At 63.3% G+C, this 57,103-nt stretch carries 52 protein-coding genes (2 of these 52 only partly in view); 18 read left to right on the forward strand and 34 right to left on the reverse strand.

All coding sequences use genetic code 11. The features are described 5' to 3' along the window. On the reverse strand, nt 1-454 hold the 5' portion of the coding sequence (locus GT748_RS08235) for a carbohydrate kinase family protein (RefSeq protein ID WP_044992919.1). 467 nt of this gene lie to the left of the window's left edge; 454 of the gene's 921 nt are visible here — the first part of the coding sequence; it begins with the start codon at nt 452-454; the stop codon falls past the left edge of the window. A 492-nt stretch (nt 455-946) separates the two neighbouring features. On the opposite strand from GT748_RS08235, the gene GT748_RS08240 reads away from it, so the two are divergent. From GT748_RS08240 to GT748_RS08250, 3 genes are all read left to right on the forward strand, one after another. Then, complete coding sequence (locus GT748_RS08240; RefSeq protein ID WP_021660094.1) at nt 947-1,876, forward strand: DUF1848 domain-containing protein; 930 nt, start codon at nt 947-949, stop codon at nt 1,874-1,876. A 264-nt stretch (nt 1,877-2,140) separates the two neighbouring features. Next, nucleotides 2,141-3,091 (forward strand): nucleoside hydrolase, encoded by a 951-nt coding sequence (locus GT748_RS08245; RefSeq protein WP_052537671.1) that lies wholly within the window; start codon nt 2,141-2,143, stop codon nt 3,089-3,091. A gap of 18 nt (nt 3,092-3,109) precedes the next feature. Beyond that, a complete protein-coding gene (locus tag GT748_RS08250; RefSeq protein WP_021660097.1) occupies nt 3,110-4,054 on the forward strand; it encodes a nucleoside hydrolase in 945 nt (314 codons plus the stop codon). Nucleotides 4,055-4,134: 80 nt separating this feature from the next. On the opposite strand, the gene GT748_RS08255 is transcribed toward GT748_RS08250, so the two are convergent. The 12 genes from GT748_RS08255 to nifJ (GT748_RS08310) all read right to left on the reverse strand — a co-directional run bounded on the left by GT748_RS08255 (nt 4,135) and on the right by nifJ (GT748_RS08310) (nt 19,995). Continuing rightward, nucleotides 4,135-4,485 carry a DsrE family protein gene (locus GT748_RS08255; protein WP_021660098.1) on the reverse strand — a complete coding sequence of 117 codons (351 nt, stop codon included), beginning with the start codon at nt 4,483-4,485 and terminating at the stop codon, nt 4,135-4,137. A 658-nt stretch (nt 4,486-5,143) separates the two neighbouring features. Then, on the reverse strand, nt 5,144-5,581 hold the full coding sequence (locus tag GT748_RS08260; RefSeq protein ID WP_021660101.1) for a MarR family winged helix-turn-helix transcriptional regulator: 438 nt from the start codon (nt 5,579-5,581) through the stop codon (nt 5,144-5,146). Continuing rightward, nucleotides 5,571-6,974 carry an MATE family efflux transporter gene (locus GT748_RS08265; RefSeq protein ID WP_021660102.1) on the reverse strand — a complete coding sequence of 468 codons (1,404 nt, stop codon included), beginning with the start codon at nt 6,972-6,974 and terminating at the stop codon, nt 5,571-5,573. The genes GT748_RS08260 and GT748_RS08265 overlap by 11 nt, the downstream gene beginning before the upstream one ends. Beyond that, nucleotides 6,967-7,599, reverse strand: coding sequence for a TetR/AcrR family transcriptional regulator (locus GT748_RS08270; RefSeq protein ID WP_021660103.1), 633 nt, complete (start codon nt 7,597-7,599; stop codon nt 6,967-6,969). The genes GT748_RS08265 and GT748_RS08270 overlap by 8 nt, the downstream gene beginning before the upstream one ends. 148 nt (nt 7,600-7,747) lie before the next feature. Further along, nucleotides 7,748-10,051, reverse strand: coding sequence for a vitamin B12-dependent ribonucleotide reductase (locus GT748_RS08275; RefSeq protein WP_044992920.1), 2,304 nt, complete (start codon nt 10,049-10,051; stop codon nt 7,748-7,750). 582 nt (nt 10,052-10,633) lie between these two features. Beyond that, complete coding sequence (gene gltA, locus GT748_RS08280; protein ID WP_044992921.1) at nt 10,634-12,028, reverse strand: NADPH-dependent glutamate synthase; 1,395 nt, start codon at nt 12,026-12,028, stop codon at nt 10,634-10,636. A 2-nt stretch (nt 12,029-12,030) separates the two neighbouring features. Further along, complete coding sequence (locus GT748_RS08285; RefSeq protein ID WP_021660107.1) at nt 12,031-12,873, reverse strand: sulfide/dihydroorotate dehydrogenase-like FAD/NAD-binding protein; 843 nt, start codon at nt 12,871-12,873, stop codon at nt 12,031-12,033. Nucleotides 12,874-13,085: 212 nt separating this feature from the next. Next, nucleotides 13,086-14,276 carry an iron-containing alcohol dehydrogenase gene (locus GT748_RS08290; RefSeq protein WP_021660109.1) on the reverse strand — a complete coding sequence of 397 codons (1,191 nt, stop codon included), beginning with the start codon at nt 14,274-14,276 and terminating at the stop codon, nt 13,086-13,088. Between the two features lie 232 nt (nt 14,277-14,508). After that, the gene (locus GT748_RS08295) at nt 14,509-15,441 is read right to left on the reverse strand and encodes a LysR family transcriptional regulator (protein WP_044992922.1); all 933 of its coding nucleotides are present in this window, start codon (nt 15,439-15,441) and stop codon (nt 14,509-14,511) included. Nucleotides 15,442-15,602: 161 nt separating this feature from the next. Further along, nucleotides 15,603-15,833: a DUF6514 family protein gene (locus tag GT748_RS08300; RefSeq protein WP_044992923.1), complete on the reverse strand. Its 231-nt coding sequence runs from the start codon at nt 15,831-15,833 to the stop codon at nt 15,603-15,605. After that, entirely contained in the window at nt 15,790-16,047 is a 258-nt protein-coding gene (locus GT748_RS16000) for a helix-turn-helix domain-containing protein (protein ID WP_021660113.1), read from the reverse strand. The genes GT748_RS08300 and GT748_RS16000 overlap by 44 nt, the downstream gene beginning before the upstream one ends. Before the next feature lie 402 nt (nt 16,048-16,449). Then, on the reverse strand, nt 16,450-19,995 hold the full coding sequence (nifJ, locus tag GT748_RS08310) for a pyruvate:ferredoxin (flavodoxin) oxidoreductase (protein ID WP_161222332.1): 3,546 nt from the start codon (nt 19,993-19,995) through the stop codon (nt 16,450-16,452). 839 nt (nt 19,996-20,834) lie between these two features. Here nifJ (GT748_RS08310) and GT748_RS08315 point away from each other — a divergent pair. Next, complete coding sequence (locus tag GT748_RS08315; protein WP_021658416.1) at nt 20,835-21,356, forward strand: YcxB family protein; 522 nt, start codon at nt 20,835-20,837, stop codon at nt 21,354-21,356. An 88-nt stretch (nt 21,357-21,444) separates the two neighbouring features. Here the strand turns inward: GT748_RS08315 and nifJ (GT748_RS08320) are convergent, their stop codons facing one another. Beyond that, nucleotides 21,445-24,990, reverse strand: coding sequence for a pyruvate:ferredoxin (flavodoxin) oxidoreductase (nifJ, locus tag GT748_RS08320; protein WP_044991972.1), 3,546 nt, complete (start codon nt 24,988-24,990; stop codon nt 21,445-21,447). 649 nt (nt 24,991-25,639) lie between these two features. On the opposite strand from nifJ (GT748_RS08320), the gene GT748_RS08325 reads away from it, so the two are divergent. Together GT748_RS08325 and GT748_RS08330 are read left to right on the forward strand one after the other, a co-directional pair. Continuing rightward, nucleotides 25,640-26,995 (forward strand): hemolysin family protein, encoded by a 1,356-nt coding sequence (locus GT748_RS08325; RefSeq protein WP_161222333.1) that lies wholly within the window; start codon nt 25,640-25,642, stop codon nt 26,993-26,995. A gap of 14 nt (nt 26,996-27,009) precedes the next feature. Continuing rightward, on the forward strand, nt 27,010-27,435 hold the full coding sequence (locus GT748_RS08330) for an acyl-CoA thioesterase (RefSeq protein ID WP_021659053.1): 426 nt from the start codon (nt 27,010-27,012) through the stop codon (nt 27,433-27,435). 88 nt (nt 27,436-27,523) lie between these two features. On the opposite strand, the gene GT748_RS08335 is transcribed toward GT748_RS08330, so the two are convergent. Continuing rightward, nucleotides 27,524-28,057, reverse strand: a complete 534-nt coding sequence (locus GT748_RS08335; protein WP_161213495.1) for a methylated-DNA--[protein]-cysteine S-methyltransferase — start codon at nt 28,055-28,057, stop codon at nt 27,524-27,526. A gap of 350 nt (nt 28,058-28,407) precedes the next feature. Between GT748_RS08335 and GT748_RS08340 the strand changes: the two genes are divergently transcribed. The 3 genes from GT748_RS08340 (at nt 28,408) to GT748_RS08350 (ending at nt 31,383) form a co-directional block, all read left to right on the forward strand. Next, a complete protein-coding gene (locus tag GT748_RS08340; protein ID WP_021659050.1) occupies nt 28,408-29,931 on the forward strand; it encodes a hypothetical protein in 1,524 nt (507 codons plus the stop codon). Nucleotides 29,932-30,068: 137 nt separating this feature from the next. After that, entirely contained in the window at nt 30,069-30,596 is a 528-nt protein-coding gene (locus tag GT748_RS08345; protein WP_021659049.1) for a GNAT family N-acetyltransferase, read from the forward strand. A 13-nt stretch (nt 30,597-30,609) separates the two neighbouring features. Continuing rightward, entirely contained in the window at nt 30,610-31,383 is a 774-nt protein-coding gene (locus tag GT748_RS08350) for a GNAT family N-acetyltransferase (RefSeq protein WP_161222334.1), read from the forward strand. A gap of 50 nt (nt 31,384-31,433) precedes the next feature. On the opposite strand, the gene GT748_RS08355 is transcribed toward GT748_RS08350, so the two are convergent. Further along, the gene (locus GT748_RS08355; RefSeq protein ID WP_021659047.1) at nt 31,434-32,960 is read right to left on the reverse strand and encodes an FGGY-family carbohydrate kinase; all 1,527 of its coding nucleotides are present in this window, start codon (nt 32,958-32,960) and stop codon (nt 31,434-31,436) included. A gap of 106 nt (nt 32,961-33,066) precedes the next feature. Next, nucleotides 33,067-33,927, reverse strand: coding sequence for a BtpA/SgcQ family protein (locus GT748_RS08360; RefSeq protein ID WP_353590291.1), 861 nt, complete (start codon nt 33,925-33,927; stop codon nt 33,067-33,069). Nucleotides 33,928-34,172: 245 nt separating this feature from the next. On the opposite strand from GT748_RS08360, the gene GT748_RS08365 reads away from it, so the two are divergent. Beyond that, nucleotides 34,173-35,282: a M42 family metallopeptidase gene (locus tag GT748_RS08365; RefSeq protein ID WP_021659044.1), complete on the forward strand. Its 1,110-nt coding sequence runs from the start codon at nt 34,173-34,175 to the stop codon at nt 35,280-35,282. 84 nt (nt 35,283-35,366) lie between these two features. On the opposite strand, the gene GT748_RS08370 is transcribed toward GT748_RS08365, so the two are convergent. From GT748_RS08370 to GT748_RS08425, 12 genes are all read right to left on the reverse strand, one after another. Next, nucleotides 35,367-36,272 carry a hypothetical protein gene (locus tag GT748_RS08370; RefSeq protein WP_143161580.1) on the reverse strand — a complete coding sequence of 302 codons (906 nt, stop codon included), beginning with the start codon at nt 36,270-36,272 and terminating at the stop codon, nt 35,367-35,369. Between the two features lie 5 nt (nt 36,273-36,277). Continuing rightward, on the reverse strand, nt 36,278-36,985 hold the full coding sequence (locus GT748_RS08375) for a hypothetical protein (protein ID WP_154668915.1): 708 nt from the start codon (nt 36,983-36,985) through the stop codon (nt 36,278-36,280). Nucleotides 36,986-37,009: 24 nt separating this feature from the next. Next, a complete protein-coding gene (locus tag GT748_RS08380) occupies nt 37,010-37,687 on the reverse strand; it encodes a hypothetical protein (RefSeq protein ID WP_021659041.1) in 678 nt (225 codons plus the stop codon). After that, nucleotides 37,684-38,181, reverse strand: coding sequence for a signal peptidase I (locus GT748_RS08385; protein WP_052537622.1), 498 nt, complete (start codon nt 38,179-38,181; stop codon nt 37,684-37,686). The genes GT748_RS08380 and GT748_RS08385 overlap by 4 nt, the downstream gene beginning before the upstream one ends. Nucleotides 38,182-38,237: 56 nt before the next feature. Then, complete coding sequence (locus GT748_RS08390) at nt 38,238-38,939, reverse strand: SipW-dependent-type signal peptide-containing protein (protein ID WP_044992284.1); 702 nt, start codon at nt 38,937-38,939, stop codon at nt 38,238-38,240. A gap of 41 nt (nt 38,940-38,980) precedes the next feature. After that, entirely contained in the window at nt 38,981-39,592 is a 612-nt protein-coding gene (locus GT748_RS08395) for a hypothetical protein (protein WP_021659038.1), read from the reverse strand. A 76-nt stretch (nt 39,593-39,668) separates the two neighbouring features. After that, on the reverse strand, nt 39,669-40,187 hold the full coding sequence (locus tag GT748_RS08400) for a signal peptidase I (protein WP_161213494.1): 519 nt from the start codon (nt 40,185-40,187) through the stop codon (nt 39,669-39,671). A gap of 19 nt (nt 40,188-40,206) precedes the next feature. Then, a complete protein-coding gene (locus tag GT748_RS08405) occupies nt 40,207-40,794 on the reverse strand; it encodes a hypothetical protein (RefSeq protein WP_021659036.1) in 588 nt (195 codons plus the stop codon). A gap of 18 nt (nt 40,795-40,812) precedes the next feature. After that, complete coding sequence (locus GT748_RS08410) at nt 40,813-41,739, reverse strand: DUF5979 domain-containing protein (RefSeq protein ID WP_161213493.1); 927 nt, start codon at nt 41,737-41,739, stop codon at nt 40,813-40,815. After that, nucleotides 41,740-43,494: a DUF7601 domain-containing protein gene (locus GT748_RS08415; protein ID WP_161213492.1), complete on the reverse strand. Its 1,755-nt coding sequence runs from the start codon at nt 43,492-43,494 to the stop codon at nt 41,740-41,742. A gap of 52 nt (nt 43,495-43,546) precedes the next feature. Beyond that, nucleotides 43,547-44,014: a hypothetical protein gene (locus GT748_RS15530; protein WP_243148095.1), complete on the reverse strand. Its 468-nt coding sequence runs from the start codon at nt 44,012-44,014 to the stop codon at nt 43,547-43,549. Nucleotides 44,015-44,193: 179 nt separating this feature from the next. Then, a complete protein-coding gene (locus GT748_RS08425; protein WP_243148098.1) occupies nt 44,194-45,444 on the reverse strand; it encodes an AfsR/SARP family transcriptional regulator in 1,251 nt (416 codons plus the stop codon). Between GT748_RS08425 and GT748_RS08430 the strand changes: the two genes are divergently transcribed. Beyond that, the gene (locus GT748_RS08430; RefSeq protein ID WP_161213491.1) at nt 45,395-45,796 is read left to right on the forward strand and encodes a hypothetical protein; all 402 of its coding nucleotides are present in this window, start codon (nt 45,395-45,397) and stop codon (nt 45,794-45,796) included. The genes GT748_RS08425 and GT748_RS08430 overlap by 50 nt on opposite strands. Before the next feature lie 166 nt (nt 45,797-45,962). On the opposite strand, the gene GT748_RS08435 is transcribed toward GT748_RS08430, so the two are convergent. The 5 genes from GT748_RS08435 to GT748_RS08455 all read right to left on the reverse strand — a co-directional run bounded on the left by GT748_RS08435 (nt 45,963) and on the right by GT748_RS08455 (nt 49,987). Then, on the reverse strand, nt 45,963-46,688 hold the full coding sequence (locus tag GT748_RS08435) for a PHP domain-containing protein (RefSeq protein WP_021659030.1): 726 nt from the start codon (nt 46,686-46,688) through the stop codon (nt 45,963-45,965). Then, entirely contained in the window at nt 46,688-47,026 is a 339-nt protein-coding gene (locus GT748_RS08440; protein WP_021659029.1) for a DRTGG domain-containing protein, read from the reverse strand. Before GT748_RS08440 ends, GT748_RS08435 begins: the two co-directional genes overlap by 1 nt. Further along, complete coding sequence (locus GT748_RS08445; RefSeq protein ID WP_021659028.1) at nt 47,023-48,333, reverse strand: [Fe-Fe] hydrogenase large subunit C-terminal domain-containing protein; 1,311 nt, start codon at nt 48,331-48,333, stop codon at nt 47,023-47,025. Before GT748_RS08445 ends, GT748_RS08440 begins: the two co-directional genes overlap by 4 nt. A gap of 55 nt (nt 48,334-48,388) precedes the next feature. Beyond that, nucleotides 48,389-48,811 carry an ATP-binding protein gene (locus GT748_RS08450; RefSeq protein WP_021659027.1) on the reverse strand — a complete coding sequence of 141 codons (423 nt, stop codon included), beginning with the start codon at nt 48,809-48,811 and terminating at the stop codon, nt 48,389-48,391. 825 nt (nt 48,812-49,636) lie between these two features. Beyond that, complete coding sequence (locus GT748_RS08455; protein WP_044992276.1) at nt 49,637-49,987, reverse strand: DRTGG domain-containing protein; 351 nt, start codon at nt 49,985-49,987, stop codon at nt 49,637-49,639. 308 nt (nt 49,988-50,295) lie between these two features. On the opposite strand from GT748_RS08455, the gene GT748_RS08460 reads away from it, so the two are divergent. The 7 genes from GT748_RS08460 to GT748_RS08490 all read left to right on the forward strand — a co-directional run. Beyond that, nucleotides 50,296-50,796, forward strand: coding sequence for an NADH-quinone oxidoreductase subunit NuoE family protein (locus GT748_RS08460; RefSeq protein WP_021659024.1), 501 nt, complete (start codon nt 50,296-50,298; stop codon nt 50,794-50,796). 1 nt (nt 50,797) lies between these two features. After that, nucleotides 50,798-51,352: an ATP-binding protein gene (locus GT748_RS08465; RefSeq protein ID WP_021659023.1), complete on the forward strand. Its 555-nt coding sequence runs from the start codon at nt 50,798-50,800 to the stop codon at nt 51,350-51,352. Continuing rightward, entirely contained in the window at nt 51,349-51,723 is a 375-nt protein-coding gene (locus tag GT748_RS08470) for a (2Fe-2S) ferredoxin domain-containing protein (RefSeq protein WP_021659022.1), read from the forward strand. The genes GT748_RS08465 and GT748_RS08470 overlap by 4 nt, the downstream gene beginning before the upstream one ends. A gap of 17 nt (nt 51,724-51,740) precedes the next feature. Continuing rightward, on the forward strand, nt 51,741-53,528 hold the full coding sequence (gene nuoF / locus GT748_RS08475; protein WP_021659021.1) for an NADH-quinone oxidoreductase subunit NuoF: 1,788 nt from the start codon (nt 51,741-51,743) through the stop codon (nt 53,526-53,528). A gap of 18 nt (nt 53,529-53,546) precedes the next feature. Then, a complete protein-coding gene (locus tag GT748_RS08480) occupies nt 53,547-55,283 on the forward strand; it encodes an NADH-dependent [FeFe] hydrogenase, group A6 (RefSeq protein ID WP_021659020.1) in 1,737 nt (578 codons plus the stop codon). Between the two features lie 196 nt (nt 55,284-55,479). Next, the gene (locus tag GT748_RS08485) at nt 55,480-55,821 is read left to right on the forward strand and encodes a hypothetical protein (RefSeq protein ID WP_021659018.1); all 342 of its coding nucleotides are present in this window, start codon (nt 55,480-55,482) and stop codon (nt 55,819-55,821) included. 210 nt (nt 55,822-56,031) lie between these two features. Next, nucleotides 56,032-57,103, forward strand: partial view of an MDR family MFS transporter gene (locus GT748_RS08490; RefSeq protein ID WP_021659017.1) — the 5' portion only. It continues 188 nt past the right edge of the window; only the first 1,072 of its 1,260 coding nucleotides appear in the window; it begins with the start codon at nt 56,032-56,034; the stop codon falls past the right edge of the window.

The raw sequence follows: 57,103 nt of genomic DNA on the forward strand, positions 1-57,103 counted from the left end.
ACAGGATCTGGCAGCCGGTTGCCCGCACCTCGTCCACCCGCTGCCAGAAGGGCTCCTTCTCGTGGCTGTCGATGTACATGGCCTTGGCCCCTTGGCAGACGGCCAGCACCTGGTCGGCATTGATCCAGGTGGCCTCGCGGTTGCGGGCCTCAAACTCCGGCCCGTAGATGGAGTACTCGTAATAGGTGCCGTCCGGGTGGTACTTGACGATGTTGTAGTGGGTGTGTTCGAGCACCTTGCTCATCCCGTCCAGCTTCATGTTGTTGCGGGCCATCCACTCGCCGTAGTACTCCTCAAAATCGTCCCCCACGTTGGAGACGTAGAGCACGTCGTCGGTGTAGGTGCGCACCCCCTCCAGCGAGAAGATGGCGCCCCCCAGGTGGCAATCGCTCTTGGTGCCGTCGGCAAAGACCACGTCGTTGGTGATGGTCATTCCCGCCACAATGTATTTCACAGCCGCTCCTCCTTTGCAACAGGTTTTCGTACACCCCCACTATACCAGCAGGGGCGCGGCCTTTTCAAGAGCCGCGGCCCACATTGTAGGGTTGCCGGAAATGAACCCCTATCTCTGGGTGTTTTGCACAAAGAGGGGGGAATTTCAAAGGGGAAGGAGATAAAAAAAGGAGGTTCATGCCCGAAGATAGCGGGTGCACAGATCGCAGTTTGTGCGGTTGGCCCTGAAGATAAGTCGCTGGGTGAGGGGGCCAGTCTTCCTTTTGACAAAGGCCGCCGCTTTTTGGCGGCATACGGATCGATCCGTTATCTGTCTAAAAAAGGTACCCCTCTCTTTTTCTAAAAAATCTCTCTATTCCCCCTCTTTTCTGGCAAAATCGCTGGCGCAAGCCCCCACTTTTGCGGTACAATAAAAGCAAGAGAAAAACAGAAATTTTGCCGCCGCTGAGGGGGAGTTGCTCCCTTTCGGACGGTTGTCAGGAGGTGCAGAGCCGTGATCGTCAGCGCCAGCCGCCGCACCGATATCCCCTGCTATTACAGCCGCTGGTTCATCAACCGCATCAAGGCCGGTTCGGTCTGGGTGAGAAACCCCTTCCACCCCCGCCAGATCAGCGAGATCTCCCTCTCCCCCCAGGTGGTGGACGGGGTAGTGTTTTGGAGCAAAAACCCTGCCCCCCTCCTCCCCCTGCTGGGGCAGGTCCCCTACCCCTTCTACTTTCAGTTCACCCTCACCCCCTACGGCAGGGATCTGGAACCCGGCCTCCCCGAAAAGCGGCAGCTCATCGACCTGTTTTGGCAGCTCTCCCGGGCCACCTCCCCCAAACAGGTGGTCTGGCGCTACGACCCCATCCTCATCAGCCCCACCTACACGGTGGAGTACCACCTGCGCTCCTTTGACGCCATGGCCCACCGGCTGGCCGGGGCTGCCGACAGCTGCGTCATCAGCTTTCTCGATTCCTATCAAAAGACCGGCCGCACCGGCCGCGACCTGGGACTGCGGGCCCCCAACCGGGCCGAGATCGAGCGGCTGGCCCCCGCCTTTTCGGAGACGGCCGCGGCCTGCGGCTTTGGCCTCGCCACCTGCTGCGAGAGTGTCGACCTCTCTTCCTGGGGCATCTCCCACGGCCGCTGTGTGGACGCGGGACGGCTGGCCGCCATCTCCGGCATCCCCCTGCGCCACCTGCCCGACCGGGGGCAGCGCCCCGGCTGCGGCTGCTGTGAGAGCGTGGATGTGGGTGTCTATGACAGCTGCCTGAACGGCTGCCGCTACTGTTACGCCGGCGGGGGCGGGCAGTCGGCCCTGCGCCGGTATGAGCGCTACGACGAGTACAGCCCCCTGCTCTGCTCCTCCCTCTCCCCGGGAGACCAGGTCGCCAAGCGGGAGTCGGTCTCGCTGGTGGACGACCAGCTGCGGTTTTTCTGATACCTGTGCCCGGGCATTTGGCGCGCCCTTTTCCTTTCTTCAAACAAACCAGGCCGGCCCATCGGGCCGGCCTTCTCTGTATTTCGTTTGCTTTTTCACAGTAATAGGGCAAAATTTCGCCCCTGGAAATTGTTCACATCTCACAGAAAAAGGGGGAAAACTTCTATTTGCCAACCCCTCTGGGGTAGGGTACAATGATTTTGTAATATGCGGATTTATGTGCAAAACGCCGTATCAAAATAGAAGATGGAGGTATCCGAAGTCATGGAAAACACCAAGAAAATCCCCATTATCATCGACTGTGACCCCGGCATTGACGACGCCATTGCCATCATGCTGGCCCACTCCACCCAGAAATTCGACATCCTGGGCATCACCCCGGTGGCCGGCAACGTCGAGGCCAAACACACCCGGCGCAACGCCCGCGATCTGTCCGAATACCTGGGCATCAACTGCCCGGTGGCCTACGGGGCCGAGAAGCCCCTCCTCTCCTACGACATCTACCGCCCCGCCTCCGGCACCCACGGCGTCAACGGCCTGGGCCCGGTCACCCTGCCCCCGGCCAAAAACCCCGTCTACCCCAAGCCCGCCTGGGACTTTATCTATGAAAAGGCAGTCGAGTGCGGGGGCGAACTGGTCATCGTCGCCACCGGCCCCCTGACCAACATCGCCATCGCCCTTCTCAAATACCCCGAGCTGCCCAAGATGATCAAAGGCTTTTACATCATGGGTGGGTCCACCACCACCGGCAACGCCAACCCCACCGCCGAGTTCAACATCCTGGTGGACGTGCACGCCGCCGACATCGTCTTTAAATCCGGCCTGCTGGTGAACATGGCCGGCCTCAACGTCACTCTCAAAACCGGCCTGCCCCTGGACTTTCTGGCCGAGCTCTCCCAGATGGAGAGCCGGGTCAGCGACGTGCTCGCCGGGCTGGTGGAGGGCTATAAGGACGTCAAGCCCGACCGCAACGGCAAACTCTCCAGCATCATCCACGACGCCATCCCCTTCCTGATGCTCATCGACCCCGACATGGTCACCTACAAGCCCTGCCACATCGACATGGAGTGCCAGAGCAAGATGGGCGGCTATGGCGCCACCCTGCCCAACTACGTCATCAGCGAAGAGGCCCCCCACAACTGCAACGACATCCAGGACGTGGATATGGAGAAGTACATGCAGCTGTGTGTGGACATGGTCAAATTCTACAAATAAACGGGAGGGAAAACGAACATGAGCAAGATTCCTGTCATCATTGATTGCGATCCGGGCCACGACGACTTTATCGCCCTGGCCCTGGCCCTGGCCAGCGACAAGCTGGACGTCAAGGGCATTGTCACCGTCGCCGGCAACCAGACGCTGGAGAAGGTCACCGTCAACGCCCTCAAGGCCGTTGAGCTGATGGGCCGCACCGACGTGCCGGTGGTCGCCGGCAGCGCCAAGCCCATGCGCAAGGCCCATGTGCCGGTGCCCCAGGTGCACGGCGAGTCGGGGCTCGACGGCCCCTCTCTCCCCGCCCCCACCACCCAGGTGCTGGACAAAAACTTCGTCGATTTTTACGCCGACATCCTGCGCGAGAGCAGCGAGAAGGTCACCATCCTCGCCGTCGGCCCCCTGACCAACATCGCCACCCTCTTCTACTGCCACCCCGAACTGGTGGAAAAGGTGGCCGCCATCAACGTCATGGGCGGGGCCAACCGCGCCGTCGACTTTAAGGACTACCCCTGCAAGGGGGCCGAGTTCAACATCTGGCAGGACGCCGAGAGCGCCCACTACGTCTTTGATTTGGACGTGCCGGTGACCATGTTCGGCCTGGACATGACCTACCAGACCTGCGTCACCCCGGCCGAGTTTGAGCGCTTTGCCGCCGAGGGCGGCAAGGTGGGGAAGGTAGTCTCTGAGCTGTTGACCTTCTTCTACCGCTGCCAGGAGAAAAACGGCATGAAGGCCTGCCCCATCCACGACGCCTGCCCGGTGGCCTACACCATCGCCCCCGAGATGTTCCAGGTGGAGCACCGGGACATCACCGTCGAGTACGAGGGCGAACACACCTACGGCTTTACCTATGTGGACATGCGGATCTACAAGGAGCCCAGCAAGAAAAACTACTGGTGTGTCTCTACCGACCGCGACGCCTTTGTCGAGATGCTCATCAAGGCCTGCAAGTCCTACGACTAGGCGGGGCGATTGCTGCCTTTAAAAAGAAAAAAGAGAGCCGCCGGACGGAAGCCCGGCGGCTCTCTGCTGCTTTTTATACACTAGGGGCGAATGTAGGCGTACCCCTCGCCCTGTCTGCGGGTCAGCTCCAGAGCGGTCGCCAGCACCACCACCGCATAGGAGGGGATGTCCTTGACCCCCAGCCCCAGGTGATTGAGGGTGTTTTGGCTGACCGCCACATTGACTCCTCGCTTCACCAGGTCCTGCAGGGCGGCCCGCACCGGTTCCCCTGTCTCGTCGTGCAGGTTCAGCGGGTTGACCGCCGGCCCGTTGACCATGAATTCAATGACGATGTCGGTCTTGGTGTCCCTCCCGTAGTTGAGCATGTGAATGGCGTTTTTGATCGCCAGTTCCCACTTGGACGAGTCGCTCACATGAAAAATCGTGCGCATACTTTCCTCCTGACCCAATCGGTGGATGGCTTCTATCTTTAAGATATATGAACAATATGTCTATATTTGAGCTTAATGGTGAACAATATACAAACACTATTTTTGCTGTCTTGCTTTTCAACAGGGTTTTCCACAGATGTTGAAAACTGCCCTGTTGGGTGTTTGGGGAAAGAGAGAAAAAGGCGAAAAAGCCCATAAAAAAGCGTTTTGACAGCGCAGTGAGTCGAAAAAAGAGAGGCCGAGATGGGGGAGATAAAAAAGAAATCCACAGCAGCTATGTGGAAAAGGTTGAAAACCTGGCATTCTTTGTCCAATTATCTGAAAAAATCGCCCGGCCTTCGCCAAAAAAGCCGCCTTCCAACCGGAAGACGGCTTTTTTTGATAGATTTGATATCCAAAATCCTCCGTTTTGTCAGAAGGGGACAAATCGCCTTGGCATGGTCCCCTAAAAGAGATGGCTTGAGGGCGCAAAAGAAAGGCGGTTTTTGGGTATAGGGGATGCGAAATGGCCTCCCAAATCGTCGGTTCACCGGTGGCAGTGTGTGTGGTGCGGCCGCAAACCGTCGATGCCCTTTGAGGGGGAAGTCTGTATGACACCCTTTTCAGGCCGGTGGATACGGCCCGTTTTCTGGTGGCTTGATGTTGCGGGGCGGGTCCCTCATTGCGGCGGCAAAGGATCCCTCTCCGCATTTTTCTGAATTTTTTGCAGGATGGCGTACAGTTCCCGCCGCTCTTCTGCAGAGATGCCCGTCAGCGCAGAGCGCCAGAAGGCGGTCTTACAGTCGCCCAGGGGGGAGGCCAGCGCCCTGCCCTGCGGGGTGAGGCAGAGGTGGACGAGGCGGCGGTTCTGCGGGTCCCGCACCCGCTGCAGGTAGCCGCGCCCCTCCAGAGAGTCCACCACGGCGGAGACGCGGGACTTTGCCATCTGCCGGGCGCCGGAAAAGGCCGACGCGGTGTCCGCCACCGGCTCCGCGGCGAGGAAGAGGAGCAGTTCGATTTCCGACTGCGAGAGCCCTGTCTCTTCCCGCAGGGCGGCAAAGTGCTGCCGGTAGTGGCGGCAGAGGGTCTGCCGAAAGGAGAGGTAGTCAAACGCCACGGCGCTCCCCCTCCCCCTGCACGGCGGTCTGGGCGGCGGCCATCCGGCGGCTGGCGGTTTTTCGCAGGGGGCGGATGGAAAACAGGCAGACGGCGATGGTCAGCAGGTCGGCCGCGGGCTGGGACAGGTAGATGCCCACCACCCCTAGGACTTGGGGCAACAGCAGGATAAAGGGCAGGTAGAACAGCCCCTGGCGGATGAGGGAGAGAAAGAGGCCGTACCGGGCGGCGCCGATGGTCTGGTAGGTGATCGTCATCATGTAGCACAGGCCGAAGGCAGGGTAGAGCGCCACCTGTGAAATCAGCAGGTTGGCCCCGTAGTGGATGACGGCGGCGTTGCCGTTGAAGAGGGAAATCAGCGGCCGCGCCAGAAGGATGAAGACCACTTCGACGAGCAGGGTCAGCAGGAGCGAGGAGCGCAGGGCAAAGCGCACCGAGGTGTGAAACCGGTCCTCGTCCCTGGCGCCAAAGGCGTAGGAGGCCACCGGTTGATACCCCTGCATAAAGCCCATGATCACATAGCAGCCGATCAGCACCAGCCGCTGCACCACCCCGTAGGCAGCGATGATCAGGTCTGCGTCGGGCAGCGACTTGGCGGCGATGTTGGTGAGGGAGGTGGCCAGGGCCAGACAGAGTTGAATGACCGCCGAGGGCACCCCGATGAGGGTCACCGTCTTGAGGAGGTTCCAAGAGGGGTGGAAAAACGCGGGCTTGATTTTGACGGCAGAGCGACCGCTGGCAAAGAACCAGCCCAGAATGGCAAAGGTGACGAACTGCGAGACGGTGGTGGCCAGGGAGGCCCCACCGACCCCCAGCCCCAGCCCCCAATCAAACATAAAGATGGGGTCGAGAACGACGTTGAGGGCCGCACCGACGATGACGGCGATGGAGGAGATCTTGACCGATGACTCCGCCCGCGCCACACAGTTCATGCTCTGGGCGGGAAGGTTGAAGAGGGCGGCGATAAACATCCAAAAGGCGTACTCCTTGGCCTGCGGCATCACCGCGGCAGAGGCGCCGAAGGAGCGCAGCAGCGGCTCCATAAAGAGGAGGCCGCCGAGACAGAGAAGGGCGCCGATCCCCAGGGACAGCCCCACCACCGTGGTCGCGGTGACGTTGGCCCCCCGGCTGTCTTTGGCCCCCAGTTGCCGGCCGACCAAGACCGCGGCGCCGGCGGCAAAAATGTTTTCCACCGACACCATGATCAGCAGCAGGGGCAGGGTGACCCCCACCGCCGCCAGGGCGAGGTCGGAGTGGAGCATGCCGATGTAGGCGGTGTCCACAATGTTGTAGACGGCCTTGGCCAACAGGGCCAGGGTGGCGGGGACGGCCAATTTGACAATGGCCTTTGAGGGGGCCATCTCCCCCAGAACGGATGGATTTGTCTCACGCATGGGTGTTTTCCTCCTCACCTGGCTCGATTACGCCGTACAAAAGGGTCAAGACGGCCCTCTGACAGAACTGCTCCCTGGCCTGCAGGTCAAAGTCCGGTCCCCCAGACATCTGAAAGCGGGCGTTGATGAAGTCCTGGTAGAGGCGGAACGTCTCGATCACCTCGGACCGGCTCACCTCTCCCCGCAGGGTGACCTGGGAGAGGAGGGCGTCCAAAATCTCGATGTTGAAGCGGTCAAAATCCGACCGGGCCTCCTCGATGGCTGGGCGCAGGTGCTCCGGCGGGGCGATCACCGCCTCGCAAAAGATCCTTTGCTGTTCTGGATGTTCTTCAAAATAGGTCAGCCGGGCGGAGAAATACCGGTTGAGCTGCTGGGGGATGTCCCCCGTCGAGGGCTGGTAGCGGCCTTGCAAAAAGGCGGTCAGCCCGTCGAAACACGCCTGTACGCAGGCCAGGTAAAGGGCGTCTTTGTCCTGAAAATAGTGGTATAAAATGCCCTTGGAAATCTCCCCCGCCGCACAGATGGCGTTGGTGGAACTGAGCCCGTACCCCTTCTCCGCGAACTCCCGCCGGGCGCTGTCCATGATTTTTTGCCGGCTGATGAGGTTCTTCTCTTCCCGTTTCATAGGCACCTCCAAAAAAATAGACCAGTTGGTTTGTTTTTATCTTAGCACAAACAGACCAACTGGTCAATATTTTGTTTTACAAAAAAAGGACGGCGGCTGGAGAAGTTGCAGCCGCCGTCCCTTGGGGACAAATCCTATTTTTTTCCGATCAACCGCACTTGGAGAAACCGCAGTTGCGGCAGGTCACGCAGCCGCCCTCGTGCTCCAGGGCACTGCCGCACTCGGGGCAGGTGCGCAGGGCGTGGGTGGGCAGGTGGTAGCCGATCCAGGCCTTTTCGGCGTGGGGGGTCTCGGTGCGCTTGGCGGGGGCTTCCGGGTGCCGGGTGGAGCTGGGGATGGTGGCCCCCTGCTCCGCGCCGCCGCCCTTCAAGAAGTCGTCCACCTTCTTGACGATCTTGGCGATGGCGTCCGGGCAGGAGGTGCAGCTCATCCCCTGCTGGCGGATGGTGGAGGGGCAGCGGATCCCCTTGAGCTGGTCGATGATCTCGTCCGCCGAGATGCCGGAGCGCAGGGCGATGGAAGTGAGGCGTGCGGTGGCCTCCGACTGGCTGGGGCAACCCCCCGCCTTGCCGGTGTTGGTAAAGACCTCCACGATCCCCTCTTTGTCGTAGTTGACGGTGATATAGAGGTTGCCGCAGCCGATCTTCATCCGCTCGGTGAAGCCGTTGACCACCTCCGGCCGGGGCCGGGGCCCGATTTGGCGGGTGGGCAGGGCGGGGACCTCCTCCTCTTTGGAGCCGTCGTTGACCTTGCCGATGTTGAGCACCTGGCTGTCCCGGCTGCCGTCGCGGTAGATGGTCACGCCCTTGCAGCCCAGGCGGTAGGCCAGCATGTACACCTGGGAGACGTCCTCCAAAGTGGCGGTGTGGCCGAAGTTGACCGTCTTGGAGACGGCGTTGTCGGTGTACTCCTGGAAGGCGGCCTGCATCTTTACGTGGTACTCAGGGGTCACGTCGTGGGCGCAGACAAACACCCGGCGGATGTCCTCGGGGATCTCCTCGATGTGGGCGATGGTCCCCTCTTTGGAGATGCGCCGCATCAGCTCGTCGGAGTAGAGGCCCCGCTCCTCCAGCAGCTGCTTGAGCACCGGGTTGACCTCGATGAGCTCGGTCCCGTCCATCACGTTGCGGATAAAGACGTAGGCGAAGACCGGCTCCACCCCCGAAGAGCACCCGGCGATGATGGAGAGGGTGCCGGTGGGGGCGATGGTGGTGACGGTGCTGTTGCGGCGGGCCGCCCCGTCTTTGAGGATGCTCTCTTCAAACAGGGGGAAAGCGCCCCGCTGCTGGGCCAGCTCCTCGCTGGCCTCGTGTCCCACCCGGTTGATGAAGGACATGATCTCCCGGGCGGCCGCCACCCCTTCGTCCGAGTTGTAGGAGATGCCCCGCAGCAGCAGCATGTCGGCAAATCCCATCACCCCCAGGCCGATCTTGCGGGTGGCCTTGGTGGTCTCGTCGATTTTGTCCAGGGGGTACTTGTTCACATCGATGACGTTGTCCAAAAAGTGGACGGCGGTGCGCACCGTTTTTTCCAGCTTCTCCCAGTCCACCTCGCAGCCGTTTTTGCTCTGTTTGAGCATCTTCACCAGGTTGATGGACCCCAGGTTGCAGCTCTCGTAGGGCAGCAGGGGCTGTTCGCCGCAGGGGTTGGTGCTCTCGATCGGCCCCTGGCCGGGGACCACGTTGTCCCGGTTGAGCCGGTCCAGGAAGATGATGCCGGGCTCGCCGTTTCTCCAGGCGCCCTCCACGATCTTGTCGTAGACCATCTTCGCCCCCAGGGAACCCACCACCTTTTTGGTGGAGGGATCGACCAGGTCGTACTCGCCGTCGGCGATCACCGCGGCCATGAACTCCTCGGTGATGCCCACGCTGATGTTGAAGTTGGTGATGTCGGCGTTGTTTTTCTTGCAGTCGATAAACTCCAGGATGTCCGGGTGATCCACCCGCAAGATCCCCATGTTGGCCCCCCGCCGGGTGCCGCCCTGCTTCACCGCCTCGGTGGCCATGTTGAACACCCGCATAAAGCTGATGGGGCCGCTGGCCACCCCGCCGGTGGACTTGACGGCGCTGCCGCAGGGGCGCAGCCGGGAGAAGGAGAAGCCGGTGCCGCCGCCCGATTTGTGGATCAGGGCCGCCTGTTTCACCGCCTCAAAGATGTCCTCCATCGAGTCGGCCACCGGCAGCACAAAGCAGGCCGACAACTGGCCCAGGGGGCGCCCGGCATTCATCAGGGTGGGGGAGTTGGGGAGGAACTCCAGGTTGGTCATCGCCTCGTAGAATTCCTTTTCCAGCGCCTCGGTGGAGGCGCCGCCGGTATAGGGCTTGTCCGCCCCGGCGATGGAACCGGCCACCCGGTGGAACAATCCCTCCACCGTCTCGGTCACCTTCCCGCTCTCGTCGCGTATCAAATACCGCCGCTCCAGGACGGTCTCTGCATTCTTTGAAACTGGCATTTCGCTTCTCTCCTCTTTCTTCGATCCGGGGCTTTGCCGCCCCGCAGAAAACCGCTGGTCGGCCATAACACCATATATTGTATCACTGCTAGGGTATAGGGGCAATATCTGTTATCGATCCAGCGGCCCGAAAAATAGAGAAGATTCTTCCCCCCTTTTGTGCAGAAGGGAAAATATCGAGTTTCCAATATTTTCTTGGCCGGTTTTGCGGGCGGACGAGAAAGGGAAAGAGAGACAGGGCCGCGCCGGTTTGGGCGGGGCCGACGGCGGCGAAGGGGGCGTAGGAGGGGCAGAAGGGGTGGAGAGAAGCGATGGAAGGGGGTGACGAGGAGACGTTCCGGCAAACCCGTCCCCGCGTGGCGTGGGGCCCCCCCTGAACCGCCTGCCCAACTTTGCCTGTAAATGGCTCGGGGGAGGAGAGGCCGCTGGGGGAAAAGGGGCGCTCCTCCGGCAGCTTCCCCCCAGCCTCTTTCCGCAAAAGCGCCCTTCCCTTCCTCTCTGTCTCCCCCTTTGCGGCAAAAGGAGAGGGCGCGCCCCCCTCTCCCGGGAAGGCGCGCCCTCTTCTATTTCTCGCGGGAAAACTCAGCTGTTTTTCCCCTGTATGTACTCGTCAATGGCGGTAGCGGCCTTTTTGCCCGCCCCCATGGCCAGGATGACGGTGGCTGCGCCGGTCACGGCGTCGCCCCCGGCGTAGACCCCCTCGCGGGAGGTGAGGCCGGTCTCCTCGTCGGCGATGATGCCGCCCCACCTCTGGGTCTCCAGCCCCGCGGTAGTGGACTTGATCAGCGGGTTGGGGGAGGTGCCGATGGCCATGATCACGCAGTCCACGTCCAGCACGAACTCCGAGCCCTCTTTTACCACCGGGCGGCGGCGGCCCGACTCGTCGGGCTCGCCCAGCTCCATCTCCACGCACTCGATGCCGCCCACCATCTTGTTCTCGTCGGGCAGGATCTGTACCGGGTTGCACAGCAGCTTGAAGATGATGCCCTCTTCCTTGGCGTGCTCCACCTCTTCGCGGCGGGCGGGCAGCTCCACCTCCGAGCGGCGGTAGACGATGTAGACCTCTTCGGCGCCCAGCCGCTTGGCGCAGCGGGCCGCGTCCATGGCCACGTTGCCGCCGCCCACCACGGCCACCTTTTTGGCGTGCTCGATGGGGGTGTCGGCCCCCTCTTTGTAGGCCTTCATCAGGTTGACCCGGGTCAAGAACTCGTTGGCCGAGTAGACCCCCTTCAGGTTTTCCCCGGGGATGCGCATGAACCGGGGCAGCCCCGCGCCCGAGCCGATAAAGACCGACTCGAAGCCCTGCTCGAACAGCTCGTCGATGGAGAGCACCTTGCCGATGACCATGTTGGTCTCCACCTTGCAGCCAAGGGCCTTTAGGCCGTCGATCTCCTTTTGCACGATGGCCTTGGGCAGCCGGAACTCGGGGATGCCGTAGACCAGCACCCCGCCGGCCAGGTGAAGGGCCTCAAACACGGTCACGTCATAGCCCTTTTTCACCAGGTCGCCGGCGCAGGTCAGGCCCGAGGGGCCCGAGCCGATGACGGCCACCTTGTGCCCGTTGGGGGCGGGGCGCTGGGGCGCCTCGGTGCTGTGGCTGTTGTGCCAGTCGGCCACAAACCGCTCCAACCGGCCGATGGCCACCGGCTCCCCCTTGATGCCCCGCACGCATTTCCCCTCGCACTGGGTCTCCTGGGGGCAGACCCGGCCGCAGACGGCGGGGAGGGAGCTCTGCCGGGCAATCACCTGATAGGCCCCCTCAAAATCCCGCTCCTTCACCTTGTCGATGAAGGCGGGGATGTCGATGGCCACCGGGCAGCCGCCCACGCAGGGGGCGTTTTTGCAGTGCAGGCAGCGGTTTGCCTCGTCCACGGCCTGCTCCTCGGTGTAGCCCAGGGCCACCTCTAAAAAGTTTTTGTTGCGCACATCGGGCGCCTGAGAGGGCATTTCATTTTTCTTTAAAGACATGTTGGGCACGGTTACTGCACCTCCTTGGCAAACAGGTTGCAGGTCTCTTCCCGGGCCTGCTTCTCAAAATCCCGGTACATGCTCGAGCGCTCGATGGCCTCGTCAAAGTCCACCAGGTGGCCGTCAAAGTCGGGGCCGTCCACGCAGGCGAACTTGGTCTCGCCGCCCACCGTCAGCCGGCAGCCGCCGCACATCCCGGTGCCGTCGATCATGATGGGATTCATGCTCACCACCGTCTTGATGCCGTAGCCCTTGGTGAGGGCGGCGACGAACTTCATCATCACCAGGGGGCCGATGGCGATGACCTCGTCATACTGCTCCCCGCTCTCGATGAGCTCTTTCAGGGCATCGGTCACCAGCCCCTTGCGGCCGCTAGAGCCGTCGTCGGTCATGATGACCAGCTTGTCGCTGACCGCCTCGAACTCCTCCTGCAAAATCACCAGGTCGGTGTTGCGAAAGCCCACCACCGAGTGGACTTCTGCCCCCTGCTGGTGCAGTTTCTTGGCGATTGGGTAGGCGATGGCGCAGCCCACCCCGCCGCCGATGACGGCGACCTTGTGCAGCCCGTCGGTGTGGGAGGGGGTGCCCAGGGGGCCCACAAAGTCCTGCAGGCACTCGCCCTCTTCCAGGTGGTTCAGCTTTTCGGTGGTGGCCCCCACGATCTGAAAGATGATGGTGACCGTCCCCTTTTCGCGGTCGTAGTCGGCGACCGTCAGGGGGATGCGCTCCCCTTCGGCGTCCACCCGCAGGATGATGAACTGGCCCGGCTGGGCCTTTTTCGCCACCAGCGGCGCGTCGATCTCCATCCGGGTGACGGTGGGGTTGAGCACCTCTTTTTTGACAATTTTGTACATAGGTGTGTCGCTGCTCCTTTCGCAGGCCCCGGCAGTTGTCCGGGCGCGGCAGATTCGTTGGCTCTTCTCACTTCTAATACTATACACGATATCGGCGAAAAAACAAGGTGCGGCCCTCTGGGGCAGCAGCAGGCGAGGGGGACTTTTGCCAAGTCCCCCTCGCGCCAGCGCGCGCCCCGCCGGGGGGCCGCCCTTCTTCTGTGTGCAGTTTGTTAGAAGTCGATCTCCAGGTCGTAGTAGCAGGCCTTCAGCAGCTTCTCCATCTCCTCCTGGGTGGGGATGCGGGGGTTGGACCCGGTGCAGGCGTCGCTGATGGCCAGGGCCGCCACGTCGGCCAGCTTGTCGCCAAACTCCTTCTCGTCGATGATGCCGCCCTCGTAGTCCTTGATGCAGGTGGGGATGTTCAGAGAGGCGTTCATGGCCTTCAGCTCGGCGATCAGGGCGTCGGTTAGGGCGCAGTCGCTCTCCCCCTGCAGGCCGATGAAGCGGGCGATCTCGGCGTAGCGGGCGCAGGCCTCGGGGTTTTTGGCGTTGTACTTGATGACCTTGGGCAGGTACATGGCGTTGGCGCAGCCGTGGACGATGTGGCCGCCGCTGTACGCCGCGCCGGTCTTGTGGGCCATGGAGTGGACGATCCCCAGCAGGGCGTTGGAGAAGGCCATCCCGGCCAGACACTGGGCGTCGTGCATCCGGTCGCGGGCTTCCATGTCGCCGTCGTAGGACTTTTTCAGATCCTCGTGGATCATCTTGATGGCGTGCAGGGCCAGGGGATCGGTGTAGTTGCAGTGCAGGGTGGAGACGTAGGCCTCAATGGCGTGGGTCATGGCGTCCATCCCGGTGTGGGCGGTCAGCTTCTGGGGCATGGTCTCGGCCAGATCCGGGTCGACGATGGCCACGTCGGGGGTGATGTTGAAGTCGGCCAGGGGGTATTTGATTCCCTTCTGGTAGTCGGTGATAACGGCGAAGGCGGTCACCTCGGTGGCGGTGCCGGAGGTGGAGGGGATGGCACAGAAATGCGCTTTCTGCCGCAGGGTGGGGAAGGAGAAGGGGGTGATCAAGTCCTCAAAGGTGGTCTCGGGGTACTCGTAAAAGGCCCACATGGCCTTGGCGGCGTCGATGGGGGAACCGCCGCCCATGGCGACGATCCAGTCTGGCTCGAACTCCTGCATCATGGCGGCGCCCTTCATCACCGTCTCCACTGAGGGGTCGGGCTCGACGCCCTCAAAGAGCTTGACCTCCATCCCGGCCTCGTTCAGGTAGGAGACCACCCTGTCCAGAAAACCGAAGCGCTTCATGGAGCCGCCGCCGACCACGACGATGGCCTTGTTTCCCTTCAGGTTTTTCAGCTCTTCCAGAGCGCCCTTTCCGTGATACAGGTCCCGGGGCAGTGTAAACCGTGCCATAAAAAATACCTCCTTGAAATAGGTGATAAAATTGGTTGGTTAAAAGCAAGGAAGAGGGGTGGTCAGGGGTGATGGCCCGCTCCCGGCCGCCCTTTTCTCGCTTCGTTAATAGTTTAACACTCCGCCTCTCAAATGGGAAATGAATTCGTGGCATGGCGATATGCCTTTCGGTGCATAGGCCCGTAGCGCAGAGAAGACCCCGTCGCACAGCGACGGGGTCTGTCCCTCTTTTTCAGTGGTATTCGGTCTCCCCCAACTCCCGGATGGTGGCGGTGAGTTTGGCGATAAAGGCCCGGTCCAGTTCGCTGAAGCGGTAGCCCTTGGCGTAGATGATCAGGTCCTTATAGCGCTCGCTCTTGCGGTGGCAGCGCCGCTGTACCAGGCGGCAGCGGGTCAGCACCTCCTGGGGGACGGGGGAGGCCCAGATGTAGGAGGAGGGGACGGCCTGCAACAGGTCAAACTGGCTCCCCCGCTCGTAGAGGGCGATCCGCCGCGCGGGGAGGGGGTCGCCCTCCCTTCCCGCCGACCGAGCGGCGGTGGGGTGGCTCAAGTCCCCGTGTTCCAGCAGGATGGAGGAGGCCAGATCCCGCTCGTAGATGGTCTCCTGCCGGGCCAGCGGGTGGTCCTGGGAGAGGAGGAGCAGGGGTTCAAACTCCCAGAGGAGGTGGTGCTGCAATTCCCGCTCGTAGAGCAGGCGGAGAAAGTACTGCTCCTGCGGCGGCGAGGTGCGCAGGATGCCCAGCCGGTAGTCCCGCCCCGCCACACAGCCGACGGCGTCCAGGGACCCGGTCTCTTTAAAGTCGATCTCCATCCCCCCGGTGCTCCCCAAGGAGTGGACGAACTTGGTGAAGGCGTGGGTGACATAGCTGGCCCGGGGCACCGCCACGCTGAAGGAGATGCGCTCGGTCTCCCCCCGGCGGTAGCGGGCCTCCAACTGGTCCACCTGTTCCAAGATCGAGCGGGCCCGCTCCAAAAAGTCGGCCCCCTGCTTGGTGGGGAGCAGGCCTTTGGGGGTCCGCTTGAAGATGGCCATCCCCAGGTCGGCCTCCAGCTTTTTCACGGCCTTGCTCAGGTTGGGTTGGGTGGTGTAGAGGTTGTCGGCCGCCTGGGTCATGGAGCCGGTCTTCTCCACCTCGAGCGCGTACCGAAGATGCAGCAGGTTCAGTCAAATCGCCCCCTTCCGGCAGATCGTCTTACCCTACCAGTATACCACAGCCGCCCCGATTTTCGCCCGCCCCAGGCCGATATTTCCCCCATTTTTTCCCCGCGGGGGGAAATAAAAAGCCCCCGGCAGAACCTGCCAGGGAAAGGGGCGAGACCGGCCGGTCAGGAGATGGCGTCGAGCACGACGTCATACAGATGACAGGGATACAGCTGCAACCGGGTGCAGAGCGCGGCCAACTGCTCGACAAACGCCTGCTCACAGGAGACGTCCGAGACAAAGGCCACCTCCTCACTCCCGCCGGAAGAGACCTCTAGCGCCCGGATGCCGTAGCCGGTGTAGGGACCGATTTCACAGTGTTCTAGGGTCTCTTTGACCACCGTGTACTGGAACACGCAAACCCACCTCCTCCCGGAACACCTCGACATCAAGCTGTAAGAACAGGATCAGTCGAAGCAGGATTTCGGAGCTGGGAAGGGCGATCCCCTTTTCAATTTTTTGGTACCACCGCACAGAGATGCAAACGGCCTCTGCGACCTGCGCCTGGGTGAGGCGTCGCTCGCTGCGGGCGTGCAGGATTTGGGTCGAAAAGGCAGATTTCAAAGACAAAACGACGACCTCCCCTATAAAGGAAGTTTATATTTGTTTTTCCGCCTTTACCACGAACTATGTGTTCACCTTGTAGGAAGTGCACTTTTCCCCTTTCGACCGTTTTAAGAAATGGTGTAATCTGTCTAGCAAGTTTTATCGAATACTGTCAAAATGAGCTCTGCCGCGCTTTTGATGGAAAAGAACACCCGGCTGAAAAACTCAAAGACTCCCCTTTTATTGTACTTGATAAGGGGGAAAAAAGAGACGCATTCTCAACATACAGAACAAAAAATGTCGAGATATTATCAAGAAAGAAATGGGAATGATAAATTTTTTTTATTGCTATTTAGCCCCCCTTTTCTCCCTCAAAAGAAAAGGGGGCCGCACCGGTCGGCGCAGTCCCCTTTATCGGAAAGCGATTTAGTTTTTGGGCGCATAGAGCTCTCGCAGCCCCAGCAGGCGCCGGTATTTTTCCCCGGCCGCCGCCCCGGCCCGCTCAAACAGGGCCTCCGCCCGCTCGGGAAAGGCTTTTTGCAGGGCAGTGTAGCGGATTTCCTCCTCCAAAAAGTCGCGGTAGGTGAGGGTCGGCTCCTTGCTGTCGAGCACGAAGGGGTTTTCCCCTGCCGCCTGCCGGCGGGGGTCAAAGCGAAACAGCTGCCAGTACCCGGTCTCCACCGCCCGCTTGATTTCGCTTTGGGCGTTCACCAGCCCACCCCTGATGCCGTGGCTGATACAGGGAGCGTAGCAGATGACCAGCGAGGGGCCGGGATAGCTCTCCGCCTCCACCAGGGCCTTGACGCACTGGTTGTAGTCGGCCCCCATCCCCACCTGGGCCACATAGACGCTGCCGTAGCTCATGGCCATGGCCGCCAGATCCTTCTTCTGGGCCTCTTTCCCGGCGGCGGCAAACTGGGCCACCGCCCCGGTGGGGGTCGCCTTGGAGGCCTGGCCGCCGGTGTTGGAATAGACCTCGGTGTCAAAGACCAGCACGTTTACATCCGCGCCGGAAGCCAGCAGGTGGTCCAGCCCCCCGAAGCCGATGTCATAGGCCCAGCCGTCGCCGCCAAAGGCCCAGCAGGACTTTTTGCTCAGAAAATCCCCCTCGGCCAAAATGGCCTTGGCCAGTTCGCCCTCCTCCCCCAGCAGGGCCTTTTGCAGGGCGTGGGCGGCGGCCGCGTTTTCCGCCCCCTGCTCCAGGGTGGACAGGTAGCGCTCGCAGGCCTCTGCCAGCGGTCCAGCGGCCTGCTGCCGCAACTGCTCGACCCGGCCGATCTGGCGGCGGCGCACCGTGTCCAGGGCCAGGTAGATGCCGTAACCGAACTCGGCATTGTCCTCAAAGAGGGAGTTGGCCCAGGCCGGGCCCCGCCCCTCCTCGGTCACGGTGTAGGGGGTGGCGGGATAGCTGCCGCCCCAGATGGAGGAGCAGCCGGTGGCGTTGGCGATCACCATCCGCTCCCCGAAGAGCTGGGTCACCAGCTTGGCATAGGGGGTCTCCCCGCAGCCGCCACAGGCCCCCGAAAACTCCAGCAGGGGGCGCCGGAACTGGCTGCCCTTGACGGTGGTGGGCTTGAACTTTTCCAGCACCTCCGGCTTGGGGGACAGCGCCTGCCCGTAGTCAAAATGGGGCTGCTTTTGCCGCTGGCTGTCCAGGGGGCGCATCACCAGCGCCTTCTCCCCCTTTTTGCCGGGGCAGACGTTGGCGCAGGAGCCGCAGCCGGTGCAGTCCAGCTGAGAGATGGTCACCGCAAAGGAGAGGCCCGGCATCCCCGTCATGGGCACCGCCTCCATCCCCTCGGGGGCCGCCTCCAGCTCCTGGGCGCTCATCACCGCCGGGCGGATGACGGCGTGGGGGCAGACGTAGGAGCAGAAGTTGCACTGGATGCAGTTTTCCGGCACCCAGGTGGAGACGTCCACCGCGATCCCCCGCTTTTCAAAGGCGGCCGACCCCTGGGGCAGGGTGCCGTCCTCCCGCCCGAGAAAGGCCGACACCGGCAGGGAATCCCCCCGCTGGGCGGCAATGGGGTCTTGGATGTCGCGCAGGTAGCGCTCCATCTCTGGCCCGGCGTGGTGGCTGTTTTGGTCCCGCTCCTCCCCTGCGGCCTGGGCCCAGTGGGCGGGCACCTCGACGCGGCGCACCGCAGCAAAGCCCTGGTCGATGGCCGCCTGGTTCATGGCCACCACCTGTTCCCCCTTGCGGCCGTAAGAGGCCTCGGCGGCAGCTTTCATGTAACCGACGGCCTCCTCGGCAGGGATGATTTCGGTCAGCTTGAAAAAGGCCGCCTGCAGGATGGTGTTGATCCGCCCCCCCAGGCCGATTTCCCGGGCAATTTTCACCCCGTCGATGGTGTAGAGGGCGATGTTGTGCGCGGCCATATACCGCCGGGCGGCGGCGGGCAGGTGGTGCTCCAGCTCCTCGGGGCCCCAGCTGCAGTTGAGGAGGAAGGTCCCCCCGTCGGCCAGGTCCTCCACCATGGGGTAGCGGCCCAGGTAGGCGGGGTTGTGGCAGGCCACAAAATCCGCCTTGCGCACCAGATAGGTGGACTTGATGGGCGCCTTGCCGAAGCGCAGGTTGGAGATGGTCAGCCCGCCCGACTTCTTGGAGTCGTAGCTGAAATAGGCCTGTACCCGCAGGTCGGTGTGGTCGCCGATGATTTTGATGGCATTTTTGTTGGCCCCCACCGTCCCGTCGGAGCCCAGCCCCCAGAACTTGCAGTTGACCGTCCCCTGGGGGATGGTGTCGGGCAGTTCGATCTCCCGGAGGGAGAGATGGGTCACGTCGTCCTCAATGCCGATGGTGAAGCGGGGCTTTTCCCCCCGCTTGCCGTTGGCGAACACGGCGGCGATCTGCCCGGGGGTGGTGTCCTTGGAGCCCAGGCCGTAGCGCCCGGAGTAAAGGGGGATGTGGGCAAAGGGGCTTTCTCGCAGGGCGGCGGCCACGTCCAGCCAGAGGGGCTCTCCCACCGAGCCGGGCTCCTTGGTGCGGTCCAGCACCGAAATGGCCTTCGCCGTCTCCGGGATGGCCGCCACCAGCCGGTCGGGGCAGAAGGGGCGGTAGAGCCGCACCTTCACCACTCCGGTCTTTTCCCCCTGGGCGTTCAGGTAGTCCACCGTCTCCTCGGCGGTGTCGCAGACCGACCCCATGGCCACGATGACCTGCTCGGCGTCGGGGGCGCCGTAGTAGTCAAAGAGGTGGTAATCGGTGCCCGCGGCTCGGTTGACCTTTTCCATCTGCGCCTCCACCACCTGGGGGAAGGCGTCGTAAAAGGGGTTGGACGCCTCCCTGTTTTGGAAGAAGACGTCGGGGTTCTGGGCGCTCCCCCGCAGCACCGGCCGCTCGGGGTTGAGGGCCCGGCGGCGAAAGGCGTCCACCGCCTCCCAGTCCACCATCTCCCGCAGGGTCTCCCGCTCCCAGACGGCCACCTTTTGAATTTCGTGAGAGGTGCGAAACCCGTCAAAGAAGTGGATCACCGGCACCCGCCCGGCAATGGCCGAGAGGTGGGCCACCGCCGCCAGGTCCATCACCTCCTGGGGGTTCTGGGCGCAGAGCATGGCCGCTCCGGTCTGGCGGCAGACGTAGATGTCCGAGTGGTCGCCGAAGATGGAGAGGGCGTGGCTGGCCACTGCCCGGGCCGACACGTGGATCACCCCCGGCAGCAGTTCCCCCGCCATCTTGTAGAGGTTGGGCAGCATCAGCAGCAGCCCCTGGGAGGCGGTGTAGGTGGCCGTCAGCGCCCCCGCCGCCAGGGAGCCGTGCACCGCTCCGGCGGCGCCCCCCTCTGCCTGCATTTCCACCACCCGCACCGGCTGGTCAAAAAAGTTTTCCCGCCCCTCAGCGGCCCAGCGGTCGGTCACCTCCGCCATGGGCGACGAGGGGGTGATGGGGTAGATGGCCGCCACCTCGGTAAAGGGGTAGGCCGCATAGGCCGCGGCGGTGTTCCCGTCCATGGTCATGGTTTTTCTCGCCATATTGGTTCCTCCTTTTGCGGGCCGCCCCCTTTGGGGTGCGGCTCTCTTCTAATAGGGAGGATGGCCGCTTTGCCACTCGTTCAGACCGGCGGGAAGGAAAAAACTGCGCCGCCTCGCCTATCCAGGTCCTCTCCCTACCTCCCGGGTCGGCCCTTTTCTTTTGAGTCTCACTTTCCCCCTCTCCCCGGCCCATCCTTTCCCTTCCGGCCGGCTTTTTCTTCCCTGGTGCGCTTTTTCTTTTTTCAGCCCGCTCTTCTCTTTCCCCTGCCGTCGCCGCTTCTCCTTTTTCGGCGCGCGCTCTTCTCTCTTGGCGCGCTTCCCTTTTCTCCGGCCTGCCGTTCTTTTCTCCGGCCTGCCGTCCTCTTCCCCGGCCTGCCGTCCTCTTCCCCGGTCCGCTGTTCTCTTCCCCGGCCTGCTGTCCTCTTCCCCGACCTGCCGTCCCCTTCCTCGGCCTGCTGTCCTCTTCCTCGGCCCGCTGTCCTCTTCCTCGGCCCGCTGTCCTCTTCCCCGACCTGCCGTCCTCTTCGCCGGCCTGCCGTCCTCTTCGCCGGCCTGCCGACTCCCCTTCTGCGCACTCTTTCTTTGGATACCCACCTCGCAAACGGCGGACCCCCGCCCAAAGGAGACGAATGTCCACAGGAAAAGAGAGCTGGTGCCGATGCCTCGAAAGGGGCGCATTGCCCCCCCTGACATGTGCCATCTGAGAAAGAGGAGAGGAGGGGAAAAGAGAAGGGCGGCCCCCGCAAAAAATCACAGGTTCGTCACCAGGGCATTGGCGGATGTTAATATAGATGTGGTATCCTGTCTCTAAAAATACAGAACAGAGAGGGCGATGGAGAATGGTACATTATAAGTTCTATTTTGGCGAAGAGGAAAAGGAGATTTTACAGAAAATCGTGCTGTCGAGCCGCGCCAATGTGAAAAGGCGGCGGGTTGCCTCTATCGTCAGCGCGGGAATGACGCTTTTCTGTCTTGCCGCCGCCATTTGCTTTTTTGGGAGGGGCTTCTATCCGGGGGGGATCTCAATGTTGCTGTTTGCTGCCTTCTTTTTTGCTGTACTCCTTGGCGGTGCGAAGTGGTTTCAAAAGGCGGTTCTCCAAAGGGCGATGAAGGGGATGGACAAATCGCTGTATTCGGGTGTGCGGGAGTATTTCTTCGACGGCGACGGCGTCCAAATCATATCTGAACTGGGTATGGGAAAAAACAATTGGAAAGCATTTCAATGTTGGGGGGAAATCGAACACTATCTCTATCTCAAGCGGCTGGACAACCAGGTGGTGTTGGTGGATCGGGAAAAGCTGTCGGCAGAGGAGCGCCGGGAGCTGGAAGCCCTTCTCGCCGCCGTCGCCCGGGAGCAGTGACCCACCTCGGCCCCGCCCACAGGCACAAAAAAAGAGAGCTGCCTCTCGGCAGCTCTCTTTTTGAGCAGTCTATGTAGCTTTGGTAAGCCTACTCGGCCTCGTACATCTTCTGCAGGTTCAGCAGGTGGTTGTACCGCTTGATGGCGTTCTCCGCGGCCTCGTCAAACAGCTTCTCGGCGCGCTCGGGGAAGGAGCGGGTCAGGGAGGAGTAACGGGCCTCGTTCATGATGAACTCCTTGTAATCGGTGGTCGGGGCCTTGCTGTCCAGGATGAAGGGGTTCTTGCCCTGCTCTTTGAGAGCGGGGTTGAAGCGGAACATGTTCCAGTAGCCGCAGTCCACAGCCTTCTTCATCTCGGCCTGGCAGTTGACCATGCCGCCCTTGATGGAGTGCATCTCGCAGGGGGCGTAGCCGATGACCAGCGAGGGGCCGGGATAAGCCTCGGCCTCGGCCAGGGCTTTGATGGTCTGGTTCATGTCGGCGCCCATAGCGATCTGCGCCACGTAGATATAGCCGTAGGACATGGCGATCTCCGCCAGGCTCTTCTTGGCGATGGCCTTGCCGGCAGCGGCAAACTGGGCCACCTGGCCGATCTGAGAGGCCTTGGAGGCCTGGCCGCCGGTGTTGGAGTAGACCTCGGTGTCGAACACCATGATGTTGATGTCCTCGCCGGAAGCCAGCACGTGGTCAACGCCGCCGAAGCCGATGTCGTAGGCCCAGCCGTCGCCGCCAAAGGCCCAAACCGACTTCTTGGCCAGGTACTCTTTCTTCTTCAGGATGTCCTGGCAGTCGGGGCAGGTGGGGTGTTTCTCCAGCTCGGCGATCAGGGCGGCGGTGGCGGCCTTGTTGGCCTTGCCGTTGTCCTTGCTGTCCAGGTAAGCCTTGGCAGCGGCCTTGAAGCCCTCGTCCTCGCTGTTGGCAGCCATCTCGGCGACCTTGGCGATCAGGCTCTCGCGGATGGCCTTCTGGCCCAGGTAGAGGCCAAAGCCGTGCTCGGCGTTGTCCTCAAACAGGGAGTTGGCCCAGGCGGGACCGTGCCCCTCTTTGTTCACGGTATAGGGGGAGGTGGCAGCGGGGCCGCCCCAGATGGAGGAACAGCCGGTGGCGTTGGAGATGTACATCCGATCGCCAAACAGCTGGGTGATCAGGCGGGCATAAGAGGTCTCGGCACAGCCGGCGCAGGAGCCGGAGAACTCCAGCAGCGGTTTCTCGAACTGGCTGCCCTTGACGGTCTCGGCAGCGGGCATGCCCTCTTTCTTGCCGACTTTCTCCACCAGGTAGTCAAACACCGGCTGCTGGTCGATCTGGCTCTCCTGAGCGACCATGGTCAGGGCTTTCTCCTTGGCCGGGCAGACGCCGACACAGACGCCACAGCCCATGCAGTCCATGGGGGAGACGGACATGGTGAACTGGTAGTTCTCCATTCCCTTGCCGACCATCTTGGCGCTCTTGAGCCCGGCGGGAGCGGCTTTCACCTCATCCTCGTTCAGGGCGAAGGGGCGGATGGTGGCGTGAGGGCAGACATAGGCGCAGCGGTTGCACTGAATGCACTTGTCGGCATCCCACTGGGGAACGGTCACGGCCACGCCGCGTTTCTCGTAGGCGGAAGCGCCCTGCTCGAAGGTGCCGTCGGCGTGCTCCACAAAGGCGGAGACCGGCAGGCTGTCGCCGTCCATCTTGCCGACGGGCTGGAGGATGTTTTTCACCATGTTGACCAGCTTGCCGTTGGTGCCGGCGAGAACGGTCTCGTCCACCGCGTCGGCGGCGTCGGCCCAGTCGGCGGGCACGTCGATCTTCACGTAGTAGTCAAACCCGGCGTCGATGGCGTCGTGGTTCATCTTGACGATGGCCTCGCCCTTCTTGGAGAAGCTGCGGGTGGCGGCGTCCTTCATGTAGGTGATGGCGTCCTCTTTGGGCAGAACGCCGGCCAGGGCGAAGAAGGCCGACTGCAGGATGGTGTTGGTGCGCTTGCCCAGCCCGATCTCAATGGCCTTGTCGATGGCGTTGATGGTGTAGAGCTGGATGTTGTTCTTGGCGATGTAGCGCTTGGCCTCGGCGGGCATGTGCTGGTTGAGCTCGTCGAAGTCCCACTGGCAGTTGATCAGGAAGACGCCGCCGGGCTTCACGTCCCGCACCATCTTGTAGCCCTTGATGACGTAGGAGGGGTTGTGGCAGGCCACAAAGTCGGCCTTGTTGATGTAATAGGGGCTCTTGATGGGCTTGTCGCCGAAGCGCAGGTGGGAGATGGTCACACCGCCGGTCTTCTTGGAGTCGTACTGGAAGTACGCCTGCACGTATTTGTCGGTGTGGTCGCCGATGATCTTGATGGAGTTCTTGTTGGCGCCGACGGTGCCGTCGCCGCCCAGACCCCAGAACTTGCACTCGATGGTGCCCTCGGCCGCGGTGTTGGGGGCCTCGTGCTCGGGCAGGGACAGGTGGGTCACGTCGTCGTTGATGCCGATGGTGAAGCGGGCCTTGGGGGCGTCTTTGGACAGCTCCTCATAGACGGCGAAGACGCTGGCCGGGGTGGTGTCCTTGGAGCCCAGACCGTAGCGGCCGCCGACGATGGTGGCCTTGCGGCCGGCCTCGGCCATGGCGCTCATGACGTCCAGGTGCAGGGGCTCGGCGTAGGCGCCGGGCTCTTTGGTGCGGTCGAGAACGGCGATCTTGGTCGCGGTCTCGGGGATGGCGGCCAGCAGGTGCTTGGCGGAGAAGGGCCGGTAGAGGCGGACCTTCACCAGGCCGACCTTCTCGCCCTTGGCGCAGAGGTAGTCGATGACCTCTTCCGCCACGTCGCAGATGGAGCCCATGGCGATGATGACGCGCTCGGCAGCGGGGTCGCCGTAGTAGTCGAACAGGTGGTAGTTGGTGCCCAGCTTCTCATTGACCTTGCCCATGTACTCCTCGACCACCTCGGGGATGGCGTCGTAGTAGCTGTTGCAGGCCTCGCGGTGCTGGAAGAAGATGTCGCCGTTCTCGTGGGAACCGCGCATGGTGGGGTGCTCGGGGTTGAGCGCCCGCTGGCGGAAGGCGGCCACGGCGTCCATGTCCACCATGTCCTTCAGGTCCTCGTAGTCCCAGATGGCGATCTTCTGGATCTCGTGGGAGGTGCGGAACCCGTCAAAGAAGTTGATGAAGGGGACCCGGCCCTTGATGGCGGCCAGATGGGCGACAGCGCCCAGATCCATGACTTCCTGGGGGTTGGTCTCAGCCAGCATGGCAAAGCCGGTCTGGCGGCAGGCGTAGACGTCGGAGTGGTCGCCGAAGATGTTCAGCGCGTGGGACGCCACGGTGCGGGCAGACACGTGGAAGACGGCGGGCAGCAGCTCGCCGGCGATCTTGTACATGTTGGGGATCATCAGCAGCAGGCCCTGCGAGGCGGTGTAGGTGGTGGTCAGCGCACCCGCGTTCAGCGAGCCGTGCACGGTGCCGGAAGCGCCGGCCTCCGACTGCATCTCGACGACCTTGACGGTGTCGCCGAAGATGTTCTTCTGGCCCTGGGCAGACCACTGGTCAACGTAGTCGGCCATGGGGCTGGACGGGGTGATGGGGTAAATGCCAGCCACTTCTGTGAACGCATAGGACACATACGCGGCGGCATTGTTGCCGTCCATGGTCTTCATTTTTCTTGCCATTGTGTTTCCTCCTTTTGATTAAAGAGAACCTCTTTGCTTGCTGGGGCACGCCCGCTGGGCCGCCCGGCCCGGACAAGTGCGCAGGTGCGCTGCGCCCGGCCCTGGCCCCTCGCAAAGGCGCAAAAGAGCGCGACGAAAAGGCCGGAGAAGGCCTTCTTCTGCGGAAGCTATGGTTTTGGCGGGCAAAAGAAGGGGAATTTTCTCCCCTCTTTACTTCAAAATTCTAACACGTTTATCCCCTATTGTAAAGGAAAAGCGGGACAAATCTTCCCCCCGGCGGAAAAAGAAAATTCCACCTGTGGGGCGGTGGGACAGGCTTTTTTCTCGGCGCTCGCCCCCGTTTGACAAGGGCGGCCGATGCCGGTATGATAAAAGATATATATCTTGCCAAAAACGCCCCCGCGCTCTCCCGTTTTTTGCTGTGGCGAAAAATCCACACAAATTGAAAGGGGGCCCGCCCCGCCGCGCAAACGGGGGCGGGCGAAGCGGCGCCGAGCGCGCCGCACCCCCCTTTCCCTGGGGAAAGGGCCCCTCCCCCGCCCGGCAAAAGGGCGGGAGGACAGCGCCTCTCTGCACAGGGGCGAGGGGAAGACGATCACCGCCCCGGCGGGCTGCCGCCGAGGGCGCTCATAGAGGAGGAAAAAACAGAATGGACCCTGACGGGACTTGTTGGCTGATCCTCGCCCTCGGCTGCGCGCTGGGAGCGGCCCTGCTCACCGCCTTTTACCACGGCGCCCTCGCCGACTGGGACGACCGGCTGCGCAAACAGACCGACCTCGCCGGCGCCGACGCTGCCCTGGCCCGGCTGATGTGCGCCCCCCGCCGGGTGGAGGCGGCGGGGCTCACCGGCACCCTGGCCCTGGGCTTTGGGGGGCTGCTGGCCGCCCTGGCCGCCGCCCGCCCCGCCCGGCAGGCGCTGGGGGAGTTGGCCGGCGGCGGGGCCTGGTTTGCCCCGGTCTGGCTGCTGGGCTTCGCCCTTGTCTGGAGCATCCTCTTCGCCGCCCTCTGCCGCTTCTTCCCCGCCGCCCTGGGGCAGCGGTACAGCCGCGCCTGCGCCAGGGGGCTGCTGCCGGTCTACCGGCTGCTCTCCCTGCTGGCCCTCCCCCTGGGGCTGCTGGCCGCCGGTCTGGGCCGGGCCCTGGCCACCCTCTTTGGCGCCCGGGCCCCAAAAGGGGTCGAGACGGTCACCGAAGAGGAGATCTTGATGATGGTGGACGAGGGGGGCGAGACCGGGGTCATCGAGCAGAGTCAGAAGGACATGATCGCCAATATCTTCGAGTTTGACGACACCACCGCCGAGGACATCATGACCCACCGCACCGAAATCGAGGCGGTGGAGCGGGCGGCCACCGTTCACGACCTGGTGGAGGCGGCCATCCGCTCCGGCTTTTCCCGCATCCCCGTCTACGACGGCGACCTGGACAACATCGTCGGGGTGGTGATGGTCAAGGACCTGCTCCCCCTCGTCGAGAAAAACGACGCCGCCGGGCAGCGGGCCGCCGACTACGTCCGCCCGGTGCCCTATGTGCCCGGCTCGGTCAAGTGCCGCGACCTCTTTCAGTCCCTCACCCAAAAACACGCCCAGCTGGCCATTGTGGTGGACGAGTACGGCGGCACCGCCGGACTGGTCTCGATGGAGGACATCCTGGAGTCGATCGTCGGCAACATTCAGGACGAGTACGACCGGGAGGAGGAGGAGATCCGCCGGGAGGGGGAGGACGCCTACCTGGTGGACGGCTCCACCGACCTCGACGACCTCTGTGAGGAGCTGGGCATCGAAATCGACTACGACGACTCGCTCTACGACACGGTGGCGGGCTTTCTCACCGACCGGCTGGGCTTCATCCCCGACGACGGGGAGACCCCCTTTGTCGACTGCGGGGGCTACCACTTCCAGGTGGCCCGGGTCGAGGAGCGGCGTATCGCCCTGGTGCGCATCACCCGCCTTCCCCCCGAGGGGGAGACGGGCGGAAAACCGGCCGGCGACCCTGCCGGCCAACAGTAGAGGAGGGATCAGCCGTGCGCTACCGCACCCAAATCGCCGTTCGCTACGCCGAGACCGACCGGATGGGCATCGCCCACCACTCGGTCTACCCCATCTGGTATGAGCAGGCCCGCAGTGAGTTTGTGGCCGCCCTGGGCCTCCCCTACTCCCAGATGGAGGAGGAGGGGGTCCTCACCCCTTTGAGCGCCCTGGAGTGCCGCTTCAAGGGCAGTTGCACCTACGAGGACCGCCTCTGTGTCGAGGTGTGGGTCGACCGCTTGACCCCGGCCTGGGTGGTCTTTGCCTACCAGATTTTTAAGGAGGGGGAGAAGCGGCCCATCAACACCGGCAGCACCACCCACGGCTGGACCGAGCCCGACCTGCGCCCCCTCAATTTGAAAAAGCGCCGGCCGGACATCTACCAGCTCGTCCTCTCCGCCATGGAGGGGGAGGGGGGCTGACCGGCAGGCAGGCCAGCGCGCAAAAGGGCGGGGCATATCTTCTGATATGTCCCGCCCTTTTTCTGCGCCCCCCAAAGGGGGGATGCCGTCACAGCGCCGTCCCCCTTTGGGGGAGGAAGAGTCTGCCCATCTCCACCCTCTCCAGGGCCAGCAGGGCCGCTTTTTTGGCGATGCCGCCGGCGTACCCCGTCAGGCTGCCGTCCCGGCCCACCACCCGGTGACAGGGGATGATGAGGGAGATGGGGTTGTGCCCCACAGCGCCCCCCACCGCCTGGGCGGACATCCGTTCCCGCCCCTGGGCGCGAGCGAGGGCGGCGGCAATCTCCCCATAGGTGGCGGTCTGGCCGCGGGGGATCTGCAGCAGCATGTCCCACACCGCCAGGCGGAAGGGGGAGCCGCTGGGGGCCAGCGGCGGGGTGAAGTCCGGAACACCCCCCTGAAAGTACCGGTCGAGCCACCGCCGGGTCTCCTCAAAGACCGGCAGGTCCCACTGATGGTGCTCGGCATCCAGGGTCGCGGCGAAATATTTTCCCCCGTCGAACCAGAGGCCGCAGAGGTGCTCCCCGTCGCTTGACAGGGTGATCCCCCCGAGGGGGGAGCGATAGGTGGCGGTGTACTGCATAAAAGGCCCTCCTAAAATCGAATGAGGCGGCTTGATGAACTCATTTTACCATATTTCTATGGGGAGGGCCTCCCCCTTTTTCTGTCCTCCTTTCCCCCGCTCAAGGATCCCCACACGGCTGAAAAATCTGCCGGTTTTTGCAGTTTTCTGTCCTATCAGAGGGCAAAAAACGAAAAAATAAGAACAAATTGTGCACAAATCGTGAATATATGTTAAAATGGGGACAACTAGCCCCCTGCCCGTGCAGCAAAATCTCCCTTTTGCAGGGCGGGGAGCGGCGAGAAAATCAATTTGTTCGGCTGACGGGCCCGCCCCGACGGCCGCTCCCATGCAAGGAGGACATTTTGCAGATGGAAAAATTGAAAAAGTATCTGACACCGAAGGCCACCGGTTGGCTGGCCATCGGCATGGGCGGCGGAGCACTGCTCTGCTGGATCGCCCTGGGCATCGTCTACGGCAGCATCAAGAGCTACTTCACCAGCTTTGGCGCAAATGAAAAGGGCTTGGGCCTCATGGTGATCCTGCTGATGGTGCTGATGGTGGCCTTCTTTATCTCCCTGCTGGCCACCCTCGTGTCCGGCGCGGGCAACGGCATCCGCCTGTTTGCCTGGAAGGACCGCCGTCCCTTCACCATTGCCGCCTTTGCCGTGGCCTGCCTGAACCTGCTCTTTCTCTGCCTCAACTTCCGGGTCATCGGGTTCTGCTTCAGCCTCTTCTCTGGCAATGTCTACGGGGCTTTGGGCAGCGGCGCCAGCCTGATCACCACCCTTTCGCTGCGGCTGGGGCTGCTGCAGTTCGGCATGTTCCTGCAAATCGCCCTTGCCGGTTACCAGGTGTTTTTGATGGTCTGGGCGAAAAAACACCCGGCTGCCGCCCAGGTCTCCAGCGCCGTCGGCGAGGTGCCGGCTGCCGCTGCTGCCGGTGCCGTGGCGGGCGCGCCTGTCCCTCCGCAGGGCGGGTACACCGTTCCCCAGAGAGGATATGCCCCGGCTCCCCAGGCGCCCAAGGGCGAGGGGCTGAAGAAATTCAAAGAATTTGCCAAGAGCAAGGCCGGCAAGCTCACCTTTATCGGGGTCGCGGCGGCGCTGGTCCTCCTCATCGGCGGGGGCATCGCCATTTCGATCCTCACCCAGACCCGGCTGGACCTGGTCTCCAATGTGGAGTACACCCTGGAGGGCGAGTCGGGAGACGCCTACATCCTCCTCGACCGCGCCAATGTGGACTACGACTACAACGACAGCGACGTGGCCAACTTCGTCTCCTCCGTCAGCTACCAGTTTGAGCCCAGCGACGGCCTGAAAAACGGGGACAAGGTGGTCGTGCGGGCAGTCTACTCCAAGGAAACCGCCAAGCGGATGCACATTAAAATTAAGGAAGACGTGCGCGAAATCGAGATCACCGGCCTGACCGAGCGGTACGACAGCGCCGCCAGCATCCCCGCCGAGACGGTGAGCGCCGCCAAGACCCAGGCGGAGGCGCTCCTCTCCTCCAAGAAGAGCTCGATCCTCAGCAGCGCCTACGGCTTCTCCTACAAAAAGGACAAAACCATCGCCGGGCAGAAGTTGGTGGGCTCCTACTTCATCCACGACGAGCCGGGCAGCTACTCCGACGACGAGATCGTGCTGGTTTACGCCGTCACCGTCAAGGGTCAGCAGCAGACCTCCTACTACCCCGAGGAGGAGTTTGAGGACATCGAGAAGGTCTACTACTACATGGTGAAGGTCGGCCCCATCAACGACCAGTTCTCGGCCACCGACGCCAGTGTGAGCGCGACCAACATCTCCTACCGGGTGGAGAGCGACCAGGAAGTCGCCGCCTACGTCAAGAGCAACTTCAGCGGCTACGACAAGGTAGAGGCCCTGCCGGTCCAGTAGACAAAAAGATAGCATTCCCAGAGGGGGGTGGCCGGCGGAAACCGGCCGCCCCCCTCTTTGTGCCGCAGGGAAAGGGGGTTTCTCCCCCCGCCCGGCTGTGGTATAGTGGAAAACAGAGAAGAGAGGAGGAGCGAGGGATGGATTGGAAGATCGTCAAGGGGCGGGAAGAACAGGTGGAGGAGATCGCCGCCCTCTACGCCAGGACCATCGACGCGCTGGTGGAGGGGGTCAACTACACCGGCTGGCGGCGGGGCGGGTACCCCGGCGAGGCGACCGCCCGCGAGGGGGTCGCCGCCGGGACCCTCTACGTCGCCCAAAAAGAGGGGGCGATCGGGGGGACCATCATTCTCAACCACCTCTACGAGGGGGCCTACGAAAAGGGCAAGTGGGCCGTCGACTGCCCTTACAGCGAGGTTTTCTGCGTCCACACCCTGGTGGTGGACCCGGCCTGCCGGGGGCAGGGGATCGCCTCCGCCCTGCTGGACTTCGCCGCCGCGGAGGGCCGCCGGGCGGGGATGCGGGCGCTGCGGCTGGACGTCTTTGAGGAAAATGCGCCGGCCATCGCCCTCTACGAAAAGAAGGGGTTTGAGCGCCGCACCCGGGTGGATCTGGGGCTGGGCATCCCGGGGCTCAAATGGTTTTACCTCTGTGAGAAGCTGCTTTGAGGGGGTGAGCAGGGTGACCAACGAACAGATTTACCAGACGGCCCTGTGCCAGTCGGCCATCGACTGCGGCTGCCGGCCGGAGGACTTTTTGGCGGGGGAGAACCGGATCGTCCCCTCCCGCCCCCACGAGAGGGCGCGGCGGTACCTCACCCTCCCCTTCTCCTGCAACCTGGTCTCCTACGGGGGCGGGGTGGTGGCCTCGGTCAGCGGCGGGTTGGAGGGGGTGGTGGCCGCCTACCTGAACCGGTTTGACCCCGTCCACTGCTTTGAGACCCCCAACCTGCATGTCTTAAACGACGCCTTGGCGCCCCACGGACAGCAAATCTGCTTTATGGCCGAGTACTTTCTCCCCGACCTGCAGGCGCTGCGGCCCCTCCCCTCCCCCCTGCCCACCCGGCTGTTGGGGCCGGAGGAGTTGGCCCCCCTCTACCTGCCCCAGTGGAGCAACGCCCTCTGTGAAAAGCGGCGGGAGCTGGACGTGTTGGCGGTGGGGGCCTACGACGGGGCGGAACTGGTGGGGCTGGCCGGCTGCTCGGCCGACTGCGAGGAGATGTGGCAGATCGGCATCGACGTACTGCCCGGCTACCGCCGCCAAGGGATCGCCGCCGCCCTCACCAGCCGGCTGGCGGCGGAGACCCTGCGGCGGGGCAAAGTGCCCTTTTACTGCGCGGCGTGGTCCAACATCCGCTCGGTGCGAAATGCCATCAAGAGCGGGTTTCGCCCTGCCTGGGTGGAGATGACCGCCCGGGAGCGCGCCTTTGTGGAGGCGTGCAACGGCAACCCGTGACCAAAAGAGCGCCGACTTTTTAGCCGGCGCTCTCGCTCTTTCTGTGGGGTTTACTGGCCATCTGCCGCTAGGGCGGTGGTGTCGTGCATCCAGTCCTTTAACTGAGGGTAGAGCTTGCGGTACTGCTCGAAAAACGCCTGGTAGCGGGCGTGGCGCGCGGGGTCGGGGAGGATCCGCTTCTCCATTACCACCATGGCCTCCGAGGCGGTGGGCAGGTCGGGATATGCCCCCAGCCCAACCGCCGCGCAGATGGCCGAACCCAGGCAGGAGGCCTGTTTGTCCCGGGGGACGAGGATCTCCACGTTGCTGATGTCGGCGTGGATCTGCAAGAAGAGGTCGCTCTGGGCGGTGCCGCCGCTGATGTGCAGCCGCTCCACCGCAAAGCTGTTCTCCCGCAGCTGGCAGAGGAGGTTTTCGGTGCCGTAGGCGATCCCCTCCAGCAGGGCGCGATAGAGGTGGGCCCGGGTGTGGTGGAGGGAGAAGCCGTAGACCAGTCCCCGCACGTTCCCATCCAGGTAGGGGTGCTGGTTGCCCTGCCAGTAATCCAGGGCGATGAGGCCGCCGCTGCCGATGGGCAGACCCTCTGCCTCCCGGTCAAGCAGGGCGTAGACCGACTCGCCGCTCTCCTCGCAGCGGGCGCTCAAGTCTTTGCAGAACTCGCCGATGAACCACTTGAGGATGGAGCCGGAGCTGACCTGGCCCCGGTAGGCGGTGTAGTAGCCCTCGATGAGATTGTCCGGCCCGGCGTTGACGGTGGCCTCGCCGAAGGGGGGCGGGTCGGGGGTGAGGACCATGGCCAGGTTGGAGGAGCCGGTGATCAGCGCCACCTGGCCGGGGCGGCAGGCGCCCATCCCCAGAATGCCGATGGAGGCGTCGATCCCCCCCTGGCAGACCAGGGTGCCGGGGCAGAGACCCAACTGGGCCGCCGCCTCCTCGGTGAGCCCGCCGATGGGCTGCCCCACCCGAAAGACGCGTTCGTCGGGGAATTTGTCCAGGGCGTCGGCCAGGCCGATGGCCCGGTAGAAATCCCGGTGAAAGTCCCCCAGCCGGGCGTCGTACCCCCAGTTGCAGCTGCAGTTGACATTGATGCTCCACAGGCCGGTGAGGCGGTAGGTCATCCAGTCCTGGTACTCGCAGAAGACCTGGGCCCCCTCGTAGTGTTCGGGCTCGTTCTCCTTGAGCCAGAGCAGTTTGGAGGGCATCCACTCGGGGGAGAGGTTCTCCCCCGTCAGCGCGCGGATGCGCTCGGCCTGGGGGGCGCTGCGCACATCCATCCAGATCAGGCAGTCGCGCACCGGGGTGCCGTCGCGCTGGCAGAGAAGGACGCTGCAGTTGGTGGTGTCCACCCCCAGCGCAGCGATCTGCCGGGGGGAGATGCCGCTTTTCTGCAGCGCCTCCCCCACCGACTGCACCAGCGCCCGCCACCAGTCGGCGGGGGCCTGGTCTGCCCAGCCGGGGTGGAGGTGGGCGGTGGGATAGGGCGTGCTGGCAAAGCAGGCGGGGTCCCCCTGCAGGTCGTAGATGCCCACCCGCATCCCCCCGGTGCCCCCGTCGATGCCCATGACGTACTGTTTCATCAAAGTCCCCCTTTCGCAAGCCCGCCGCGACGCGCGGGCAGAGACCAAAAGGGCCGGCGGTGAACTGCAAGTTCGCCGCCGGCCACTTGCGCGCAGGAAGCGAGCTCTATTTCCGGAATGCCTTGACTGTATTCATAAAGTCGACCACCCGGTCGTAGTCGGTGAAGTTGTCAAACTTCCCGTCCTTTTTGAAGGTGGTCCCCACCACCGCGCCGTCGGCGATGGAGAGCTGGGTCTCGATGGTCTCTTTTTTGCAGCCGGTGTTGCAGAAGACCGGGGTGTCGGGCAGGGCGTCCTTCACCTTTTTGAGCACCTGGGTGTCGGTGGACTCGCCCGCGGTGAGGCCGGAGACCAATATGGCGTCGGGCTTGTCGTTGAAGTTGGTGGAGCGGGCGATGTCGACGATGTCCCGGTCCCCCAGGTAGGCAGCGGCCTCGGGGAAGATGTTGAAGAGGAGTTTGACCTTCCCCTTCAATCCCAGGTTGCGGTGGTGGCGGACGATTTCGCCGGTGTTGGTGTTCCACAGCCCCAGGTCGCCGGCGTAGACGCCGGACATGACCTCCCGCACAAAGCAGGCGCCGGTGGCGGCGGCCAGGTCGAGGGAGGCGAAGGGGTCCCACAGCATGTTGACCCCAAAGGGGATGTGGATGTCCTTTTTCAGCTCGCCGATGACCCGGGCCATGGCGGCGGTGGTGGCGGGCTTGACGGTGGTCAGGTAGGGCAGGGAGAACTCGTTGGAGAACATGACCGCGTCAACGCCGCCCTCCTGCAGGGCCAGGAAATCCTCCCGGGCGCGCTCGACGACCCAGTCCATCCCCTTTTCCTCGTCGAAATAGGGGTCGCCCGGCAGGGCGCGGACATGGCACATGGCGATGATCGGCTTTTCGGTGGAAAACAGCTCTTTGACCCAGGACATGAAACTCCTCCTCACAGACAGGCCCCGCAGGGCGTTTGGTTGATTTGTCATTTATTATACTCCTGTAAAAAAGCGGGCGAAACCCTTTTACCGCCTATCAAATCGACGAAATTGCAAGAACAAAAGACAGCAACTTTCACAGTCTCGGGGAAAAAGAGAGCAAGCGGCCGATCTGTCGAGATTTTGGCTTTTCAATTGTGAATGTTGAAAAAAGAAAACAGGGCAATTGCAAACTGGCGTCAGTTTAGTATAATGGGAGCAGAACCGGCCACGCGAGACTTGAAAGGGGTGCGCACATGCTTGACAAACAAGAGATGAGACCGATCCTGCGGGAGTTTATGGAGACCCCCCGCCTCTCCGGCTTCGAGGGGCCGATGGCCCGTCGCTTCTGCGAGGAGATGAAAAAATACACCGACTCGGTGCAGATCGACCGGCTGGGCAACGCCATCGCCACCTTCCCCGGCACCGACCCCCAAGCGCCCAGCGCCATGGTCCTCTCCCACCTGGACACCATCGGCTTTATCCTCACCCGCATCGACGAGGGGGGCTTTCTCTTCTTCGACCGGATGGGCGGGGTGCCGGAAAAGGTGCTCCCCGGCATCGCCGTCGAGGTGGGGGACGAGGACGGGGGCTTTCACCACGGCATCATCGGCTGCCGGGCCTACCACATCCAGAGCCCCGAACAAAAGAGCAAGGTCGACCCCATCGGCAACCTCTTCATCGACATCGGCGCCAAGAGCCGGCAGGAGGTGCTGGCGATGGGCATTCAGGTGGGTTGCCCCGCCATCTACGCCCCCCGCTACATCGAGCTGGTGGGCGACCGGATCGCCGGCTCCTACATCGACGCGGCGGCCGGGCTGACCAACCTGGTGCAGATCGCCTCGGCCCTGGCCGAGCGCCCGGCCCGCGCCACCGTCCACCTGGTTGGCACCGTCTGGGAGGAGTTTTCGGCCCGGGGGGCGATGATGGCGGCCCGCACCGTCAAGACCGACCTGGCCTTTTCCCTGCTGGGGCCAGGGGCGGCCGACACCCCCGACCAGCGCGGGGCGGTGAGCAACGTGATCATGGGCGGCGGCCCGGGGGTCACCCTCTTCAACTTCCACGGCAAGGGGACCCTCAACGGGAACATCGCCCACCGCGGCCTGCTGAAACTGCTGCGGGAGGCGGGCGAGGAGACCGGCATCCCCCTGCAGCGGCACGCGGCCCGGGGCGCCCTCTCGGACACCGCCTACCTGCAGTTGGAGGGCGAGGGCATCCCCTGCATCGACCTGGGGGCGCCCGACCGCTACAGCCACTCCCCCATGGAGACGGTGGACCTGGGCGATCTGGAGCAGGTGGGCCGCCTGGTGAGCGCCGCCCTCTACCGGCTGGACAGGGATTTCGACCTGGGCAGATACCCCGCCTAAAAGCCGGGCAGAGACAGACAAAAAGAGCGCCCGAACACGGCATTGCCGGTGTTCGGGCGCTCTCTTTTTTGCAAAGGGGGCCTGTTACTGTGCGGTGTCTTTGCGCCCGCGGCGCTTGAGCACCAAGACGACGGCCAGGGTGGTCAGGGCGACGGCGCCCACGCCGATCCCCGCGATCGCCACGGGGGAGAGTTGGCTGCCGCCGGGGCTCTGGGCCTCGGGGACCTCGGGGTCGGGGATGGTTTCCTCCTGGGTCTCCTCGCCGGGTCCGGGGGCCAGGGGGGTCTCCTCGTCGGGGATCTCCTCCCCTTCGGGGGCGGCGGGGGTGGTGCCTGGCGTTGTCCCCGGGGTGGTGCCCGGCACCTGCTGGTACTGGGGCACCTCTTCGGTGACGGTGTTGGTGTGCACCACCGGGTCGTAGTAGAAGGTGAGGACGTTGGCGCTGCTGTCGGCGCCAATGGTCAGGGTCTGGCTGGCCGCCAGGGCGGTGAACTCGGCCACGGTGGGGGCGCTGAAGGTGACGGTGGCCGCGTTGCTGGCCACCCCCTGCAGGGCGGGGGCCACCTCGGCGCCGGTCTCCCGGTCGACAAAGCGGACGGTGTAACCGTAGGTGTCGCCCTGTTTGGTCAGCCCATAGCTGGCCACGGTGGTGATGTCGCCGGTGGCCGGCTGCCCGTTCTGGTAGCCGGGGGCGGCGTCGAGCACCTCGTAGCGGGGCTCGGTCAGCTGGATCTCGCCGGGGTTGGGGGCGTCGGGCAGGACGGCCCCGACCGGCACCAGGATGGAGAGGCTACCGGTGGCCTTGCTGAGTTGGTAGGAATAGCCGGTGTCCTCGATTTTTTGCAGGTAGCTCTGGGAGAACCGCCCGTACTCGCCGGGGCGGAAGGTCACCACATAGCCCTTGTTGCCGGCGGCGTGAACGGGCAGCGCCATCAGCGACAGCAGAAAGGCCAGCGCCAGGGTGCAGAGCCGCTTGGTCAGGTTGCGCATCTCGTTCACTCCTCTTCTCTGTGTTTTTTTTTCAGGATGATCAGCAGCGGCAGGGCGATGAAGGCGGCCGCCGCCAGCAGGAAGATGGGGGCGTAGTCGCCGGTGAAGATGGTTTCGCCCGGCACCCGGTTGACCACCGTCTCGGTCTGGGGGGTCACCTCGGCGGCCTGGAAGGTGAACTGGATCAGCCCTTCACTGGCCTGGTAGGGGTTGCCCAGAGAAGCCGCGTCGGGGAGGAGGGAGAGGGTCACTTCGGCCTGTTCCCCCGCCTCCAGGGTGGCCACCAGGCGGTAGCCCTCCAGCTGGCTGTTGAGCTCTTTTAGCTCCTGGCTGTCGCGGCCGCCCACCAGCGCGCCGGTGGTCTCGCCGGTGGCGGGGTCGTAACCGTAGAGGACGCTGGTGGTCTCGCCGCTCTTGCAGGTGAGGCGGACGGTGTACCCCGCCCCGGCGGCGCCGGCCTTTTCAAGGGTGTTGAGAACGTCGGTCTTCATGTAGAAGTTGGCGGTGGTCCCGCTCTTGTTTTCGAGCAGGAGGGTGTCGCTCGCCTCCACCCCCGGAAGGATGGAGGAGAAACCGCTCATCTGACCGGTGCAGACCAGTGCGTCACCGGTGTAGGCGACTTCGCCGCTCTCGGCAGCAAAGCCGGTCGCCGGCGCAGCCGCGGCCAGAAGCAGGGAGAGGATCAGGCTCACTGCGCCCATTCGTTTTTTCATCTCTTGTCACCTGTCTTTCTGCCGTTACTGCTCAATGGCTGTGATGTTGCCGTCCTCGTCCAGCTGGGCCAGAACGCCCCAACTGGTGAGGATGCCCTTCTGGTTGACATCGCCGTGTGCGGCGCCGGCGAACTGAACGCCCTCGGCCACCGCCTCTAAGCGGATGGTCTTGTCGGTGTACTCATTGCCCAGCGCGGCGTCCACCGCGAGGGACTGGAGAAGGGCCTCGCTCGCCTCCTGGGGGGAGATGGGGCGGCAGAAGTAGAAGGTCTGGGTCTCCCCGCTGGAGAAGGGGGGATTCGACTCCAGCCAGCCGCTGCCGGCCGGTGCGCTCACCTGGATGGCCGAGCCATCCAAGTCGGTGCGCTTGCCGTTGTTCTCTTCATCTGCCCAGTACTTGGTCACCGTGACCCGCACATAGGCGGCCACGGAGCCGGTGTTTTGCACGCTGTACACCCCGGCTTTGCCGGTGGCGTCCGCCAGGGCGACGGTGTCGCCGGGCATCACCGGCTGGGTCAGCTGGTACTCGGCGGCCGGCGATCGGGTCTGGCCGTCGGCCCAGCCGATCTGCAGGGTGGTGGCGGCCAAGGGGGCGCCCACAGCCCGGTCGCCTTCGATCTGGCCGGCGGCCAGAGAGCCGCCGACAGCGGTTGCCGCAACCAGGACCAGCGCCGCACCCATCAGCAAAAATCTCTTTTTCACTTGAAACGCTCCCTCTTCTTGATCTTGTCTGCAAACGCCCACAGCAAACAGGCCAGGGCAAAGATCGCGATGCAGACCGCGATGCCGCCGACGGAGTGTAAAGCCGTGGAGACGGCGCCTAAAAGCGGAATGGAAAACAGGACTTCACCGGTCACCCGGCCGTAGGCGACCGGGGTCACGTCGGGCTGTGCGTTGGCATCGCCCTTGGTGATGATCTCCCTTTTCTGGGTGTCGTTTTGCACCACCCGGTGCACCTCCACCAACTCGGTGGCGCTGCCCAGGGAAAAGGTGATGATCGCCCCCTCCGCCAGCTCCTCTGGGTTGCAGGACTTGGCGTAGATGGCGCTACCCACCGGAAGGGCCGGCACCATGCTGGGGGTGAGGACCGAGTAGACCTGAAAGCCCAGCAGCCGGGGCAGGACCAGGGGAAGGGTGAGGAGGGAGAGGCCGATCATCAGCGCCGCTGCTGCAGCGCTGAGAAGTTTTGCCTTCACGGCGCCCCCTCCTTTCCCGATCGGTTTGCCCTGCCCGTCTGGGGCAAAGGGTGAAACTAGTTAAACAGAGCCTGGAGCTGGGTCGCCGTGGTGTTGGCAGCGGGGTCGAGGCTGGGGGCCTCCAGGTTCTTTTGCTGCACGGCGGCGGCCGAGACGCTCAGGGAGAAACCGGCCTGGGCGTAGTTGTTGTCCCACTCCTCACCGGGGATGGCGAAGTGCTCGAACAGGGTCACCTGGTTGGCGGGATTGACGGTCTCACCGGCGGCGGGGGTGGTGTAGCTGACGGCCTCTTTGTAGTAGCAGAGGAGGGCGTCGCCGTCCCGGCTGACGATCCACTTGTCGGTGTCGATTTCAGCGGCGACCAGGTCCAGCAGTTGGCTGCTCACCGACGCGCTGTTGATGTTGGCGTCTTGGCTGTTGGGGACCTCGGCCTGGGCGGTCACCCGAATGGCCAGGTAGCAGGGCTGCGAGCCCTCTTCCACGGTGGCGCCCACCGTCTTGCTGATCAGGTCGCCGGGCATGATGTCGACATAGCCCAGGCCCTTGCCCTCGTTGTCGTTCACCGCGGTGACCATCTCTTTGCCGTCCACCGTGCCGGCAGGCGAGGTGTCGACGATGCCGATGTCCACCTTGCCGGTGGTGAAGACGTTGTCGCGCTGGGCGGTGGTGTCAGTGAAGTAAGCCAGGGTCCCCCCCACGGCGATAACGGCGACCAGCAGCAGGCTGGCGGCGGCGATCAGTGCGTTTTTCCGTTTCATCATTCAAACCCCTTTGCTGTTTTGGTGTGGTTGGCTTGGCACTAGGCCAGGGTGAAGTTGGTGCCGGCCTTGGCGTTGAGGGCGGTCAGGGCCAGGGCGGCGGTGGTGTCGCTGCCGCTCATCCCCTCGGACTGGATGCCGTAGGCGTAGAGGGAGATGGAGGGGATGCTGGCGGGCTTTTCGCTGTAGTTGGCAAAGGTGACCTTGCTGAAGACAGGGGTCAGGTCGCCGGTGGCCTTGACGGACTTGCTGTACTTGTAGACGCCGTTGGTGCCATCTTCAGCGGTGATTTTGGTCCAGTTGGCTGTGTCGATGTTCAGGCTCATCAGGTTGTCGTCCACCCCGCTGATGATCACAAAGATGTCAGCGCCGGTGGTGGGGACAGCGTCGACCGAGACAAACGGGTCTTTGGGAACGGCCTTGTTGGGGTAGATGTCCTTGTAGGTGTTGGCCTTGACCTCGTCGGTGCCCAGCTGGTTGGTGTTTTGAATGTAGTTGTGCTCGTTGAGGTCGATGGCGAGTCCGTCGCTGGCGGAGAAGGCGTTTTCCACCTTCTCGGTGGTGCTGACGAAGTAGGCCAGGGTGGCGCCGATGGCGACCACAGCGACCAGGGCCAGAGAGAGGGTCATGACGAGGATGTTTTTCTTTTTCATTTCAATGCTCCTTTTCAAGTTGGCGGTCAAATGTGTTTATGTGAGGGGCTTTGCAGGCCCCAAAAACCGAAGGGTGTCAGGCGTCGCCCGATCGGGGGCCGCCGGCCTTCTCCTTCTCCCCCGCGGCGACGATGGCGGGGATGAAGTTGAGAAGGATGATGAGGATGGCCAGACCGCAGGCGGTGAAGATGCCGGTGGGGGTCCGAATGCCGGTGGTGATGTAGCCCAGCAGGGGGAGGTGGAAGGCGACCCGGCCGAACACCTGGGAAAAGGCGATCTCCCCGTCAGGGGCGTCGTTGGCGTCCCCCTGGGTCACCAGGGTGCGGGCCTCGCCGTCCACGCTGAGGACCCGGTGGGTGACATAGGTGCTGCCGTCGGGCAGCAGATAGGTGCAGACGTCGCCGACTTGCAGTTGGGACGCCTCGGTGGGCTTGACGCAGACGATGCTGCCTACCGGAATGGCCGGCTCCATGCTGCCGCTGAGGACGGCCATCTCCCGGTAGCCAAGCAGCATGGGGATCAGGATGGCCAGGGCCACCGCCGTCAGGGCGGCCAGCAGCAGGGCGGAGAGGATGTTGCAGATTTTTTTTGCCATCGGTCTTCTCCCCCGCGCCCTAGAACAGGGCTGCGATGGCGGGGAGAGAGGTCAGGCCGCCGGGCTCTGCGAGGACGCTCTCCTGGTAGATGGTGACCGAAAAGCCGGTCTGCTCCAGAAAATCGCTTAAAGTCTTGGGCTGTCCCTCGCCCCCGTAGAGGTCTTTGCCGATCTTTACGCTGTACATCAGCGGCGGGGTGGTACTCCCGGCAGGGAGGGGGGCGCAGTAGTAGAAAAAGCCCGATTTCGAGGTGTCGCCGCTCGCCCTGCTCCAGTCGGTGCGGTTGACTTCAATGTAGACCTTGCTCTCGTCTTTCATCGAACTGCCCTTGGGGACAAACAGGAGATCGCTCTCGGCCACGCCGGAGACCATGATCCGGGCCCGCACATAGGCGGGGGACTTGCCGGTGTTGACAATGGACACCGTCTTGTTGCCCAGGGAGTCGTCCTCCTCGATGTCGGTGGTCATGTCGGCGGGAGAGAAGCGGTTGGTGACCGCGCCGGTGCCCGACGCCTCATAGGCCAGGGTCGAGCCGATGCCAAAGACCAGCGCCGCCGTCAGAAGGGAGAGCAGCAATTTTTTGCGGTTTTTCCAAAACGCCTTCATGGGTTTCTCCTTTCTGCACTAGTTCTCGTCTCGGTCGTCGGGGGAGGGGACCAGGTCGTCCTGCTTGGGGACGATAAAGACCAGCTTCCCGTCCTCCACCTTGAAGACGTTGCGGGTGGCGCTGCTGTCGGTGGGGATGTCTCCGCCGCTGTACCGGTTTTGGAAGGTCACCTCCCGGTCGAGGGCAGAGGCATTGTACTGCCGGCAGTCGCCGTCGTCAAAGCCGACGCAGAGGGTGGCGGCGGCGCCGTTTTGGGCAAAGTGGCCGGGGCGGTCGGCGGTGATGCCGGCCAGGGTGTAATTGAGGTTTTCCAGCTCCTCCACCCGGTAGCTGCCGATGGGGACCGCGATCTCGGCCACCAGCTGGCGGCCATTCCCGGCGGCGTTTCTCATGTCGATGTGGTAGTAGTGGGTCACGCCGTCCTCGCCGGTGAGTTTGAAGCTAAAGACGGGGTCGCCCTTTTCCAGATTTACCTGGTCGAGCTGCTTGTAGATGCGCAGGGTGCCGTGGTTTTGGCGGTAGCTGTTGACCAGGGTGAGGGTGGCGGGTCTGCCGGGGCGCAGGGTGACGGTGGCCTTCGAGGAGTCGACGCTCACGTCGTATCCCTCCACCTCCTCCCCCGTCTCGGAGAGGGTGTACTGCCCGGGCAGCAACTGCTGGGTATAGGTGAAGGTGTTGCCGTCCCAGTGGCCGCTGGGGTTGTCGCCCTTGACGGTGAAGGCGGTCTCGCCGTCGCCGTCGGTGACGGTAAAGGTGAGGGACTTTTTGAGGGCGGCCAGCTCCTGGTCGCTCAAGGGCCCTTCGATCACCTTGCGGATGGTGAGGTCGGCCTTTTTCAGCTGGTTGGTGACGGTGACGGCGCTAATCCGCTCGGCCTGCACCACCCCTTCGGGGATCTTGCCGGCGCCCTTGCCGTCGGTGTCGATGGAGGTGGCGTTTTTCACCTAGTACTGGGGGGCCAGGTAGTTGTCTCCGGGGGAGACCTCCACCACCTGGAAGCTGCTGCCCCAGATGACCCCGGGGATGACCGCCTTTTCGTCGGCCTTCAGCGGGATGACGCCGTTGGACGTGCTCTTTTTCACCCCGCTGTCCAGGTCGAGACTGCTGTCCTCGCGGCTCATCAGGTAGTACTCGCCCGCGTAGGCCTTGCCGCCGATCTGCACCTGCATGTCAAAGCTCTCGTCGGAGGACGCGCCCTGCATCACCTTTTCCACTGAGAGGTTGTAGAGGTTTTGCACCAGGCAGCGGTTTTCAAAGGTGACGGCGGGCCGTTCCTCCACCACCAGGTCCTCCGACTGGTAGACCTGGGTGGAGCCGTCGGGTCCCTCCGCCTTGGCGGTGGTGCTGTTGACGATGACCTCGTACTTGTCGGAATAGGCGCCGATCTCGCTGGCGCGGTAGACGGTATTTGCCTTGATGTTGTCGGCCAGGGCGGCATACTGTCCGTGTTTGAGGGTGAAGGTGCCGTCGCTGGTGGTCCCCTCCCGCACCTTCTGGGCGCTGCCGTTCACATCGGTGTAGACGGTGTAGCGGCCGGTGTAGGGGGTGTAGCGGCCGCCGTCTTTCAGCTCGACTTTAAACTGGAAGTCGGCGTCGGCAAAGTCGGCCATGTTGGTCTCGGTAATCTGTTTGCGCACCAGGATGGTCTCGTCGGGGATGGACTGGAGGTTGAACTTGATGCGACAGTTGGAACCGCCGGCACCCCGCTCCATGTAGTAGTAGCGGAAGGAGTGGGAGCTGTAGTTCTGAAAGATCCAGTTGCCGTTTTTCTTGACGAAGTTCTTGTTTACGTAGTCTTGGCCCTTGGCCGCTCTCATGATTTCGTAGAGGCTCTTGGTGACCACCTGATTTCCGCCCTTTTGGGTGTAGACGTGGTCGATGGTGACCTGCCCGGTGGCGAAGTTGATGGAGCCGCTCATGGCGTCGTGGATGCCGCCCATGTCCAGCACCAAAACCCCGTCGATGTAGATCCAGACGTCGTCATCGCCGGTGAACTCGAAGACCATGTCCCGGTTGCCGATCTTGCCGTTTTTCGGCTGCATGAAGTTGAAGTCCATGGAGAGGCCGAAGTGGTAGTTGGCGCCGCCGTTCAACGTCTGGCTGTTTTTCAGGTCGTTGAGGGGCAGGAACTTGGGGGTGGAGGGGGAGGTGTCCCCCGGCTTGTAGGGGGTGCTGTAGACTTTGAAGTTCTTGTCGTTGTTGTCCACGATGGTGGCGAAGTTTTTGGCCGCATCGTAGATGTAATAGCCCTCGCCGTCCTGGTAAAACAGGTGGTTGAGCCCGGTGCGGGCCGAGACCATCCCGTTGCCGTCACCGACGGCTTTGGGGTTAAACAGGTAGCTCAAGCTGGTGCCGTTGCTCAGGCGGGGGTAGGCGTTGCTCTGGGTCTGCATGGTGGACTGCACCGCTCCCTGCACCACCCCGCGGCCGCTCTTCCAGCCGTTCCAGGTGCGGCTACTGTCCCTGTGCTCGGCGCCGGAGCCGACAAAGGAGATGTAGTTGTCGTATTCGTTGGCCTTGGAGCCGTTATAGTCAAATAAGTTGAGGTGGATCCCCCGCGAGGCGCTGTCCACAGTTTGGATGGTGCCCAGGGAAGGGCCGTCACCGGGGGCGGCCAGGGCGGCGGTGGGCGCCAGGTTCGCCAGCAGGGCGGTGGCGAGCGCCGCGCTGAGTAAACGGCCGAACAGTTTTCGTTTCATCATTGCTGCCTCCTAAAGGGATGGTGTAGATGGGGCTTTTGGGGCGCCGGCTTCACGAGAAGGCGGCGGAGGGCTTGTCGCCGGGGGGAGAGGTCTCTTCCAGGGCGCTGTCCATCAGCTTGATCAGTTCCAGCGCGCTGCGGAAGTGGCTCTGTTTTCCCTCTTCCAGCCAGGTGACGGTGCCCTGCCAGGTGGCGTTTTGCCGGTAGGCGACCTGGACGGTGAAGGTGGCGCGGCCACCGGTGTGACCGGACAAGTCCTCGATCGGCTGTCTGTCCATACATGTGTTCCCCCTTTGTGCCGGCCGAGGGGAGAAGCTGCGGGCGAGCAGCCCCGGCTGCGGGTAGTTCCAGTTGTCAAAAAGTGTTTCGGCGGCGAGGAGTAGGTGTTCTGCGCCGTCAAATAAGACGGGGGCGGGCGCGTACCGGTGATAGAGCCGGCCGCGAAAAGAGCCGGTGCTCACGGCGTCCACGCAGATGCAAATGGCGTTCCTGGCGTGGCTGACATCTGGTGCGGGCATACCCCTCCCCCCTTTCTCTCTGTATGGCTTTACCATATCAGCAGCGGGTAAAAAACGGTTAAAACGGGGAGCGGAAAGGGGGAAACTTTTCCAATTGTTTCACCGGGTGTCAAAACGACAGAAAGCGCCCCCGCGCACAGGGCGCGGGGGCGCGAGGGAGAACAGGTAAAGAGGGGGCGCTATTTCCAGCCGGGGTCGGCGCCCATCATCTGGGTGCAGCCGGGGCTGCCCACCGGGGTGGACTTGTAGTGGAGGACCACCCCTCTGGCCCGGTCGGGGGTGGCGCGAAAGCGGGCGTCGATGCGATCGCTGACCAGGGTGCAGTTTTCGCGGGTGAGCCCCATCAGCAGGATGAGAAAGCGGCCGGCACAGGGCTGGGTGTAGGCGTCGCCCCGGCGCAGGGCGGTCTGGATGGCGGCGCTCACCTGGGGGGTGGCCTTGACAAGGCGCTCCCTGTCTCCCAGGGGCTGGCCCTGCCGGTCGGTGAGCCAGCAGAGCATCAGATAGGCCGACTGGCCGCTGCGCTCGAGCATCCGCCCGACGGCCCGGTAGGTGTCGATAAAACTGGGGAAGGGGCAGTAGTAGGCCCCGTGTAAGACGGTGTCCTCGGCGAGGACCGTCTGCAACTGCTCCATCGAGACCGCCCGCTCGGGGGCCACCTGCTCCAACTTGCGCAGCGCGTCGATGAGCTGTCCCGACGGCTTGACGCCGAAGGTCTCCTCCAGCCGGGTGGTGGTCTCCTCGTAGACGGCCTTGGCCTCCTGGTAGCGCTCCAGCGCCAGCAGGCTCTCGATGCGCAGGGCGTCCCACTCCTCCTGTGGGCAGAGGGCAGAGGCGCGGGTGGCCACCGTCAGCACCTCGGTGTCCGCCCCGCGGGCGCGCAGCAGGTCGGTGAGGGCGCGCACGCAGCGGCCGTAGAGCTCCCGGCAGTGGACCGCCACCGCCACGGCCCACTCTTCCCCCTGCAGGTGGGGCAGAAAGTCGCCGGTGTAAAGGGCGCAGGCGCGCTGCAGCGCCTCCTCCCGCCCCGGGCCGGTCTCGGCCAGGGCCGCGTCGGCCTGCCGGTAGAAACAGTCCACGTCCACCTCGGTGGGCAGGGCGCTCTGCCAGCGGTAGTTGCCGCCGGAAAATTGGATGGTGGTCCCCGGCAGTCCTGCCTGGACGAGCCGTTTGCGCAGGTTGCTGATGGTGACTTTGAGGTTGTTGGCCGGGTCGGTCACCCGTTCGTCCCGGCCGTAGAGCCGGTCCATCAGCACGGCGCGGGAGAGCCCCTGCCCCCCGCTGTACAGAAGCATCTGCAGCGCCTGCATGGCGCGGGTGCTGTTGTTTCGCTCCAGCTTGAGAACGGTTTCCCCATAGCGGATGGAGAACTGCCCCAGCATGGTGACGATCAAGCGCGCCGCCGGTTCCCTCCGTCTGGTCTTTGCCATTTCCAATTCCATTGCCCTCCTTGCCGCAGTCTGTGTCCCCGCCCGGCGGGAACGGCCGTCAGCAGATCGCGGCGGCAACCGGCGGGGCAACATCACCCCGCTGCTGGGCGCGACGACTGACCAGCAATCTTTAAACCGATATAAAATGAGAGTGAAAAATGTCGTTCAATGCGGGCCGATGCCCGTTCAAAAGCATCTGGATGTGCCGACAATGTGTACATTTTCGTTCGCTGATAAGGTGCTGTTTTGCTGTAAAATACTGGCCAACTTGCTGTGCGCAAGCTGGCTTTTTTTGTTGTACGGGCACAAAAAGCAGGCCGGAAAGAAACCGTACACTCTATCTTCATTATAGAGAAAAAATCCCGAAAGAAAAGACCCAGCGGGGCAATTTCTTTCGGGGAAAATTCGACCTCTTTTTTTATGAGCGCAGAAAAACGGCTTTGCCATGCGGTTTCTTCTCGCCTCTTATCCCGCCAAACGTCACAAAAGGCGGGCTATAAACATCTGTTTGTGACCGATCAGCCGACGGCGGTTTCCAGCAGGGCGCGGATCTCGCCGGGCAGGTATTCCCCCTGCGAGGGAGCCTTGATGTCCTTGAGGTAGTGGGCGTCGGAATTGGTGATGGCCTTGATGTCGGCGGGCACCAGCCCGTCGGCGATCATCTGCCCCGCCCGCTCGATGCGGGCGAACTCGCCGATGGAAAAGCCCATCTCCCCGCTCATGATCCCCAGATTGCTCACCAGGCTGTTGGCGCCCTTGTCCAGGTGGGCGGGCCAACAGACCCCGCCCCCTGCCGCCACCCGCTGGGGCACCTGGGAGAGGGGGATGGAGCAGGCGTTGATGAGCAGTTTGTCCACCCGGCCGACGATCTGGTCCTCGGTGTCCATCACCAGCTGGTCGCCGAAGATGGCGGGGTCGTTTTGGATGGGAGGCAGGGCGGCATAGACCTCCTCCCCAAAGGCGAGGGCGGCCTCGAGGGTGGGAAAGAGACAGACCACGTGCACCTCTTCCGCGGTGCAGAGCTCCATCCCCGGCAGCACCGGTATCTGGTAAAACCGCCCGGCCTCCAGGGCGGCCGGGCAGTTGAGGGAGCTGTTGTGGTCGGTGAGGGCGATGAAGTCGAGCCCCAGGGCCTTGGCCATCCCCACCAGGGTGGCAGGGGTCATCTCGTTGTCCCCGCAGGGGGAGAGACAGCTGTGCAGGTGCAGGTCGTACTTGTAGGCGGGGGCGGAGAAGCGGCCCATCAGAGACCGCCGCCCAGCTGCTCCACCAGCCGGGCCGCCTCGTAGACGGGCAGTTCGGTCCGCAACAGGGCGATCCCCTGTTGGCGGGCCCGCTCCACCGCGGCGGGGTCGAAGGCCATCCCCTCGGCCAGGAGGATGCAGGCGGCGTCGGCCAGGGTGGCCACCGCCACCGCGTTGACGTTGCCCATGACGGTGACCCAGCAGTCGCCGGCCTTGGCCCGCCCCATCACCAAACTCAACAGGTCGCAGCAGTAAATGCCCTCCACCGGCCGCTCCTCCCCCCCGCAAACCGGGGAGAAAGAGGAGCAGGACAGCAGTTCTTGGGTGGTCAGTTTCACGAGTGGTCCTCCTTTCTAAAGGGGAGGGGGACGAAGCTCTTCATCTCGCCACTCTCGAACTCCTCCAATTCCTCCCGCATCCGGAAGATGCAGTCGCCCTCCTGGGCGAAGCCCCGCACCACGTCCTCGGCAAAGGCCCGGCAGGAGGGGGCCCCGCAAGAGCCGCAGTCAAGCCCCGGGAGGGAGGCGGCAAAGGCCTCGATCTTCTCCATCTTCTCCAGGGCCACCGAAAAGTCGGGGTCCAGCCGCATCACCGGCTCGTAGGTGAGCTCCTTCTCCCAGCGGAAGCTGTCGGGGATGGGGGTGGTGAGCCGGTTGCAGGCCACCGGCAGGTATTTGCGCAGCCGGGCCAGCTTGGTCTTGGCCACATAGGGGTTTTCCACCGTGAGGACCCCGCCCACGCAGCCGCCGGAACAGGCGTTGAGCTCGACAAAGTCCAGGCGGTCGAATTTCTCGTCCTCCATGTCCTCCAGCACCCGGATGACGTTTTCGATGCCGTCGGCGGCCAGGTAGCTGTCCGAGAGGAGGGCCGAGGCCTCCCCCCCGCTGCTGCCCCAGCCCACCCCGATGCGGCCGGTGGAGATGACAGAGGGATTGCCCTCCTCGGTCATCTGCTCCAACAGGGCCGGGTAGAGGTCCTTGACGGCCAGCACGTAGTCCACCGCGCTGCGCTCCACCCCGATGGGGGACTTGGAGGCGGTGACCTTGGCCGGGCAGGGGGAGATAAAGGCGGTGCAGATCTCCTCCTCGGGGATGCCGGTCTTTTCCGACGCCTCCCGCTTGGCCATCCGCGCGGCCACCTCCACCGGGGCGTTGAGGGGGAGCACGTGGCTGACGAGCTGGGGAAAGCGCACCCGAATGAGCCGCGTCACCGCCGGACAGGCCGAGGAGATGACCGGCTTTTTGATGTCGCCGTACTTCATGATCCGCCGGGTGGCGTCGCTGACGAGCTCGGCAGCGCGGGAGACCTCGAACACCCCGTCAAAGCCCAGGCGCAGCAGGGCGCCGGCCACAATGTCCATGTCGCTCAAGTTGTTGAACTGGGCGAACAGGGCCGGGGGCGGCAGGGCGATCTTGTACTTGTAAGGGGCGCTTTGCAGCGCGGAGAGCGAGTCATAGGTGGCCTGTTTGGCGTGGTGCGGGCAGATGCGGATGCACTCGCCGCAGTCGATACACTGCTCCTTGATGATGTGGGCCTTTCCCTTGTGCACCCGGATGGCCTCGGTGGGACAGCGCTTGATGCAGTTGATGCACCCGCGGCACTTCTCCGGGTCCAGGGAGACCGAATGGTAAAATGCTTCGGCCATGAAGGCGCCTCCTCTCCTGATGTGCTGAATCGGCAAACAGGGTCGCGGGCAGGGGTCAGATCCGCACCGTCATGTAGACGGTGGTGCCTACCCCCAACTCGGTGTCGATATGGATGTCGTCGGTGTACTTTTTCATGTTGGGCAGCCCCATGCCGGCGCCGAAACCCAGGTTGCGCACCTCGTCCGGGGCGGTGGAGTACCCCTCGGTCATGGCCAGCTCCACGTTGGGGATGCCGGGGCCGGTGTCGGCCAAAATCATCTGGATGTGGTCGGGCTCCACCGTGACGGTGACCGTCCCCCCGTGGGCGTGGATGACCATGTTGATCTCGCCCTCGTACATGGCGATGGCCACCTTGCGAATGGCCTCGGGGTCTACCCCCAGGGCCTTGAGTTTTTTCTTCACGTCGGAAGAGGCCTCTCCCGCCCGGGTGAAGTCGTCCCCCGGCACGTCGTAGTGAAGGGTCAGCAGTGCTGCCATGTCCGTGTACCTCTCTTGTCGTCATAATAGCCGCCGCTGGCGGGCGTGCGGCAGATGCGCCGCTGGCCGGCAGGAGGACCTGCCGGCTGGATAAAAACTGTGAAAGAAGGGCCGCCTCTCCTCGCTGGGGGGTGGAGAGGGCTGTGTGGGAGCCGGTGGAAGGGCAGATAAACCCTCCCGCCGCCCCCGGAGCTGGGGTGATGTTGCCAGCCGGAAATCGGGGCCGGTGCCGCGAGAGCGGCAGGTGGGGCGACTGCCCCGCCAGGAGCCGGTTTCAAGGAGCCGGGGGGAAAGCCGATCAGGCTTTCACACCGCCTCCCAATCCCAGCCGTTCCCTCCCAGTGGGAAATCGGGGCCGGTGCCGCGAGAGCGGCAGGTGGGGCGACTGCCCCGCCAGGGGCCGGTTTCAAGGAGCCGGGGGGAAAGCCGATCAGGCTTTCACACCGCCTCCCAATCCCAGCCGTTCCCTCCCAGCGGGAAATCGGGGCCGGTGCCGCGAGAGCGGCAGGCGAGGGGGCAGCCCCGCCAGGACTCGGTTTCAAGGAGCCGGGGGAAAGCCGATCAGGCTTTCACACCGCCTCCCAGTCCCAGCCGTTCCCTCCCAGCCGGAAATTGGGGCCGGTGCCGCGGGAGCGGTAGGTGGGGCGGCTGCCCCGCCAGGACTCGGTTTCAAGGAGCCGGGGGGAAGGCCGATCAGGCCTTCACACCGCCTCCCAGTCCCAGCCGTTCCCTCCCAGCCGGAAATCGGGGCCGGTGCCGCGGTAGCGGCAGGTGGGGCGGCCGCCCCGCCAGGAGCCGGTTTCAAGGAGCCGGGGGGAAGGCCAATCAGGCCTTCACACCGCCTCCCAGTCCCGCAGCGTACAGTTTGCCGCAGGCGGTGAACATCCGCTCCGGGGTGGAGAGCAGGGCGATCTCCCGCTGCTGGGCCAGGGCGATCATGGCGCTGTCGGGCACCTTCCCCCGCACAAAGACGACGCAGACCATGTCCATCATCTCGGCGGTGCGGATCACCTGGGGGTTGACGAGCCCGGTGAGGAGGACCGACTGGTTTTTGACAAAGGCCAGCACATCGCTCATCATGTCGCTGCCGCAGGCGGTCTGCACCTCGTGGTCGCGCCACTCCTCCCCGCAGATAAAATCGGCGTTCAATATGGTTTGAATCTCGGCAATGGTCAAGGCTGTTCCCTCCCTGTAAAAGGGCGGAGGCCCGATCCCCCTCCCGCGGAGGAGGGGGCGCACCGCCCGCTTGGTACCTTCTATGATAAGCCATTGCGCGCCAATTTGGAAACGGATTCTTATCAGCAAAACAACCAAATTCCATTTTAAAAATTGATGGTTCCGTCAAAAATTCAGAAAATTGCCAGGATTTGCCGGTTTTGGTGGATTTGAAACCGGGAGTTTGCTATAATTTTTAGAGCTAATGGTCTGCGCCAGACGGCGCATTTACCAATTCTTTTGGGGATCATTCATAGGAGGTACGATTGATGGCCAACAAAATTTCGCCGGTGCCGTTTAACGGCACCAAAGAACAGGAGCAAAAGCTGCTGGAAGTCATCGCCGCCCACAAGGACACCCAGGGCGCGCTGATCTCGGTTCTCCAGCAGGCACAGGATATCTACGGATACCTGCCCATTGAAGTGCAGAAGATCATCGCCGAGAAGATGGGCGTGCCGCTGGAAGAAGTCTACGGCGTTGTCTCCTTTTACGCACAGTTCTCGCTCAACCCCAAAGGCAAATACAAGATCTCCGTCTGCCTGGGCACCGCTTGCTACGTCAAGGGCTCGGGCGATGTGTTCGACAGACTCAGCCGCACCCTGGGCATCTCCTCTGGCGAGTGCACCCCCGACGGCCGTTTCTCGCTGGAGGCCTGCCGCTGCGTGGGCGCCTGCGGTCTGGCCCCGGTCATGACCGTCAACGACGAGGTATACGGCCGCCTGGTGCCCGACGACATCGACGGCATCCTCGCCGACTACCAGAACCGGTAAGGTGCAGGAGCTCTCCCTCAACATCCTCGACATCGCCCAGAACTCTATCAAGGCCGGGGCAACCCTGGTGCGCATTGAAATCGAGATCGACCGGGCGAAAAATGGGATGCGCATTGCCGTCATCGACAACGGCTGCGGAATGGACGAGGCGACGCTTGAGCGGGTCGTCGACCCCTTTTACACCACCCGCACCACCCGCAAGGTGGGGCTGGGCGTCCCCTTTTTCAAGATGGCCAGCGAGATGGCGGGGGGACAGTTCTCCATCCGTTCCGCCCCCGGCGAGGGGACGGCGGTGGAGGCCACCTTTCAGTGGGACAATGTGGACCGCATGCCCCTGGGCGACATGGCCGCCACCTACTGCAGCTTGGTGATGGTGTCCGAGGGGACCGACTTTGTCTACACCCACACGGTGGACGGCCGCTCTTTTACGGCCGACAGCCGGGAGTTTCGGGCCGTGTTGGAGGGGGTCCCCCTCTCGACACCGGACGTACAGGCGTTTATACGGGACTATATCCGTGAGAATACGGAAGAGATAAGCGGAGGTGCTTACGAATGAAAAGTTTAGCGGAACTGCAGGCCATCAAAGAGAAGATGAAGGGCAGCATCGGTCTGCGCGAAGAGGATAAAAACTGCAAGCGGATCGTGGTCGGGATGGCCACCTGCGGCATTGCCGCGGGCGCCCGCCCGGTGCTCACCGCCTTTGCCGACGAGGTGGCCAAGCGCGGCCTCACCCAGGACGTGATGGTCTCCCAGACCGGCTGCATCGGCATCTGCCAGTACGAGCCGGTAGTGGAGGTCTTTGTCCCCGGCGAGCAGAAGGTCACCTATGTGAAGATGACGGCTGAGAAGGCGGCCCGCGTGGTGGAAGAGCACATCGTGGGCGGCAACGTGGTCAAGGAATACACCATCGGCGCCAACGCGAAATAAGTGAGGAGGAAAGAAGGATGTTTCGTTCCCAAGTTCTAGTCTGCGGGGGTACTGGGTGCACCTCCTCCGGCAGCGATGAGATCAGCAAAGTATTTGAGCAGGAGGTCGCCAAGGCCGACTTGCAAGACGAGGTGAAGATCGTCCGCACCGGCTGTTTCGGCCTGTGCGCCCTGGGCCCCATCGTCATCATCTACCCCGAGGGCTCCTTTTACAGCCGGGTCCAGGTCTCCGACGTGGCCGAGATCGTGGAAGAGCACCTGCTCAAGGGCCGCCCGGTCCAGCGGCTGCTCTACGACGAGACCGTGACCGACACCGGGGTCATCTCCCTCAACGACACCAACTTCTACAAACAGCAAAAGCGGGTGGCCCTGCGCAACTGCGGCGTCATCAACCCCGAGAACATCGAAGAGTACATCGCCATGGACGGCTACCAGGCGCTGGGCAAGGCCCTCACCGAGATGACCCCCGAGCAGGTCATCGAGGAGATCAAGCGCTCCGGCCTGCGGGGCCGTGGCGGCGCCGGTTTCCCCACCGGCAGAAAGTGGGAGCTGGCCGCCATGTACCACGCCGACCAGAAATACGTGGCCTGCAACGCCGACGAGGGCGACCCGGGCGCGTTCATGGACCGCTCGGTGCTGGAGGGCGACCCCCATGCCCTGCTGGAGGCCATGGCCATCGCCGCCTACGCCACCGGGGCCGACCACGGCTTCATCTATGTGCGGGCCGAGTACCCCATCGCCGTCAAGCGGCTGCAGATCGCCATCGACCAGGCCCGCGAGTACGGCCTGCTGGGCGAGAACATCTTCGGCACCGACTTCTGCTTTGATTTGGAGATCCGCCTGGGCGCCGGCGCCTTTGTCTGCGGCGAGGAGACCGCGCTGATGCGCTCGGTCGAGGGCAAGCGCGGCGAGCCCCGTCCCCGCCCCCCCTTCCCGGCACAAAAGGGCATCTTCGACAAGCCCACCCTCCTCAACAACGTTGAGACCTACGCCAACGTGGCCCAGATCATCCTCAACGGGGCCGACTGGTTCGCCTCCATGGGGACCGAGCGCTCCAAGGGCACCAAGGTCTTCGCCCTGGGCGGCAAGATCAACAACACCGGCCTGGTGGAGGTCCCCATGGGCACCACCCTGCGCACCATCGTCGAGGAGATCGGCGGCGGCATCCCCGGCGGCAAGAAGTTCAAGGCCGCCCAGACCGGTGGCCCCTCTGGCGGCTGCATCCCCGCCCAGCACTTCGACGTGGCCATCGACTACGACAACTTAATCGAGATCGGCTCGATGATGGGCTCCGGCGGGTTGATCGTCATGGACGAGGACACCTGCATGGTGGACATCGCCAAGTTCTTCCTGGAGTTCACGGTGGACGAGTCCTGCGGCAAGTGCACCCCCTGCCGGGTGGGCACCAAGCGGCTGCTGGAAATGCTGACCAAGATCACCAAGGGCCAGGCCACCATGGAGGACCTGGACAAGATCGAGGAGCTCTGCTACTACATAAAGGACAACGCCCTCTGCGGCCTGGGGCAGACCGCCCCCAACCCGGTGCTCTCCACCCTGCGCTACTTCCGGGATGAGTACGTGGCCCACATCGTGGACAAAAAGTGCCCCGCCGGCGTCTGCAAAGCCCTCCTCACCTACACCATCGACCCCGAGAAGTGCAAAGGCTGCACCCTCTGCGCCCGCAACTGCCCGGCCGACGCCATCACCGGCTCGGTCAAGCAGCCCCACGTCATCGACCCGCAGAAGTGCTTGAAGTGCGGCGCTTGCATCGAGAAGTGCAAATTCGGCGCCATTTCGATTCAGTAGTGAAGGAGTGTGCAAACAGTGGAAAACGTGAACATTAAAATCAACGGCATGCCCCTGTCGGTGCCGAAAGACGCCACCGTTTTGGAAGCCTGCCGTCTCGCCGGCATCCAGGTGCCGACCCTGTGCTACCTCAAGGAGATCAACGAGATCGGCGCCTGCCGCATCTGCGTGGTGGAAGTCAAGGGCGCCCGCACCCTGGTCGCCTCCTGCTGCGCCCCGGTCAACGAGGGGATGGAGGTCTACACCAACACCCCCAAGGTGCTGGATTCCCGCAAAAAGACCCTGCAGCTGATCCTCTCGACCCACAAGCGCGCCTGCCTGTCCTGCGTGCGCAGCGGCAACTGCGAACTGCAGAAGCTGGCCAAGGACCTGGGCGTGGAGGACGAGAGCTACTACGACGGCGAGAACGTCGAGTACGATATCGACGACTCGGCTGCCCACATGTACCGCGACAACTCCAAGTGCATCCTCTGCCGCCGCTGCGTGGCCGCCTGCCAGATGCAGAAAGTCGGGGTCATCGGCCCCAACGACCGCGGCTTCGACAGCCACATCGGCTGTGCCTTTGACCTGAACCTGGGCGACACCTCCTGCATCTCCTGCGGGCAGTGCATCGTGGCCTGCCCCACCGGCGCCATCGCCGAGAAGGACCAGACCGACCTGGTCTGGCAGGCCCTGGCCGACCCCGAAAAGACCGTCATCGTCAACACCGCCCCCTCCATCCGCGCCACCCTGGGCGAGGCCTTTGGGATGCCCATCGGCACCAACGTGGAGGGCAAGATGGTGGCCGCCCTGCGCCGCCTGGGCTTTGACCGGGTCTTTGACACCGACTTCTCCGCCGACCTGACCATCATGGAAGAGGCCCACGAGTTCCTCGACCGGGTGAAAAACGGCGGCAAACTGCCCCTGATCACCTCCTGCTCCCCCGGCTGGATCAAGTTCTGCGAGCACTACTACCCCGAGATGATCGAGAACCTGTCCTCCTGCAAATCCCCCCAGCAGATGTTCGGCGCCATCACCAAGACCTGGTACGCCGAGAAGGAGGGGCTGGACCCGAAGAACATTTTTGTGGTGAGCATCATGCCCTGCACCGCCAAAAAGTTTGAGGTGGGCCGGGACAACCAGGCCGCGGCGGGGGTCCCCGACGTGGACGTGGCCCTCACCACCCGCGAGCTGGCCCGGATGATCGAGCGCGCCGGCCTCAACTTCACCCTGCTGCCCGACGAGGCGTTTGACAACCCCCTGGGCGAGTCCACCGGCGCCGGCGTCATCTTTGGCGCCACCGGCGGCGTGATGGAGGCGGCCCTGCGCACCGCGGTGGAGACCCTGACCGGCGAAGAGCTGGCCGACGTGGCCTTTAAAGAGGTCCGCGGCACCCAGGGCATCAAAGAGGCCACCTACCACGTGGCCGGGATGGACATCAACGTGGCGGTCGCCTCGGGCACCAAGAACGCCGACGAGCTGCTGAAAAAGGTACAGTCGGGCGAGAAGCAGTACCACTTCATCGAGATCATGGGCTGCCCCGGCGGCTGTGTCAACGGCGGCGGTCAGCCGGTGCAGCACGCCTCGGTCCGCAACAATGTAGACCTGAAGGCCCTGCGCGCCAAGGCCCTCTACGACGAGGACGAGGCCAAAGCCATCCGCAAATCCCACGACAACCCGATCATCAAGGAGGTCTACGAGACCTACCTGGGCGAGCCGGGCAGCGAGAAAGCCCACCACATCCTGCACACCACCTACGTAAAGCGCGGGCTGTAAGCAAAAGAGAAGAAGCGACGAGAGGGCGTCCCCGCCGGGGGCGCCCTCTTTTGCCGCCCCCTGTGAAAAAGGAGAAAAGAGGTGGAATACCCAACCAAAACGGGTTTGTCAAAAGGGGGACACAGTGCTATACTGGTGACAGTATTTTGACCCCGACCCCTGGGGCGACAACTGTGAGAAAGGGCGGTATCCCGCTATGAATCAGCAATTTTCCCCTGCCGATGTCAATCAGACCAAGAGTCTGGCCTGGATGTCCTATCTGGGCGTTCTCTTCTTTGTGCCGCTGCTGGTGTACCAGCAGTCGCCCTACACCAAATTTCACGTCAACCAAGGGCTGGTGCTCTTTATCGTCGAGGTGGGGAGCGGCATCCTGCAAAGGGTGTTTCACTTTATCCCCCTGGTGCGGATCTTTTCCGGCCTCGCCCTGGGCATCGTGGGGATCTTCACCCTGGTGCTCTCCATCATGGGGATCATCTATGCCGCCCAAGGGCAGGCCAGAGAGCTGCCGCTGGTGGGGCAGATCCACATCATCAAATAGAAAAACCGAAAAAGGGCCTTGGCAATTGCGCCGGGGCCCTCTCGTTTTGCCCGCTTTGCCCCGCCTTTCCCGCAGGCAGCACTTTCTCCACATCTTGTATGAAAAACAATACAGGGTTTGTGGCTTCTGCCCCCTAGGAGAAGGAGGAGTCTTGTGCTATAATTGATACAAGTTTAGAAAGCAGAAGGCGGCGGAAAAGGAGTGGAAACAGTGGGTGAAAAGCGGTACAAAATCGTTGTTTTGCTGATGCACGCCAACACCTTGGTGATGGGCATCGGCTTTTTTATGCTAATCCCCATTCTCAACAACTACCTGGTCAACGGGTTGGGGATGGCGACGGCCATGGTGGGCTACATCACCGGGGTGCGGTTTTTGGGGCAGGACCTGACCAGCATCTTCCTGGGGGCGGTGGGCGACAAGATCGGCTGCAAGCGGGCCATGGTCATCGGCGCCGCCATCCGGATGTTCGGCCTCTTCCTCTGCGGGTTCATGAGCGACTTTTGGGGCTTTTTTCTGTCCAGCTTCTTTGTGGGGCTGGGGGGCGCGCTGTTTGTCCCCTCCTGCTACTCCTACTACGACCTGCTGGCAAACGACCAAAACCGCACCGCCCTCTTCTCCATGCGGGAGATGCTCAACAACTGCGGCAACATCGTCGGCCCCGCCGTGGGCACCTTTTTGATGGTGATGGGCTTCCGCTGGGTCTGCATCGTCTCAGCCGGGGTCTTTGCCCTGACCATCGCCCTGTCGATCTTCCTTCTCCCCGACCTGAAGGCCGATGGGGAAAACGGGGCGGCCCCCGCCCAGACCAGCGCCATGGAGACGGTGCGCACCTGCCTGAAAAACAAGACCTACATCCTCTTTTTGCTGATCACCGCCATCACCACCGGTCTCATGAGCCAGAAGGACCTGACCATCCCCACCCGGATCAAGGCCATCGACCCCAGCTATGCCTATGTGGGCTTTATCTACACCCTGGCCTCGGTCATCGGGGTGGCGGTGCAACTGCCCCTGGTCAAGTGGTGCAAGGGGCACCTGCACGCCAACGAGTCGCTGGCCCTGGCCAACATCCTCTACGGGGTGGGGCTTGCAATTATGGGGTTCGTGCCCGCCCTCCCCGCCCTCTACGTGGGGACGGTCATCTTCACCCTGGGGCAGATGATCTACCAGCCGGTACGGAACATGCAGGTGACCGACTTCGCCGAGCCGGGAAAGGTGGGGGCCTATTACGGCTTTCAGGGCACGTCGCTGGCGGCGGGCACGGTGCTGGGGAACTTTCTCTCGG

It is taken from the genome of Bittarella massiliensis (ex Durand et al. 2017), from assembly GCF_009876955.1.
GTDB lineage: Bacteria > Bacillota > Clostridia > Oscillospirales > Ruminococcaceae > Bittarella > Bittarella massiliensis.

Excerpts from the sequence above, each read along its gene's own strand:
- GT748_RS15530 (WP_243148095.1), bottom strand. The coding sequence starts at position 44,014 with ATGCCCGCACCAGATGTCAGCCACGCCAGGAACGCCATTTGCATCTGC.
- GT748_RS08375 (WP_154668915.1), bottom strand. The coding sequence starts at position 36,985 with ATGAAAAAACGAATGGGCGCAGTGAGCCTGATCCTCTCCCTGCTTCTG.
- GT748_RS08315 (WP_021658416.1), top strand. The coding sequence starts at position 20,835 with ATGGTACATTATAAGTTCTATTTTGGCGAAGAGGAAAAGGAGATTTTA.
- GT748_RS08335 (WP_161213495.1), bottom strand. The coding sequence starts at position 28,057 with ATGCAGTACACCGCCACCTATCGCTCCCCCCTCGGGGGGATCACCCTG.
- GT748_RS08400 (WP_161213494.1), bottom strand. The coding sequence starts at position 40,187 with ATGGCAAAAAAAATCTGCAACATCCTCTCCGCCCTGCTGCTGGCCGCC.
- GT748_RS08445 (WP_021659028.1), bottom strand. The coding sequence starts at position 48,333 with ATGGCCGAAGCATTTTACCATTCGGTCTCCCTGGACCCGGAGAAGTGC.
- GT748_RS08255 (WP_021660098.1), bottom strand. The coding sequence starts at position 4,485 with ATGCGCACGATTTTTCATGTGAGCGACTCGTCCAAGTGGGAACTGGCG.
- GT748_RS08470 (WP_021659022.1), top strand. The coding sequence starts at position 51,349 with ATGAAAAGTTTAGCGGAACTGCAGGCCATCAAAGAGAAGATGAAGGGC.
- GT748_RS08345 (WP_021659049.1), top strand. The coding sequence starts at position 30,069 with ATGGATTGGAAGATCGTCAAGGGGCGGGAAGAACAGGTGGAGGAGATC.
- GT748_RS08325 (WP_161222333.1), top strand. The coding sequence starts at position 25,640 with ATGGACCCTGACGGGACTTGTTGGCTGATCCTCGCCCTCGGCTGCGCG.
- GT748_RS08270 (WP_021660103.1), bottom strand. The coding sequence starts at position 7,599 with ATGAAACGGGAAGAGAAGAACCTCATCAGCCGGCAAAAAATCATGGAC.
- GT748_RS08250 (WP_021660097.1), top strand. The coding sequence starts at position 3,110 with ATGAGCAAGATTCCTGTCATCATTGATTGCGATCCGGGCCACGACGAC.
- GT748_RS08265 (WP_021660102.1), bottom strand. The coding sequence starts at position 6,974 with ATGCGTGAGACAAATCCATCCGTTCTGGGGGAGATGGCCCCCTCAAAG.
- nifJ (WP_044991972.1), bottom strand. The coding sequence starts at position 24,990 with ATGGCAAGAAAAATGAAGACCATGGACGGCAACAATGCCGCCGCGTAT.
- GT748_RS08425 (WP_243148098.1), bottom strand. The coding sequence starts at position 45,444 with ATGGCAAAGACCAGACGGAGGGAACCGGCGGCGCGCTTGATCGTCACC.
- GT748_RS08395 (WP_021659038.1), bottom strand. The coding sequence starts at position 39,592 with ATGAAAAAGAAAAACATCCTCGTCATGACCCTCTCTCTGGCCCTGGTC.
- nifJ (WP_161222332.1), bottom strand. The coding sequence starts at position 19,995 with ATGGCGAGAAAAACCATGACCATGGACGGGAACACCGCCGCGGCCTAT.
- GT748_RS08450 (WP_021659027.1), bottom strand. The coding sequence starts at position 48,811 with ATGGCAGCACTGCTGACCCTTCACTACGACGTGCCGGGGGACGACTTC.
- GT748_RS08415 (WP_161213492.1), bottom strand. The coding sequence starts at position 43,494 with ATGAAACGAAAACTGTTCGGCCGTTTACTCAGCGCGGCGCTCGCCACC.
- GT748_RS08430 (WP_161213491.1), top strand. The coding sequence starts at position 45,395 with ATGGTGACGATCAAGCGCGCCGCCGGTTCCCTCCGTCTGGTCTTTGCC.
- GT748_RS08285 (WP_021660107.1), bottom strand. The coding sequence starts at position 12,873 with ATGTACAAAATTGTCAAAAAAGAGGTGCTCAACCCCACCGTCACCCGG.
- GT748_RS08275 (WP_044992920.1), bottom strand. The coding sequence starts at position 10,051 with ATGCCAGTTTCAAAGAATGCAGAGACCGTCCTGGAGCGGCGGTATTTG.
- GT748_RS08290 (WP_021660109.1), bottom strand. The coding sequence starts at position 14,276 with ATGGCACGGTTTACACTGCCCCGGGACCTGTATCACGGAAAGGGCGCT.
- GT748_RS08355 (WP_021659047.1), bottom strand. The coding sequence starts at position 32,960 with ATGAAACAGTACGTCATGGGCATCGACGGGGGCACCGGGGGGATGCGG.
- GT748_RS08365 (WP_021659044.1), top strand. The coding sequence starts at position 34,173 with ATGCTTGACAAACAAGAGATGAGACCGATCCTGCGGGAGTTTATGGAG.
- GT748_RS08360 (WP_353590291.1), bottom strand. The coding sequence starts at position 33,927 with ATGACAAATCAACCAAACGCCCTGCGGGGCCTGTCTGTGAGGAGGAGT.
- GT748_RS08435 (WP_021659030.1), bottom strand. The coding sequence starts at position 46,688 with ATGGGCCGCTTCTCCGCCCCCGCCTACAAGTACGACCTGCACCTGCAC.
- GT748_RS08245 (WP_052537671.1), top strand. The coding sequence starts at position 2,141 with ATGGAAAACACCAAGAAAATCCCCATTATCATCGACTGTGACCCCGGC.
- GT748_RS08485 (WP_021659018.1), top strand. The coding sequence starts at position 55,480 with ATGAATCAGCAATTTTCCCCTGCCGATGTCAATCAGACCAAGAGTCTG.
- nuoF (WP_021659021.1), top strand. The coding sequence starts at position 51,741 with ATGTTTCGTTCCCAAGTTCTAGTCTGCGGGGGTACTGGGTGCACCTCC.
- GT748_RS08460 (WP_021659024.1), top strand. The coding sequence starts at position 50,296 with ATGGCCAACAAAATTTCGCCGGTGCCGTTTAACGGCACCAAAGAACAG.
- GT748_RS08405 (WP_021659036.1), bottom strand. The coding sequence starts at position 40,794 with ATGAAGGCGTTTTGGAAAAACCGCAAAAAATTGCTGCTCTCCCTTCTG.
- GT748_RS08370 (WP_143161580.1), bottom strand. The coding sequence starts at position 36,272 with ATGCGCAACCTGACCAAGCGGCTCTGCACCCTGGCGCTGGCCTTTCTG.
- GT748_RS08390 (WP_044992284.1), bottom strand. The coding sequence starts at position 38,939 with ATGAAACGGAAAAACGCACTGATCGCCGCCGCCAGCCTGCTGCTGGTC.
- GT748_RS08340 (WP_021659050.1), top strand. The coding sequence starts at position 28,408 with ATGGAAAAATTGAAAAAGTATCTGACACCGAAGGCCACCGGTTGGCTG.